The 55648-nt window shown below is 73.7% G+C and carries 54 protein-coding genes, 4 tRNA genes and 2 pseudogenes (1 of these 60 cut by a window edge); 34 read left to right on the top strand and 26 right to left on the bottom strand.

What is annotated here, in order from left to right; all coding sequences use genetic code 11:
- Nucleotides 1-188 carry the 3' portion of a nicotinate-nucleotide--dimethylbenzimidazole phosphoribosyltransferase gene (gene cobT, locus Aru02nite_RS08475; RefSeq protein ID WP_373324858.1) on the top strand. 865 nt of this gene lie to the left of the window's left edge, so 188 of the gene's 1053 nt are visible here — the last part of the coding sequence; the start codon falls outside the window, past its left edge; its stop codon occupies nt 186-188.
- 4 nt (nt 189-192) lie between these two features.
- On the opposite strand, the gene Aru02nite_RS08470 is transcribed toward cobT, so the two are convergent.
- The 4 genes from Aru02nite_RS08470 to Aru02nite_RS08455 form a co-directional block, all read right to left on the bottom strand.
- A complete protein-coding gene (locus tag Aru02nite_RS08470; protein ID WP_239076529.1) occupies nt 193-840 on the bottom strand; it encodes an SDR family NAD(P)-dependent oxidoreductase in 648 nt (215 codons plus the stop codon).
- Between the two features lie 235 nt (nt 841-1075).
- Complete coding sequence (locus tag Aru02nite_RS08465; protein ID WP_203656382.1) at nt 1076-1732, bottom strand: LuxR C-terminal-related transcriptional regulator; 657 nt, start codon at nt 1730-1732, stop codon at nt 1076-1078.
- Nucleotides 1729-2400 carry a sensor histidine kinase gene (locus tag Aru02nite_RS08460; RefSeq protein WP_203656380.1) on the bottom strand — a complete coding sequence of 224 codons (672 nt, stop codon included), beginning with the start codon at nt 2398-2400 and terminating at the stop codon, nt 1729-1731. Before Aru02nite_RS08460 ends, Aru02nite_RS08465 begins: the two co-directional genes overlap by 4 nt.
- A 274-nt stretch (nt 2401-2674) precedes the next feature.
- Nucleotides 2675-3334 (bottom strand): response regulator transcription factor, encoded by a 660-nt coding sequence (locus Aru02nite_RS08455; RefSeq protein WP_203656374.1) that lies wholly within the window; start codon nt 3332-3334, stop codon nt 2675-2677.
- 151 nt (nt 3335-3485) lie between these two features.
- Between Aru02nite_RS08455 and Aru02nite_RS08450 the strand changes: the two are divergent.
- Together Aru02nite_RS08450 and Aru02nite_RS08445 are read left to right on the top strand one after the other, a co-directional pair.
- Nucleotides 3486-3926: pseudogene (locus Aru02nite_RS08450) on the top strand (FHA domain-containing protein); the annotation flags it as partial.
- A 103-nt stretch (nt 3927-4029) separates the two neighbouring features.
- Nucleotides 4030-4368, top strand: a complete 339-nt coding sequence (locus Aru02nite_RS08445) for a hypothetical protein (protein WP_203656370.1) — start codon at nt 4030-4032, stop codon at nt 4366-4368.
- A 7-nt stretch (nt 4369-4375) separates the two neighbouring features.
- Here the strand turns inward: Aru02nite_RS08445 and Aru02nite_RS08440 are convergent, their stop codons facing one another.
- Complete coding sequence (locus Aru02nite_RS08440) at nt 4376-5011, bottom strand: maleylpyruvate isomerase family mycothiol-dependent enzyme (protein ID WP_203656368.1); 636 nt, start codon at nt 5009-5011, stop codon at nt 4376-4378.
- Between the two features lie 79 nt (nt 5012-5090).
- On the opposite strand from Aru02nite_RS08440, the gene Aru02nite_RS08435 reads away from it, so the two are divergent.
- Nucleotides 5091-6761 carry an FAD-binding dehydrogenase gene (locus Aru02nite_RS08435; RefSeq protein WP_203656366.1) on the top strand — a complete coding sequence of 557 codons (1671 nt, stop codon included), beginning with the start codon at nt 5091-5093 and terminating at the stop codon, nt 6759-6761.
- Here the strand turns inward: Aru02nite_RS08435 and Aru02nite_RS08430 are convergent, their stop codons facing one another.
- Nucleotides 6762-7709, bottom strand: coding sequence for a S1C family serine protease (locus Aru02nite_RS08430; protein WP_203656364.1), 948 nt, complete (start codon nt 7707-7709; stop codon nt 6762-6764).
- Between the two features lie 113 nt (nt 7710-7822).
- The gene (locus Aru02nite_RS08425) at nt 7823-8491 is read right to left on the bottom strand and encodes an FMN-dependent NADH-azoreductase (protein ID WP_203656361.1); all 669 of its coding nucleotides are present in this window, start codon (nt 8489-8491) and stop codon (nt 7823-7825) included.
- An 89-nt stretch (nt 8492-8580) separates the two neighbouring features.
- On the opposite strand from Aru02nite_RS08425, the gene Aru02nite_RS08420 reads away from it, so the two are divergent.
- On the top strand, nt 8581-9186 hold the full coding sequence (locus Aru02nite_RS08420) for a TetR/AcrR family transcriptional regulator (protein WP_203656355.1): 606 nt from the start codon (nt 8581-8583) through the stop codon (nt 9184-9186).
- A 10-nt stretch (nt 9187-9196) separates the two neighbouring features.
- Here the strand turns inward: Aru02nite_RS08420 and Aru02nite_RS08415 are convergent, their stop codons facing one another.
- The gene (locus Aru02nite_RS08415) at nt 9197-10213 is read right to left on the bottom strand and encodes an SAM-dependent methyltransferase (RefSeq protein WP_203656354.1); all 1017 of its coding nucleotides are present in this window, start codon (nt 10211-10213) and stop codon (nt 9197-9199) included.
- 290 nt (nt 10214-10503) lie between these two features.
- Between Aru02nite_RS08415 and rpmB the strand changes: the two genes are divergently transcribed.
- Nucleotides 10504-10722 carry a 50S ribosomal protein L28 gene (rpmB, locus tag Aru02nite_RS08410; protein ID WP_203656353.1) on the top strand — a complete coding sequence of 73 codons (219 nt, stop codon included), beginning with the start codon at nt 10504-10506 and terminating at the stop codon, nt 10720-10722.
- A 328-nt stretch (nt 10723-11050) separates the two neighbouring features.
- Nucleotides 11051-12244 carry an MFS transporter gene (locus Aru02nite_RS08405; protein ID WP_203656352.1) on the top strand — a complete coding sequence of 398 codons (1194 nt, stop codon included), beginning with the start codon at nt 11051-11053 and terminating at the stop codon, nt 12242-12244.
- Between the two features lie 43 nt (nt 12245-12287).
- On the opposite strand, the pseudogene Aru02nite_RS36535 reads toward Aru02nite_RS08405, so the two are convergent.
- Both Aru02nite_RS36535 and Aru02nite_RS08390 read right to left on the bottom strand, forming a co-directional pair.
- Nucleotides 12288-13243, bottom strand: a pseudogene (locus Aru02nite_RS36535) (Ldh family oxidoreductase).
- 170 nt (nt 13244-13413) lie between these two features.
- Nucleotides 13414-14580 (bottom strand): glycoside hydrolase family 76 protein, encoded by a 1167-nt coding sequence (locus Aru02nite_RS08390; RefSeq protein ID WP_203656342.1) that lies wholly within the window; start codon nt 14578-14580, stop codon nt 13414-13416.
- A gap of 406 nt (nt 14581-14986) precedes the next feature.
- On the opposite strand from Aru02nite_RS08390, the gene katG reads away from it, so the two are divergent.
- The gene (gene katG / locus Aru02nite_RS08385) at nt 14987-17188 is read left to right on the top strand and encodes a catalase/peroxidase HPI (protein WP_203656963.1); all 2202 of its coding nucleotides are present in this window, start codon (nt 14987-14989) and stop codon (nt 17186-17188) included.
- 70 nt (nt 17189-17258) lie between these two features.
- On the opposite strand, the gene Aru02nite_RS08380 is transcribed toward katG, so the two are convergent.
- Complete coding sequence (locus Aru02nite_RS08380) at nt 17259-18314, bottom strand: sodium:calcium antiporter (RefSeq protein ID WP_203656341.1); 1056 nt, start codon at nt 18312-18314, stop codon at nt 17259-17261.
- Between the two features lie 293 nt (nt 18315-18607).
- Here Aru02nite_RS08380 and Aru02nite_RS08375 point away from each other — a divergent pair, with 293 nt between their 5' ends.
- Nucleotides 18608-19186, top strand: a complete 579-nt coding sequence (locus Aru02nite_RS08375; protein WP_203656340.1) for a sugar O-acetyltransferase — start codon at nt 18608-18610, stop codon at nt 19184-19186.
- An 85-nt stretch (nt 19187-19271) separates the two neighbouring features.
- Here the strand turns inward: Aru02nite_RS08375 and Aru02nite_RS08370 are convergent, their stop codons facing one another.
- Nucleotides 19272-20075, bottom strand: coding sequence for a class I SAM-dependent methyltransferase (locus Aru02nite_RS08370; protein ID WP_203656339.1), 804 nt, complete (start codon nt 20073-20075; stop codon nt 19272-19274).
- Between the two features lie 230 nt (nt 20076-20305).
- On the opposite strand from Aru02nite_RS08370, the gene Aru02nite_RS08365 reads away from it, so the two are divergent.
- The 14 genes from Aru02nite_RS08365 (at nt 20306) to Aru02nite_RS08300 (ending at nt 38341) form a co-directional block, all read left to right on the top strand.
- Nucleotides 20306-20926: an SGNH/GDSL hydrolase family protein gene (locus Aru02nite_RS08365; protein WP_203656338.1), complete on the top strand. Its 621-nt coding sequence runs from the start codon at nt 20306-20308 to the stop codon at nt 20924-20926.
- A 148-nt stretch (nt 20927-21074) separates the two neighbouring features.
- The gene (locus Aru02nite_RS08360; RefSeq protein ID WP_203656336.1) at nt 21075-22256 is read left to right on the top strand and encodes an N-acetylglucosamine-6-phosphate deacetylase; all 1182 of its coding nucleotides are present in this window, start codon (nt 21075-21077) and stop codon (nt 22254-22256) included.
- Nucleotides 22253-23737 (top strand): UxaA family hydrolase, encoded by a 1485-nt coding sequence (locus tag Aru02nite_RS08355; RefSeq protein WP_203656328.1) that lies wholly within the window; start codon nt 22253-22255, stop codon nt 23735-23737. The genes Aru02nite_RS08360 and Aru02nite_RS08355 overlap by 4 nt, the downstream gene beginning before the upstream one ends.
- A 35-nt stretch (nt 23738-23772) precedes the next feature.
- A complete protein-coding gene (locus tag Aru02nite_RS08350; RefSeq protein ID WP_203656326.1) occupies nt 23773-24552 on the top strand; it encodes a 6-phosphogluconolactonase in 780 nt (259 codons plus the stop codon).
- On the top strand, nt 24545-25807 hold the full coding sequence (locus Aru02nite_RS08345; RefSeq protein ID WP_203656324.1) for a Gfo/Idh/MocA family protein: 1263 nt from the start codon (nt 24545-24547) through the stop codon (nt 25805-25807). The genes Aru02nite_RS08350 and Aru02nite_RS08345 overlap by 8 nt, the downstream gene beginning before the upstream one ends.
- A 41-nt stretch (nt 25808-25848) precedes the next feature.
- Nucleotides 25849-26838, top strand: a complete 990-nt coding sequence (locus Aru02nite_RS08340) for a LacI family DNA-binding transcriptional regulator (protein WP_239076527.1) — start codon at nt 25849-25851, stop codon at nt 26836-26838.
- Nucleotides 26835-28730, top strand: coding sequence for a S9 family peptidase (locus Aru02nite_RS08335; RefSeq protein WP_203656322.1), 1896 nt, complete (start codon nt 26835-26837; stop codon nt 28728-28730). The genes Aru02nite_RS08340 and Aru02nite_RS08335 overlap by 4 nt, the downstream gene beginning before the upstream one ends.
- A 256-nt stretch (nt 28731-28986) precedes the next feature.
- Nucleotides 28987-30621: an extracellular solute-binding protein gene (locus tag Aru02nite_RS08330; RefSeq protein WP_203656319.1), complete on the top strand. Its 1635-nt coding sequence runs from the start codon at nt 28987-28989 to the stop codon at nt 30619-30621.
- 35 nt (nt 30622-30656) lie between these two features.
- Nucleotides 30657-31877: an alpha-amylase family protein gene (locus tag Aru02nite_RS08325; protein ID WP_203656318.1), complete on the top strand. Its 1221-nt coding sequence runs from the start codon at nt 30657-30659 to the stop codon at nt 31875-31877.
- Between the two features lie 55 nt (nt 31878-31932).
- Complete coding sequence (locus Aru02nite_RS08320; RefSeq protein WP_203656317.1) at nt 31933-33813, top strand: beta-N-acetylhexosaminidase; 1881 nt, start codon at nt 31933-31935, stop codon at nt 33811-33813.
- 25 nt (nt 33814-33838) lie between these two features.
- Entirely contained in the window at nt 33839-34816 is a 978-nt protein-coding gene (locus Aru02nite_RS08315; protein ID WP_203656316.1) for an ABC transporter permease, read from the top strand.
- A complete protein-coding gene (locus Aru02nite_RS08310) occupies nt 34813-35745 on the top strand; it encodes a carbohydrate ABC transporter permease (protein WP_239076526.1) in 933 nt (310 codons plus the stop codon). Before Aru02nite_RS08315 ends, Aru02nite_RS08310 begins: the two co-directional genes overlap by 4 nt.
- Before the next feature lie 3 nt (nt 35746-35748).
- Entirely contained in the window at nt 35749-37002 is a 1254-nt protein-coding gene (locus Aru02nite_RS08305; RefSeq protein WP_203656315.1) for a Gfo/Idh/MocA family protein, read from the top strand.
- A 1-nt stretch (nt 37003) separates the two neighbouring features.
- The gene (locus Aru02nite_RS08300) at nt 37004-38341 is read left to right on the top strand and encodes a mannitol dehydrogenase family protein (RefSeq protein WP_203656314.1); all 1338 of its coding nucleotides are present in this window, start codon (nt 37004-37006) and stop codon (nt 38339-38341) included.
- Nucleotides 38342-39013: 672 nt separating this feature from the next.
- Here the strand turns inward: Aru02nite_RS08300 and Aru02nite_RS08295 are convergent.
- Nucleotides 39014-39340, bottom strand: a complete 327-nt coding sequence (locus Aru02nite_RS08295; protein ID WP_203656312.1) for a PadR family transcriptional regulator — start codon at nt 39338-39340, stop codon at nt 39014-39016.
- 53 nt (nt 39341-39393) lie between these two features.
- Nucleotides 39394-40362 carry a zinc-binding dehydrogenase gene (locus tag Aru02nite_RS08290; RefSeq protein ID WP_203656310.1) on the bottom strand — a complete coding sequence of 323 codons (969 nt, stop codon included), beginning with the start codon at nt 40360-40362 and terminating at the stop codon, nt 39394-39396.
- A gap of 157 nt (nt 40363-40519) precedes the next feature.
- On the opposite strand from Aru02nite_RS08290, the gene Aru02nite_RS08285 reads away from it, so the two are divergent.
- The gene (locus tag Aru02nite_RS08285; RefSeq protein WP_203656308.1) at nt 40520-41056 is read left to right on the top strand and encodes a TetR/AcrR family transcriptional regulator; all 537 of its coding nucleotides are present in this window, start codon (nt 40520-40522) and stop codon (nt 41054-41056) included.
- Nucleotides 41053-41526 carry a GNAT family N-acetyltransferase gene (locus Aru02nite_RS08280; protein WP_203656306.1) on the top strand — a complete coding sequence of 158 codons (474 nt, stop codon included), beginning with the start codon at nt 41053-41055 and terminating at the stop codon, nt 41524-41526. Before Aru02nite_RS08285 ends, Aru02nite_RS08280 begins: the two co-directional genes overlap by 4 nt.
- A gap of 31 nt (nt 41527-41557) precedes the next feature.
- On the opposite strand, the gene Aru02nite_RS08275 is transcribed toward Aru02nite_RS08280, so the two are convergent.
- Nucleotides 41558-42295 (bottom strand): SAM-dependent methyltransferase, encoded by a 738-nt coding sequence (locus tag Aru02nite_RS08275; protein ID WP_203656305.1) that lies wholly within the window; start codon nt 42293-42295, stop codon nt 41558-41560.
- Between the two features lie 78 nt (nt 42296-42373).
- Complete coding sequence (locus tag Aru02nite_RS08270; protein ID WP_203656303.1) at nt 42374-43258, bottom strand: GNAT family N-acetyltransferase; 885 nt, start codon at nt 43256-43258, stop codon at nt 42374-42376.
- A gap of 181 nt (nt 43259-43439) precedes the next feature.
- Between Aru02nite_RS08270 and Aru02nite_RS08265 the strand changes: the two genes are divergently transcribed.
- Complete coding sequence (locus tag Aru02nite_RS08265; protein WP_308446257.1) at nt 43440-43901, top strand: HAD domain-containing protein; 462 nt, start codon at nt 43440-43442, stop codon at nt 43899-43901.
- A gap of 239 nt (nt 43902-44140) precedes the next feature.
- On the opposite strand, the gene Aru02nite_RS08260 is transcribed toward Aru02nite_RS08265, so the two are convergent.
- Nucleotides 44141-44752: a TetR/AcrR family transcriptional regulator gene (locus Aru02nite_RS08260; protein ID WP_203656289.1), complete on the bottom strand. Its 612-nt coding sequence runs from the start codon at nt 44750-44752 to the stop codon at nt 44141-44143.
- 389 nt (nt 44753-45141) lie between these two features.
- Between Aru02nite_RS08260 and Aru02nite_RS08255 the strand changes: the two genes are divergently transcribed.
- From Aru02nite_RS08255 to Aru02nite_RS08240, 4 genes are all read left to right on the top strand, one after another.
- On the top strand, nt 45142-45759 hold the full coding sequence (locus Aru02nite_RS08255; RefSeq protein WP_203656287.1) for a VC0807 family protein: 618 nt from the start codon (nt 45142-45144) through the stop codon (nt 45757-45759).
- A 35-nt stretch (nt 45760-45794) separates the two neighbouring features.
- The gene (locus tag Aru02nite_RS08250) at nt 45795-46826 is read left to right on the top strand and encodes an agmatine deiminase family protein (RefSeq protein ID WP_203656286.1); all 1032 of its coding nucleotides are present in this window, start codon (nt 45795-45797) and stop codon (nt 46824-46826) included.
- Nucleotides 46827-47131: 305 nt separating this feature from the next.
- Complete coding sequence (locus tag Aru02nite_RS08245; RefSeq protein WP_203656281.1) at nt 47132-47530, top strand: VOC family protein; 399 nt, start codon at nt 47132-47134, stop codon at nt 47528-47530.
- Nucleotides 47531-47750: 220 nt separating this feature from the next.
- Nucleotides 47751-48146, top strand: coding sequence for a hypothetical protein (locus Aru02nite_RS08240; protein ID WP_203656279.1), 396 nt, complete (start codon nt 47751-47753; stop codon nt 48144-48146).
- A gap of 74 nt (nt 48147-48220) precedes the next feature.
- Here the strand turns inward: Aru02nite_RS08240 and Aru02nite_RS08235 are convergent.
- From Aru02nite_RS08235 to Aru02nite_RS08215, 5 genes are all read right to left on the bottom strand, one after another.
- Nucleotides 48221-48295 (bottom strand) — tRNA-Val (locus Aru02nite_RS08235).
- A gap of 1 nt (nt 48296) precedes the next feature.
- Nucleotides 48297-48368: transfer RNA gene (locus Aru02nite_RS08230), tRNA-Cys, on the bottom strand.
- A gap of 59 nt (nt 48369-48427) precedes the next feature.
- A tRNA-Gly gene (locus Aru02nite_RS08225) sits at nt 48428-48500 on the bottom strand.
- A gap of 114 nt (nt 48501-48614) precedes the next feature.
- Nucleotides 48615-49673 carry a CapA family protein gene (locus Aru02nite_RS08220; RefSeq protein ID WP_239076521.1) on the bottom strand — a complete coding sequence of 353 codons (1059 nt, stop codon included), beginning with the start codon at nt 49671-49673 and terminating at the stop codon, nt 48615-48617.
- A 46-nt stretch (nt 49674-49719) separates the two neighbouring features.
- Complete coding sequence (locus Aru02nite_RS08215; protein WP_239076519.1) at nt 49720-50217, bottom strand: DinB family protein; 498 nt, start codon at nt 50215-50217, stop codon at nt 49720-49722.
- Nucleotides 50218-50281: 64 nt separating this feature from the next.
- Between Aru02nite_RS08215 and Aru02nite_RS08210 the strand changes: the two genes are divergently transcribed.
- Entirely contained in the window at nt 50282-51055 is a 774-nt protein-coding gene (locus Aru02nite_RS08210; protein WP_203656277.1) for a helix-turn-helix domain-containing protein, read from the top strand.
- A 73-nt stretch (nt 51056-51128) separates the two neighbouring features.
- Here the strand turns inward: Aru02nite_RS08210 and Aru02nite_RS08205 are convergent, their stop codons facing one another.
- Complete coding sequence (locus Aru02nite_RS08205) at nt 51129-51563, bottom strand: SsgA family sporulation/cell division regulator (protein WP_203656275.1); 435 nt, start codon at nt 51561-51563, stop codon at nt 51129-51131.
- A 250-nt stretch (nt 51564-51813) separates the two neighbouring features.
- Between Aru02nite_RS08205 and Aru02nite_RS08200 the strand changes: the two genes are divergently transcribed.
- Together Aru02nite_RS08200 and Aru02nite_RS08195 are read left to right on the top strand one after the other, a co-directional pair.
- Nucleotides 51814-52209, top strand: a complete 396-nt coding sequence (locus tag Aru02nite_RS08200) for a TIGR02611 family protein (protein WP_239076518.1) — start codon at nt 51814-51816, stop codon at nt 52207-52209.
- A 49-nt stretch (nt 52210-52258) separates the two neighbouring features.
- Nucleotides 52259-52330: transfer RNA gene (locus Aru02nite_RS08195), tRNA-Val, on the top strand.
- Nucleotides 52331-52383: 53 nt separating this feature from the next.
- On the opposite strand, the gene Aru02nite_RS08190 is transcribed toward Aru02nite_RS08195, so the two are convergent.
- Complete coding sequence (locus tag Aru02nite_RS08190; RefSeq protein ID WP_203656273.1) at nt 52384-53031, bottom strand: response regulator; 648 nt, start codon at nt 53029-53031, stop codon at nt 52384-52386.
- Nucleotides 53028-54158, bottom strand: coding sequence for a sensor histidine kinase (locus tag Aru02nite_RS08185; RefSeq protein WP_203656271.1), 1131 nt, complete (start codon nt 54156-54158; stop codon nt 53028-53030). The genes Aru02nite_RS08190 and Aru02nite_RS08185 overlap by 4 nt, the downstream gene beginning before the upstream one ends.
- Nucleotides 54159-54212: 54 nt before the next feature.
- On the opposite strand from Aru02nite_RS08185, the gene Aru02nite_RS08180 reads away from it, so the two are divergent.
- Nucleotides 54213-54995, top strand: coding sequence for a class I SAM-dependent methyltransferase (locus Aru02nite_RS08180; protein ID WP_203656268.1), 783 nt, complete (start codon nt 54213-54215; stop codon nt 54993-54995).
- A 5-nt stretch (nt 54996-55000) separates the two neighbouring features.
- Here the strand turns inward: Aru02nite_RS08180 and Aru02nite_RS08175 are convergent, their stop codons facing one another.
- A complete protein-coding gene (locus Aru02nite_RS08175) occupies nt 55001-55444 on the bottom strand; it encodes a DNA-binding protein (protein WP_203656266.1) in 444 nt (147 codons plus the stop codon).
- Nucleotides 55445-55648: the final 204 nt, after the last annotated feature.

The raw sequence follows: 55648 nt of genomic DNA, 5'->3' as shown, positions 1-55648 counted from the left end.
ACCGGTCCGCCGAACCCGGCCACGCCGCCGCGTTGCGCGCGCTGGACCTGCGCCCGCTGATCGACCTGGACCTGCGGCTCGGCGAGGGCACCGGCGCGCTGCTCGCGGTACCGCTGGTGCAGGCCGCCGCGCGCACCCTCACCGAGGTCGCCACGTTCGACTCGGCCGCCGTGTCCGAACGCGGCTGACGCCTCACCCGCCCGGGTACGCCACCTCGCGGTCCCAGTGGCCGCGGGGCTGGGCGTGCACCCGCCAGTACTCGTCGGCGATGTCGTCCGGGTCGAAGTCCGTACCGGGTGCGACCGGCCCGTCCACCCGTACGGTCGCGACGTGCACGCCGGCCGGGCCGTACTCCCGGTCCAGCAGTTCGACCAGGGCGCGTACGCCGGCCTTGCCGAGCGACAGGCTCACGTACGCCGGGACGGCCGCGGGCATCCCGCCGGTGACCAGCACCGTCCCGTACCCGCGGCGGGCCATCGCCGGCGCCACGGCCGTCGCGGTGACGAGCGCGCCGACCACGTTGACCGCCCACGCCCGCTCGTGCTCACGTACGGACAGCTCGCCGGGCCGGTCCGGCCGGATCAGCGCGGCGTTGTACACCACCGCGTCCGGCGTACCGAACCGGTCCGCGAGCGTCGCCAGCGCCGTACGCAACGCCACCTCGTCGGTCACGTCCGCGGTGGCCGTGCCCACCGGTACGCCCGGCAGGGTCGCGGCGACCGCGTCGAGCGTCTCCGGACGCCGCGCCACCAGGCCGACCGGCATCCCCTCCCGCGCGAACCGCCGGGCCACCGCCGCCCCGATGCCCGGCCCCGCCCCGACGACCACCACTCCCGCCACGTCCCCGCCTCCCGTGTCACCGCCGCCCGCCGTACGGCGCAGGCTAGAACCCTGACACCGGTGACAGGGCAAGGGCCGACAGCCCTGACACCGGTACAGGGCGGGAGACGGCGGCCCGCGCCGGGGCTGAGGCGCGGGCCACCTCGGACACGCCCGGGGTCCGTCCGAGCGGACCGCAGGCCGGGCGTGGCGGCCTCCCGCGGCCGGGTCACCCCGACCGCGTCGTACGACACGGTCAGGCGGCGAGCCACCGGCCGGTCTCGGCACTCACCAACCCGGTACGCACGGCGGTGGTGGCGGCCTCCAGCCGCGTGTGCGCGCCGAGCTTGGTGAGAACGCTCTGGATGTGGCAGCGGGCGGTCGCCGGCGTGATGCCCATGGCCCGCGCCAGCGCCGCGGTGTGCTCGCCGCGGACCAGCCGGCACAGCACCTCCCGCTCCCGCGGCGTGAGGAACGCCGCCAGCCGGTACAACGCGGGTTCGGCGCGTGCCGGCCGCCGGTACACCGGGTCGACGACGGTCTCGCCGGCGTGCACCCGGCGTACCGCGTCGAGGATCCCGCCGACGTGCTGTCCCTTGTGGACCAGGCCGGCGACGCCGGCGGCCAGCGCGAGCGGCGCCAGCCCCGGTTCCAGCCGGCCGGTCAGCAGGACCAGCCGGGCATCCGGTGCGGCGGCGCGGATCTCGGCCAGCCGGTCCACCAGGTCACCGTCCGCCAGGTGTACGTCCAGCACGCAGACGTCGACGTCGGTGGTACCGAGCAGGTCGACCACCTCGTCGACGGTCCCGGTCACCCCCGTCACCGTGTGCCCGGCGTCGACGAACACCAGCGCCAGCGACTCGGCGAAGACCAGATGGTCGTCGCAGACCAACACCCTGATCCCGGTACTCACGGCGCCGCCCCGTCCGGCAGCGTCATCCGTACCCGGCAGCCGCCCAGCTCGCCGCGGTCGATCCGGACCGTACCGCCGCTGGCCGCGACGACCTGGCTGACGACGCCGAGGCCGAGCTGGGCCAGCCCGGTCGGGCCGGCACCGAACCCCGGCCCGTCGTCCTCGGTGTCCACCACCGCGACCCCGTCCGCGGACCCGACCCGGACCCGTACGCTGCCGCCCGGACCGGCGGCCCGGCAGGCGTTGTCCAGGACGTTGCGGACCGCCCGCCAGAGCCCGAGCCGGTCCACCACCGCCCAGGTCGGCGTGGCCGCGAACGACACCCGTACGCCGGTGGCCACGCCCAGCGCGGCGACCGCCTCCCCGACCACGACGTCCGCGCGCAACCGTTCGACCGGCGGTGGTTCGGTGTCCCGGTCGTACGCCTGGAGCAGCTCGTCGAGCCAGCGGGCCTCGCCGAGGAGCTGGTCTATCCGTACCCTGCTGGCCCGGCCGACGTCGTTGGCGTCCGAGACCACCTGGGCCAGCAACATGATGGTGCCGATCTGGTGCTGGATGTCGTGCCTGATCATCCGGTACTGGGTACGCGCCGGCGGCGGGTTCCCGCCCGCCTGCCGCGGAATCGCCCCGACCGGCATGCCGAGGTCGACGCATACCTCAGCGTCCATGCTCTCCCCCTCCAACCGTGGGCCGGTAGGAGCGCGAGGAGCATCGTGTGCCCTGCCGACCCGGTGCTACGCACACCCTCCCCGCTCCGCGCCCGGCTGTCGCCACCGTTCGCCGAGTAATGGCCTCGCGCACAGGACGTGGCGGACCTGCGGACGACGACCGCTGACCGATCGGGGGATACGTGGGGTGCACGCGGCGGATCCGGCTCCGTCGATCAGCGGGTCGACGCGGCGTCGCCACTCCGGTCGACGGGGCGTCGACCAGCCGCAACGGTCAGTCGGTACCTGCCGGGCCGCTCGGGCGCATCCCGTGCCGCAGCGCCAGCGCGACCGCCTCCAGTACGGAGTGCACGGACAGCTTCGCGAGAAGGTTCTGGGTGTGCGTACGCACCGTGTTCGCCGACAGGAACAGCCGGTCGGCGATCTCGGCCCGGGTCAGGCCGTCCACCAGGCACTGCAGGATCTGCCGCTCCCGTACGGTCAGCCGGTCCAGCACCGTACTCCCGGGCTGCTCGGTGAGGGTGCGCAGGAGTCCGCCGAGCAGGTTCGGCGGGATCCACACCTCGTCGCGCAGCACCCCGCGCAGCACCCGCGTCAGGGTCGCGCCGTCGGCGGTCTTGGACAGCCACGACGCGGCACCCCGGCGTACGGCGTCGGCGAGCGCGTCCGGCGAGTTGGACGCGGTGAGGACCACCGCGCGGGTACCGGGGTGGTGGTCGCGGACGTGGTCGAGCAGGTCGATCCCGGACTCGTCGCCCAGGTCCAGGTCGACCAGTACGACGTCGACCGCGGTGGCGGCCAGCGCGTCACGGGCGCCCGCACCGTTCTGCGCGGCGGCGACCACCTCGAAGCCGGGGTCGCGGGCCAGCCAGGCCGACAGCGCCTCGGCGAACAGTGGTTGGTCGTCCACGACCAGCACCCGGATCGGCGTCACGCGACAAGCCTCGTGCGTCGCGCCCCGCCCGACATCCGACAAACGGACGAGTACCGCCTCGGACGGGCCGCGAGGGTGACCGCGCGGGAACCGTTCGTACCGGCGGCGGCCGGCGGGTTTCAGGATGGGCGCACGCTGCTAGGGTGGCCCGATGCGAGACGATGGGGCCCGCCCGCCGGCGCCGGACGCCACTTCCCTGCTGCACCTCGGCGACCTCACCGACGTCCTCGACGACCCGCGTACCGAGGTGGCGGCGGCCGACCTCGCCCGTAACCTGCCGCCGGGCGCGCGGATGCTCGTCGTGAAGAACGGGCCGAACGCGCCGGCCCAGTTCCTGCTCGACGCGGAGTCGACGATCGCCGGCCGGCACGCCAACAGCGACATCCTGCTGGACGACGCGACCGTGTCGCGGCGGCACGTCGAGTTCGCCCGGCACGGCGGCCGGATCGTGGCGCGCGACCTCGGCAGCCTCAACGGGACGTACCTGAACAAGGAGCGGATCGACACGGCCACGCTCGCCAACGGCGACGAGGTGCAGATCGGCAAGTTCCGCCTGGTGTACGTGGCGTCCGAGTTGCCGGGCGACGAGTCCGAGCCGGCCGCCGCCGCGTTCCCGCCGCCGGCGGAGCGTCGCGAGCCCGGCCCGTCCGGTCCGATCGGCCGGCTCTTCGCGCGGCTGTTCCGCCGCCGCTGACGTGCCGCTGTTCCGCCGCGGCGAGGCGCCCGCGCCGGTTCCGTTCCGGTGCACGCTGAGCACCGCGTTCACGGTGCCGTTGCGCGGGATCGCGGTCGTCTGCACCGTCACCGCCGGCTCCGTCGTGGTCGGTCAGCCGGCCCGGCTGCTGCTACCGGCGGGTCCGCTGCCGGTCACGGTCGAGCGCATCGAGGTCCGGCGCCGCCGCAGCGTCCGCGCCGACACCGGCGACGAAGCCGCGCTCTACCTGTCGGGCCTCGCGATGCCGACCCGCCCCGGATCCGGTGGCACGGTGGCCGATCCGGAGTCCCTGGCCGGCGTCGAGCTGGTCGCGCCCTGACCCGACCTCACCCGAGCATCCGGTACTGGTCGGGGGTGGCACCGGTGAGCCGGTAGTCGGCCGGGTCGGCGGGCCGCCCCGACACGACCCGTACCAGGGTGGCGGGGTCGGTGTGCAGGGTGGCGGGCTCGGCGTCGCCGGGCGTACCGAGGTCGAGGGTGCGGTCGGGCAGGGTCACCAGCGTGTGCGGGACGGCCGTCCGCCGGTACCGGCTGAGCGCGACGACGAGCGCGAGCGCGTCCTCCAGCCCGTCGCTGGCGTACGGGTCGGGCAGGCCGAGCGCCAGCCGTACGTCGCCGCCGTGGATCCATTCGCCGAGCGCGAACCCGTCGTACCGGCCGGCGCCGGCGGCGATCACCCGGGCCGCCGGTTCGTACGCGTCGGAGAGTTCGTCGAGGAGCGCGGTGGCGGGCAGGGCGCGGCGGGCCTCCACGTCGCGTTCGTTGTCGGCCGGGCCGAACGAGTGCAGGTCGCCGGTGGCGAGCCGGTGCAGCGCCGCCGCGCAGTGCGCCAGCACGTCGCGGACCGACCAGCCGGTGCACACCGTCGGCCGGTCCAGGTCGGCCACCGGCGTACGTCGCAGGACGGGCACGATCGCGTCCCGTTCGGTCAGCAGGAGGCGGGCGCCGCGCTCATCGCTCATGCCGGGACCGTACCGTGGGTGGCCGCACCGCGTGGACCGGCGCCGTCCGCCCCACGCCCGACACCTGGAGGTACGACGGATGGCCGACGCGGACGCGATCGTGGTGGGTGCCGGGCTGGCCGGGCTGGTGGCCACGGCGGAACTGGCCGCGGCCGGGCGCCGCGTCGTCCTGGTGGACCAGGAGCCGGAGTCGAACCTCGGCGGCCAGGCGTACTGGTCGTTCGGCGGGCTGTTCCTGGTCGACTCGCCGGAACAGCGCCGCCTCGGCATCCGCGACTCGTACGAGCTGGCCATGCAGGACTGGCTGGGCAGCGCCGGCTTCGACCGCGGCATCGACGACCCGGGCGGCGAGGACCACTGGGCGCGGCGCTGGGCCGAGGAGTACGTGCAGTTCGCGGCGGGCGAGAAGCGCGGCTGGCTGCACCGGATGGGGGTGCGCTGGTTCCCGGTGGTGGGCTGGGCGGAGCGCGGCGGCTACCTCGCCGACGGGCACGGCAACTCGGTGCCCCGGTTCCACGTCACGTGGGGCACCGGGCCCGCGCTGGTCGCCCCGTTCGCGCGCAGGGTACGCGAGGCGGTCGGCCGTGGCCTGGTGGAGCTGCGCTTCCGGCACCGGGTGGACGAGCTGACCGTCACCGCCGGCGCCGTCGACGGAGTACGCGGGACGGTGCTGGAGCCGAGCGACGCGGCGCGCGGCGTCGCGACCTCGCGTACCGAGGTGGGCGGGTTCGCGTTGACCGCGCCGGTGGTGGTCGTGACGTCCGGCGGGATCGGCGCCAACCACGACCTCGTCCGGGAGAACTGGCCGGAACGGCTGGGCCCGGCGCCGCGGCGGATGATCACCGGCGTCCCGGCGTACGTGGACGGGCGGATGCTGGGGATCGGTGAGCGGGCCGGCGGGCGGATCGTGAACCGGGACCGGATGTGGCACTACACCGAGGGCATCCGCAACTGGGATCCGATCTGGCCGGGCCACGGCATCCGGATCCTGCCGGGCCCGTCGTCGCTGTGGTTCGACGCGCTCGGCCGCCGCTTCCCGGCGCCGAACTTCCCCGGCTTCGACACGCTCGGCACGCTGAAAGCCATTGGTGACACCGGATTCGACCACTCCTGGTTCGTACTCACGCAGAAGATCGTGGAGAAGGAGTTCGCGCTGTCCGGGTCGGAGCAGAACCCCGACCTGACCGGCAAGGACGTCCGCCTGACCCTCAACCGGGTACGTCCCGGCGCGCCCGGCCCGGTCGACGCGTTCCTGCGCAACGGTGCGGACTTCGTGGTCGCCGACACGTTGCCGGCCCTCGTCGACGGCATGAACCAGCGGACCGACGAACCGCTGCTCGACCTCGCCGACCTGCGCCGGCAGATCGTGGCGCGGGACCGCGAGATGGCCAACCCGTACACGAAGGACCTGCAGGTGGCGGCGATCCACAACGCGCGGCGGTACATCGGGGACCGGGTGTCGCGGACGGCGGCGCCGCACCGGATCCTGGACCGTTCCGCCGGGCCGCTGATCGCCGTGCGGCTCAACATCCTGACCCGCAAGACGCTCGGCGGCCTGCAGACCGACCTCGACGGCCGGGTCCTGCGCGCCGACGGCACACCCCTCCCCGGCCTGTACGCCGCGGGCGAGGTCGCCGGGTTCGGTGGCGGCGGCGTCCACGGGTACCGGTCGCTGGAGGGCACGTTCCTCGGCGGCTGCCTGTTCTCCGGCCGGCGTACGGGTCGGGCGGTGGCGGCGGCGACCGCCTGATCAGTCGGCGGTGAGTTCGGTCGGCGTGGCGAACACGTCGACCATCGCGCCGGAGCGCAGCACGGTGACCGGCAGCGGCCGGTCGATCGCGGCCGCGAACAGGTGCCGCTGCAGGTCCTGCGCCCGGGTCACCGGCGTACGCGCGACCGACAGCACCAGGTCGCCGGCGTGCAGCCCCGCCACCGCGGCCGGACCCCCCGGTACGACGTGCACCAGGCGCAGCCCCGCGTCCTGCCCGGTCCGTTCGGCGACGGGGCCGGGCAGCGGCGCCGGCGATCCCACCAGCCCCAGGTACGCCCGGCGTACCCGGCCGTCGGCGACGAGGGTGCCGACGATGCGCCTGGTGGTGGCGTTGATCGGGATGGCAAGGCCGAGCCCGAACCCGGCGAGCGCGGTGTTGATGCCGACGACCCGGCCGGCGGAGTCGGCGAGCGCGCCGCCCGAGTTGCCCGGGTTCAGTGCGGCGTCGGTCTGGATGACGTCCTCGATGATGCGGGTCGCGCGGCCCGACTCCGCCGGCATCGCCCGGCCCAGCGCGCTCACCACCCCGGCCGTCACCGACCCGGCGAACCCGAGCGGGCTGCCGACCGCGACGACGAGCTGACCGACCTGGAGCCGGTCCGCATCCCCCAGTACGGCGCCGGGCGGGGCCGCACCGAGCGCCCGGAGTACGGCGAGGTCGGAGAGCGGGTCGGAGCCGACCAGTTCGAAGGACCGCTCCGTACCGTCGGAGAACACCACCGCGCCGTCCCGGTGACGGCCGACGACGTGCGCGTTGGTCAGCAGCAGGCCGTCGTCGGTGAACACCACGGCGGATCCGCCGCCGCGGCGCAGCCGTACGCTGGCGACGTGCGGGGTGATCTCCCGCGCGACGCCGATCACGGTCGTGGAGTAGGCGTCGAGGGCCGGCGCATCGGTCCGGTCCGGCGGCCTCTCGGTGTCGGTCATGACAGCACCGCCCCGGATGATTACAGCGTTGCACCTGGCACAAGCCAGCCCGCGCGCGGGCTATTCCCCGGCCCGCCCACCCCGCCGATCCGGCCGGCGGGGCGGACGGCAGGTCAGGCGGCCGCGGGAGTGGGGTCGGCGGCGAGCCGGCGGGCCAGCGTACGGGCCTCGTCGAGCGCCGCGTCCCGCGAGGCGTGGTGCTGCTCGATCAGGCCGGACATGGGCGGCAGTACCGGCGCCAGGGTCAGTTCCGTGTTGAGGAACCGCACGTCGGCCGGCCCGTACGAGGTGAGGTAGGCGCGCAGGTACCGCTCCTGGAACTCGTACGGCTCCTGCGGCGCGCCCGGCCCGTACGAGCCGCCGCGGGCGGTGGCGACGACGGCGATCCCGGGGCCGAGCTTCACCCCGGCGAACGTCACCTGGTCGATCCACGACTTCAGCGCCGACGGGATGCCGAAGTTGTACATCGGTGTCCCGATGAGCAGCACGTCGGCGGCCTGCAACTCGGCGAGCAGCGGCTCGGACCGCGCCCACGCCGCCCGCTGCGCCGCGGTACGCGGCAGGCGCGCCAGGCCGGCGACGTCGGTGACGCCGTCGAGGCCGGCCATCGCGCTCAGTTCGGTGTTGGCCTCGGTGATGTGCGGCAGCGGCTCGGCGGCCAGGTCGCGGTACGTGTAGCCGCCGCCGGCCGCGCGCCACGCGTCGGCGAAGGCGGCGCCGGTGGCGCGGGAGTACGACTGCGTGCGGGCGCTCGCGTCGACGTGCAGCAGGTTCGCGGGCATGGCCAGGCTCCTCGACAGTAAGTGGTCACTGTGTCCGGTTGACCTTAGAGGGTAAGTGGACACAGTGTCCAGTTGCTATCGTGTACGTCATGCCGAAGCGCGACCTGATCACCGGTCTCCCGATCGACCGGGACCAGGCCCGCCCCCGCGAACGCGCCGACGCCGCCCGCAACCGGGCGCTCGTCCTCGACGCCGCCGAGCGCGTGATCCTCGCCGACGACGGCCCCGTGACGATGGACCGGATCGCGAAGGCCGCCGGCATCGGCCGCGGCACCCTCTACCGGCGGTACCCGGACGTCGCCTCGATCGCCGCCGCCCTCGTCGACTCCCGCGAACGCCGGCTCCAGGGCGCGGTCATCAGCGGCCCGCCGCCACTCGGCCCCGGCGCCCCGCCCGCCGACCGGCTCGCCGCCCTCTACCGCGGCGTCGTCGACCTGCTGGAGGCGCACACCCCGATCTACCGCGCCATCAGCCCCGGCCCCATCCGGTACGCGACCGGCGCGTACGGGTTCTGGCGGCTGCACGTGCGTACGTTGCTGGTCGCCGCCGGTACGCCCGACCCGGACGCGCTGCTGGACCTCCTGCTCGCGCCCCTCTCGCCGGACGTCTACCAGCACCAACGGCGCACGCTCGGGCTCTCCCCCGACCGGATCGTCGACGCGCTCACCCTGGTGGCGCACCGGATGCTCGGCTGACGCCGCCGACTCAACGCAGCCGCGCGACCACCGTCAGCTCGCTGCGGTTGTGGTAGAGCTGCCGCGCGAAGACCACGTCGTACCGGCGGCGCAGCACCTCCAGGCACTCCGCCACCTGCTCGACCGGCCCGCGGGTACCCGTCTTCAACGTGACCACCACGTACGCCCGGGGGGCCAGGTGCGGCGCGGCGTCGAGCATCGTCCGGCAGCTGAGCACCGGCGGCATCCGCATGTCGTTCACGATCAGGTCGAAACGGGTCCGGTCGGAGCGCAGGAACTCGCCCACCGTCGTACGGCCGTGGTGCACCTGCCGGTCCGCGGCCAGCGCGGGCGCGAGGTCACCCGGGTCCACCGCCGTCACCGCGAAGCCCCGGGTACGCAGGATCCTGGTCCAGCCGCCGGGACTCGCGCCGAAGTCCGCCGCCCGGCCCCGCACCGGCAGCGGCAACGGGTGCTCGTTGAACAGCTCCTCCAGCTTGAACTCCGACCGCGACACCCGACTCGGCGCGCGGCCCAACCGGACCCGCCCGCCCGGCCAGTCCGACAGGCTCTCCGCCGTACGGTTGAGCCCGATCAGCACCGCGCGCGCCGTCAGGCAGCACGACAACGTCCACTCCCGGCCGGCCCGCGCGACCGCCACACCCCGGGCGGACAGCTCGTCGGTGACCGCGCGCGCCACGACACCCGCCCCGTACCCGACGGTGGAGGAACCGCTCACCCACGCCTGCACGGCGACGTCGTCGAGGCCGGCGGGCAGGGCCCGGACCGCGCGGGCCGCCACCGCCGCGGGATCGGTCGCCTCCGCCGCGTCGATCCGGTCCACCTCGACGGTCAGATGCCGGGGGAACACCAGCGGCCGGTCCCGGCACGCGTCGGCGACCGCGGCAACGCCCGGCCCGTCGAGCACGCCCAGATCGGGCCCCAGCACCTCGACCGGTACGCCCGCGCCGAACTCCGCGCGCAGCTCGCGCACCGCGAAACCCCGGCTCTCCTCGGCGGTGGAGAACATCACCCGATCCGACGCCATGACTTCCGATCCGCCGACCTTCCCGATCCGCCCGTGCTCTGCGCCGGCCGAGCGTACCCCGGGGGCCGGGCGCCTCCGGGCCGACCGCCCGATGCGGTTGGTAGCATGGTGTTCCCGGCACGTTTGCGCCCACCGGTCCGCGCGTGCCGACCCGGCCACGGGCCGGACATCGGGCCCGCGACGGGCGTTTCGGGCCGTAGTCGGTGCCAGCCATGCGTGCGCTAGACTCGGCGGACGTGCCCGCGTCTGGCACCCACGAACTCGTACTACTAGCTACTGGAGAGTGCTCAGTGTCCAAGCGGTGTGACGTGTGCGGCAAGGAGCCGGGCTTCGGCAATTCGGTGTCGCGCTTGGGCCAGAACGCCCTCGTTCGTCGTGTCAAGGGCCGGGCGAAGCGGACCTTCCGCCCCAACATCCAGCCCGTGCGCACGGTCATCAACGGCACCCCCACGCGCATGAAGGTCTGCACCTCGTGCCTCAAGGGCGGCAAGGTCACCCGTCGCGGCTGACCGGCCACCGTTCCACCTCACGGCGTTCGCGACACCGCGGACGCCGTTTCTCTGTGCCCACATCCCCCTGGCAGCAGAGCCGGCGCACCCCTGAGCCGGTACCGACCGCGCGGTGAATATGCGGTTGGTGCCGGGATACGCGGGCCGGACACTGGTACCGGATCCGTCATCGGCAGGAGGAGGGCGCATGCGTACGAACACGGCGACGGTCACCGCTCCGGCGCGAGGGCGTACCGCTTCCTGACAGATCCACCGTGAGGGTGGTTGCGCTCCTCGTACCGGGGCGGTCGCTGGTTTCCGTCGACCGTCTTCGTCCGAGGGGTTTCCTTTGCCTGCCCGTGTTCCTGCGCGTTCCGACTTCGGTCGGGTGTGGGCGGCGTCCGCGCTGTCCACGCTCGGCGACGGCGTCACCCTGGTCGCCGGCCCGCTGCTCGTCGCGTCCCGTACCTCCGATCCGGCGCTCGTGGCGGGTGCCGCGTTCGTCCAGCAGTTGCCGTGGTTGCTCGTGTCGCTCGTCAGCGGCGCGTACGCGGACCGCGTCGACCGCCGCGCCCTCGTCGTCGCCGTCGGCCTGGTACGGGCCGCGGCGCTCGGCGTGCTGGTGTGGTCCGTCGCCACCGGTACCGGGACGGTGCCCGTCCTGTACGCGGTGCTGTTCGTGCTCGGTGTCGGGGAGACGCTGGCCGAGTCGGCGACGGCGGCGATCCTGCCGGCGGTGGTGCCGCCGGACCGGCTGGCCACCGCGAACGCCAGGCTCACGGGCGCGTTCACGGTGGCGCACCAGTTCGTGGCGAAGCCGCTCGGGGCGTGGCTGTTCGGGGTCGCGGCGGCGGTGCCGTTCGGGGTGGACGCGGTGACGTTCGTGGGTGCGGCGGCGCTGTTCGCGACGGTACGGCCGGTGCCGGGTGCGCCGCGCACCGGACGCTCCGGGCTGCGTGCCGACATCGCCGCCGGCGTACGGTGGCTGGCCGGGCACCGCCTGCTCCGTACGCTGGCCGTCGCGATGGGGCTCGGCAACGTGGCCTTCTGCGCCGCGTTCGCCACCTTCGTCCTGTACGCGCGGCAGCGCCTCGGCCTCCCGCCGGTCGGGTACGGCGTGCTGCTGACCGCGCTCGCCGCCGGCGGCCTGCTCGGCAGCCTGGTCGCCGCGCGCCTGCGTGCCCGCCTCGGCCCCGCGGTACTCCTGCGCGCCGGCCTGCTGGTGGAGGCCGGCACCCACCTAACGCTCGCGCTGACGACCGTGCCGTGGCTCGCCGGCGGCGTACTCGTGGTGTTCGGGGTGCAGACGACGAGCTGGGGCATCACCACGGCGACGCTGCGGCAGCAGACCGTACCCGATCCGCTCCGGGCCCGCGTCGCCAGCGTGTACGCGCTGCTGGAGACCGGTGGCGCCGCGCTCGGTTCGCTGGCCGGCGCCGTACTCTCCCGGTACCTGGGGCTGGTGGCGCCGTTCTGGATCGCCGCGCTGACGATGGCGCTGATCGCCGCCGCGACCTGGCGTACGCTGCGCGCCGCGGGCTGAGCCGCTCCGTGCGCGCGCCACGCGGGGAGGCGTCGGGAGCGGGTCAGGGTGGGCGGGGCACGGGAACGCCCAGATCCGTTGCGGCGTCGGCAAGTGCGGCCCACGTGGCGGCCGGCAGCGGGATCCCGGACACCGACCGCCCCCGGTACGTGCGCGCCCCGCGCTCCCCCGGCACGCGCGCGGCCGACCGCCCCGCTGGTACGGGGAGGGCGTGCACGGCGTCGATCGTGTCGTCGACGAGCGCGGTGAACTCGGCGACCGGCAGGAACGCGGCGACGTCGACGGCGACGACCGTGGCGTTCTGCCGGTGGTTCCCGGCGACGGCGAGGATCGGGTTCGCGGTGAGTCCGCTGGCGAGCAACTCGAACACCAGCGACAGGCCGGATCCCCTGGCACGCCCACCGGCAGCGGTACCACGGCCGCGGCGGGATCGGTGGTGGGCGCGCCGTCGGCGTCCAGCGCGGCGCCCGCGGGCAGCGGCCGACCGGCCGCCCGGGACTCGGCGAACCGGCGGAACGCGACGACCGCGGTGGCCATGTCCAGCAGGACGTGCGGGTGCCGCCCGGCGGGTACGCCCACGGCCAGCGGGCTGGTGCCGACGCCGGCGCCGACCGTCCCGGCGTACGCCATCTGCGGCATGCCGGCGACGAACGTGAGCCCGGCCATCCCCGCCTCGTCGGCGAGCAGCGGGTAGCGGCCGATCGCACCGGTGTGCACGGCGTTGCGTACCGCGACCCAGCCGACTCCGGCGTCCCGGGCCGCCTCGACCGCGGTGCGTACCGCGACGGCGAGCGCGACCGGGCCCGGCGCACCGTCGGCGTCCACCACGGCGAGCGCGGCGCGGCGCCGTTCGACGGTGAGGTCCGGCCGCGGGTTCGCCGCACCCCGGTCGAACAGCTCCAGGTACCGCGGCACCTGGGCCACGCCGTGCGAGTCGACGCCCCGCAGGTCCGCCCACACCAACGCGTCGGCCACCTCCCCCGCGTACTCCCGCGGCATGCCGCGCGCGGTGAACACGTCGCGCACCAGCGCGCGCAGCGTCACGTACGGCACCCGCACCGGTCCTCCCGCGTCTCGTACCCTCGGGGCCGACATCGCCGACGGCGGCGCACCCGGCAGGCGAACGGCCGCACCGCCCGGGCACGACCGTCCACTGTGGACTTACCGGGTCAGTAGAGCAGTTCGTACCGGGACGGCGACCAGGCGAGTACGGCGTAGATCTGGACCATCGCGGCCTGCTGGATCGCCTGCGTGCCACCGTCCGCGTCGAACCGGAACAGCCCGGTGGCCGGATCCCGCTGCGCCGTCCACACCGAGTCGGCGTACGCGCGCATCGCGTCCCGGTACGTGTGCCCGCCGGTCACCGACTCCAGCAGCAGCAGGTTCTTGAAGAAGATCGCGTTGAAGTACGGCGGCTGGTCGGCCAACCGCCCGCCGGTCACGTAGTGGTCGTACGCCGCGGAGGCGGTGCGCTGCGCCGCCGCCAGGTACGCGCGGTCGTGGGTGGCCTGGTAGAGCAGCACGTCCACGCCGACCGGCACCCCCTGGTTGTACGACCAGTACGTCTTCTCGACGGTGCCGGCGAGGTCGACGTGGTCCCAGTAGAGTCCGTCGGGGCCGAGCAGGTGCGCGTTGGTCCAGTCGACCATCCTCCGCGACCAGTCGAGGTACGAGCGCTGCCCGGTGATCTGGTAGAGCCGCAGGCCCAGCTCGGCGCCGGGCATGTTCGACACGGTGTTGCGGTCGTGGCTCCACGTGGCCTGGGTCCAGAACACGCCGCCCGGGTCCGCGTGCGACGGGTCGGTGTCCCAGCCGGAGACGACGAGGTCGAAGATCTGCCGCGCCCGGCCCAGCGCGGCGCGGTCGCCGCTGGCCAGGTACCGCTGGACGTCGAACAGGCCGACCCACTCGTTGTCGTCGTAGAAGAAGTCGCCGCCCCCGCCGTACGGCGCCACCGGGTACGACGCGTAGCCCGGCTTGCCGGTGGTGCCGCCGGACTCCAGCCAGTACCGCTCCTGGCCGGTGTCGCGCGCGGCGAGATCGTCGCCGTAGCGGGCACCCAGCGCACCCGGCATCCCGGTCAGGTCCAGCGCCGCCCCGCGCACCTGCGAGTACGGCCACTCGTACGAGTAAACGTTGTCACCCGGCTGCACCGGGTACCGCTCGTGGTAGAGCCCGGAGCCGTCCGGCACCGCCAGGTACGCCTCCAGCGCCCGGTACGACGCGGCCGCGCGTGCCGCGTCCAATGCGCCGTCGGCGGCGCTCGCCGGAGCCGACAGTCCGACGACGGCGGCCAGCCCGCAGGCCGCCACCGCGCTCGCGATCCTCAGTCGCACAACACACTCCCGGAGTGGTCGCAGGAAACCGGTCGATCGCCGGAGCGCCCCAGGACCCGCGGCGGGAGCCGTCGCCGGCCTCGCAAACCGCCCACAAAACGTAGGCAGAACCGTCCGGTACGTCAAGATCGGAACCCGGGCGTACCAGGTCCGACACGCCCGCCCCTGTTCTTGATTGATTCCAGATAATGCGGCAGACTACGGGGTGTGCCACCGACCCCGGAGGACGAGCGCAGTGCGCGCCCGGTCGCTCCGCCCGTGACGCGCCCCAGGGGGCGGCGCCGTCCGCTCGACGCGGCGGCCGGAGGTGCCCGGGGTCGGCACTCGGCAAGCACATCCTCACGCACGTTCCTGACCGATCGGAAGGATTGCCGTGTCTGACCAGCCTGACGCCGTTGTCGGCGAGATGAACGAGGAGAGCGCGGGGGGTTGCCCGGTGCACGTCGGTCGGTTCAACCACCCGACCGAGGGCGGCAGCAACCGCGACTGGTGGCCCAACCAGCTCAACCTGGGCATCCTCCGCAAGCACCCGGCCGTGGCCAACCCCATGGGCGAGGACTTCGACTACGCGGCGGAGTTCAACACCGTCGACCTGGACGCGCTCGCGCGCGACGTCGACGAGGTGCTGACCACGTCGCAGGACTGGTGGCCCGCCGACTTCGGCCACTACGGCGGGCTGATGATCCGGATGGCGTGGCACAGCGCCGGGACGTACCGGATCGAGGACGGGCGCGGGGGCGCGGGCGCCGGCATGCAGCGGTTCGCGCCGCTGAACAGCTGGCCGGACAACGCCAGCCTGGACAAGGCCCGCCGGCTGCTCTGGCCGGTGAAGAAGAAGTACGGGCGGAAGATCTCGTGGGCCGACCTGATGATCTTCGCCGGCAACCGCGCGCTGGAGACCATGGGCTTCACGACCTTCGGGTACGCGGGCGGTCGCGCCGACGTGTGGGAGCCCGACGAGGACGTGTACTGGGGCCCCGAGCGCACCTGGCTCGGCGACGAGCGGTACTCCGGCGACCGTGACCTGGAGAAGCCGCTGGCCGCCGTACAGATGGGTCTGATCTACGTCAACCCGGAGGGCCCGAACGGCACCCCGGACCCGCTGGCCGCGGCGCGCGACATCCGCGAGACGTTCCGCCGGATGGCGATGAACGACGAGGAGACCGTCGCGCTGATCGCCGGCGGCCACACGTTCGGCAAGACGCACGGCGCCGCCGACGCCGACCGGTACGTCGGGCCCGAGCCCGAGGGCGCGCCGCTGGAGGAGCAGGGCCTCGGCTGGAAGAACTCGTACGGCACGGGCAAGGGCGCCGACGCGATCACCAGCGGCCTGGAGGTCACCTGGACCCCCACCCCGACCCGATGGGACAACAGCTTCTTCGACACCCTCTTCGGGTACGAGTGGGAGCTGACGAAGAGCCCGGCGGGCGCGCACCAGTGGGTGGCGAAGGACGGCGCCGGCGCGAACACCGTGCCGGACCCGGCGACCGGCGAGATGAACCGCCCGCCGACGATGCTGACGACGGACCTGTCGCTGCGCGTCGACCCGGTGTACGAGCGGATCTCCCGCCGTTTCCACGAGAATCCGGACGAGTTCGCGGACGCGTTCGCGCGCGCCTGGTTCAAGCTCACGCACCGCGACATGGGCCCGATCCAGCGGTACCTCGGGCCGCTGGTGCCGTCCGAGCGGCTGATCTGGCAGGACCCGGTGCCGGCGGTGGACCACGAGCTGGTGTCCGACGCGGACGTCGCCGCGCTCAAGCGGCAGATCCTCGACTCGGGGCTGACCGTGGCGCAGCTGGTGTCGACGGCGTGGGCGTCGGCGTCGACGTTCCGCGGCAGCGACAAGCGCGGCGGTGCCAACGGCGCCCGGATCCGGCTCGACCCGCAGCGCAGCTGGGAGGTCAACGAGCCGGACGAGCTGGCGCTGGTGCTGCGTACGCTGACCGGGATCCAGGAGTCCTTCAACGCCGCGCAGACCGGCGGCAAGAAGGTCTCGCTCGCCGACCTCATCGTCCTCGGCGGTACGGCCGCGGTCGAGCAGGCGGCGCGCGCCGCCGGCCACGAGGTCGACGTGCCGTTCCACCCGGGGCGTACGGACGCGACGCAGGAGGACACCGACGTCGAGTCGTTCGCGCCGCTGGAGCCGAAGGCGGACGGATTCCGCAACTACCGCGGCAAGGACGGCCGGATGCCGTCCGAGTACCTGCTGATCGACCGGGCGAACCTGCTGAACCTGAGCGCACCCGAGATGACCGTGCTCGTCGGCGGCCTCCGGGTACTCGGGGCGAACCACCAGCGGTCGCCGCTGGGCGTGTTCACCGCGACGCCGGGCACGCTGACGAACGACTTCTTCGTCAACCTGCTCGACATGGCGACGGAGTGGACGCCGACGTCGGAGGACGCGGAGACGTTCGACGGCCGGGACCGGGCGACGGGCGAGCTGAAGTGGACCGCCAGCCGGGTCGACCTGGTGTTCGGCTCGAACTCCGAGCTGCGCGCCCTCGCCGAGGTGTACGCCAGCGACGACGCGCAGGAGAAGTTCGTGCGTGACTTCGCCGCGGCGTTCGCGAAGGTGATGGACCTGGACCGGTACGACCTCCGCTGACCGACCGCACCCCGCGACGGCCCGCTGCCCGCCCGGCAGCGGGCCGTCGCTCTATGTCCACTGTGGACGGTCAGGACAGGATGGGTACGAGCCCGATCGCGAACACGAGGTAGAACAACGCGCTGAGCGCGAGCGTACGGGCGGTGAATCGCCCGGTACGCAACAGGATCAGCAGGAAGACGATCGCCGCGATCGTGACGATGCCGGACAGCAGCAGCGCCGAGTCGAACAGCCACGGCGTGAACAGCAGACCGAGCCCGGACGGTACGGTCGCCTGGATCATCATGGCGCCGGAGATGTTGGCGAGCGCGAGCGGCGTCTTGCCCTGGCGTACCCAGATGATCGCGTTCATGATCTCGGGGAGTTCGGTCGCGATCGGCGACAGAAGCAGGGCGGTGACCGCGGCGGGCAGGCCGAGCATCGGGCCGATCGCGTCGAGCTGGCGTACGAACAGCTGGGACGCCACGAAGATGATCGCCAGCGTGCCGAGCGTCTGCGCGACGACCGCCCACGTCGCCGGTACGGGCCGGCGGCGCTGGAGCAGCAGCGGGTCGAGCTCGTCGCCGTCGTCGCCGCCCCCCGCGCGGATCTCGCGCCAGAAGTAGACCGCGTACGCGGCGAAGAACGCGAGGCCCAGCCACGGCTTGACGGCGAACGCGACCAGGCCCAGCCCGACCTTCACCACGAAGATCACCAGGAACCAGCGCTGGTCCCGCGCCAGCTTGCGGAGATCGCCGAAGTTGTCCCGGGTCGGGCGGGGCGCCGCATCCCCCGGCACGGGTCCGCCGACAGGTGCCGTCACGCGCGCGGACCGCGCCCGGACCCGGCGGTACACGAGGAGGACCATCACGCCGGTCACGCCGTACGCGACGGTGGAGAGGGCGAGCGGGCCGCCCATCGCCGCACCGATGCCGATGTCCTTGGACGCCGTGTCGTGCCCGAACACCACGGCCACGAACGTGACCACGCTCTCCGGCAGCGCCGTGCCGAAGGCGGCGAGAATGGTGCCGACCGCGATCCTGCCGACGTCGAGCCGTTTGCCCAGCCACTCGACGGCGTTGACGAACCATTCACACGAGAAGTAGATCGCCACCGCACACGCGATGAGCGCCACGAAGTGCCACACGGACCGGTCGTCCCTCCCGGTGCGCCGTCGGGGCCAGCCCTCGACCACGCCGAGACCTCGACCCGCGACGACGCACACGTCGCCTGTAGGTCGAAGGTCTCGTCCATCCCGCTCGCGCGGAACCCGGTCACCGGACACCCGTCGTGGGCGTCAGCATGTCGACGAACCGGCGAAGGACTACTCCCCCTCGGCCCGCCAGCGTACACGACGGGCCGGGCGCGCCCGGCCGATCGCCTCCGACGGCCGCTACCATCGCGGGCGCCGGCGGAGACGAACCGCGACCAGGAGGGCACATGGACGCCGAGGAGCGCATCGCCCGCGGCCTGCTCTACACCGAGACCGACGCGGCGCCGCTGCAACACCGGCGGCGGGCGGACCTGCTGCACGAGTACAACATGACGGCGCCGGGCGAGGTGGCGCGGCGCACGGAGCTGCTCGGCCGGATCCTCGGTTCGGTGGGGAAACGACCGGTGATCGCGTCCCCGCTCCAGGCGGCGTACGGCAGCAACGTGCACATCGGCGACGACTTCTACGGCAACACGAACGTGACGTTCGTCGACGACGTGGAGATCCGGATCGGGTCCGGCGTGATGATCGCGCCGAACGTCACGCTCACCACGACGGGCCACCCCGTCCACCCCGACCTGCGGTACGACTTCAACCGGTTCTCCGCGCCGATCGTGGTCGAGGACAAGGTCTGGATCGGCAGCAACGCGGTCGTGCTCCCCGGCGTGACCATCGGGTACGGGTCGGTGATCGGTGCGGGCAGCGTGGTGTCCCGGGACGTACCGCCGATGGTGGTGGCGGTGGGTGTGCCGTGCCGGCCGTTGCGCGCGATCACCGACGCGGACCTCCGCGAGCGGCAAGCCTGACCGTCCACCGTGGACAGACGTACCGCCGGCGCGGCCTGTTCCGGTGGTGTGAGGGGGAATCCGGCGGTCGAGCCGGCGCCGCCGTTCAGCCCTCGCGTACGGCGGTGACGAGCAGTGCGGCGGTCGGTGCGCTGATCCGCCGGCCCGTCACGTACGGCGCGGCCAGCTCCTCGTACGCGGTGCGCAGCCGGGCCGCGGACGCCGCGTCCAGTCCGCGCACCAGCTGACCGAAGGTGCCGATGCCGGACTCCGCGCCGGACCACCAGTCGGCCACGTCGGCCTCGTGCCGCCAGTGCAGCCTGCGCGCGGTGACCCCGCCCCAGCCGGCCGCGGCGACCAGCCCCGCCACCCCCTCCTCGGTACGCGGGAAGTCGCGCTCCGGGTCGAGTCGCGGGCCGGGCGGCGCGTCGATGCCGGCCTGGCGTACGGCGTCGGCCCAGAGGGACTGGAGCGTGGGCGCCGGGTACGGCCAGATCGTGGCGGCGAACCGACCGCCCGGGCGGGTCAGCCGGCGCAGCTCGGCCAGCGCGGCGGCCGGGTCGCCGACGTGGTTGAGCACGAAGTTCGCGGTGACCGCGTCGAACGCGCCGGTTGGCAGCGGCAGCGCGGGAAGGACACCGACGAGCACCGTGGCCTCCGGTACCCGGATCCGCGCGGCGGCGGCCATGCTCGGCTCGGCGTCCACCGCGGTCACCGTCGCGCCGCGCCCGTACGCCGCCGCCGCGACGGTGCCCGTCCCGGTACCGACGTCGAGCAGTACGGTGCCGGCGCGGACGTCGGCCGCGTCCAGCAGCGCCGGCGCGGGATGCGCGCACAGCGGTTCGAAGGAGCGGCGGTACGCGTCCGCCCGGTCGGCCCACTGCCGGCGTTCGCTGGTGTCGAAGTCCATCCGGCCGACCGTACCGGTCGCGTCGCGCCGGCGCCGTGGGCTGCGCCACGTACGGCCCGATCCGGCTCCACGACACCGATCCCGCCGGTACTGCCGCGTGGTGCGGTGTCGGCGTACAGTGCTGCGCGCCGGTCGTGCGGACGGCCACCGGACCACTCCGGTACGGCTCCGCAGTGCCGCGGGCCGACGTACGGCCGCCGACGCGACGGCCGATGGGAGTGGCAGCAGTGTTGACAGCGGGCAGCCGGGTCCTGTTCACCGGCGACAGCATCACCGACGCGGCGCGCGACCGCGCCAACGAACGCCACCTGGGCGGCGGGTACGCGATGATCGCGGCGGCGCTGCACCGGGCGCGGCATCCGGAACGCGGCGTGACGTTCGGCAACCGCGGCATCAGCGGCCGGCGGGTCCGCGACCTGCGCGCCGCGTGGGACGAGGAGACGGTCGCGCCGCGCCCCGACGTCGTGTCTGTCCTGATCGGCGTCAACGACACCATGCGCCGGTACAGGCGGGGCGAGCCGACCACGGTCGAGGAGTTCGAGCGGGACTACCGGGACATCGTCGGGCGGGCCGCCGAGTTCGCCGGGACGGTGGTGCTGGTCGAACCGTTCCTCACGCCGGTCAGCGAGGAGCAGCGCGCCTGGCGCGACGACCTGGACCCGAAGATCGCCGTGGTGCACAAGGTCGCCGCCGACCACGCGACGCTGCTCGTCCGCGCCGACACGCTGTTCACCGCGCGCGCCGCCACCACCGGCCCCGAGTACTGGTGCCCGGACGGCGTGCACCCGACGCCGGCCGGGCACGCGCTGCTCGCCGAGGAGTGGCTGCGGGTCGTCGAGTACGACGGCTGACCGTACCCGCCGGCGTGCCGGATGCGCGCGCCGGCGGGTGACGGATCACAAACGATTGCGCGGGCGTACCTCCCAGTTTTGCCCAGCCATTGACAGTCGTCGTGGTTTCCTGCTGCAATCGGTTGCGGTATTGCACAAGGGAGGTGCCGTGGCGCGGTACGCGATCGTCGGCGGTCGGCTGGTCGGGGCCCGACGCGTGGAGTCCGACCGCGCCGTACTGGTGCGGGACGGGCGCGTCGAGGCGCTGCCGCCGTACGCGGAGGTGCCGCCCGGGGTGCGCCGGATCGACGTCGCCGGGCGGTACGTGAGCCCCGGCCTCGTCGACATCCACGCGCACGGCGCCGCGGGCCACACGTTCGACGACGCCGACGCGACCGGGTACGACGCGGTCCTCGCCGGGCACGCGCGGTACGGCGTGACCGCGATGCTGGCGTCGCTGGCCTCCGCGCGGCCGGCGGACCTGGCCGACCGGCTACGGTTCGCCGCCGCGCACCAGGCGCGTACCCGGGCCGGGGCGCGGCTGCTGGGCGCGCACCTGGAGGGGCCTTTCCTGGCGCCGGAACAGGCCGGCGCGCACCGTCCCGACCTTCTCGTCGAGCCGACCCCGCCCCTGGTACGCCAGCTGCTGCCGGCAGGCGCCGAGCCCGCGATGGTCACGCTCGCCCCGGAACTGCCGGGCGGGATCGCCGCGGTGGCGGCGTTCCGGGCCGCCGGTACGGTCGTCGCGGCCGGCCACAGCGCGGCCGATGCCAGACAGCTCGACGCGGCGAGATCGGCCGGGTTGAGCCATCTCAGCCACCTGTGGAGCGGCCAGTCCGGGCTGCGCCGGGACGGCCCCTGGCGGGTGCCCGGCCTGGTCGAGGAGTCGCTGGCGTCCACGGGACTGACCGCCGAGGTGATCGCCGACGGCCGGCACCTGCCGCCCGCCCTGCTGCGCATCGCGTTGCGCTGCCTGCCGGACCGGCTGTGCGTGGTGTCCGACGCCACCGCCGGCGCCGGCCTCCCCGCGGGCAGCCGGTACCGGTTGGCTGGCAACGACTGCGTGGTCGCCGACGGGGTGGGCGTGGTGGTCGGGCAGGACGCGTTCGCGGGCAGTACGACGGGGCTGGACGCGATGGTCCGGCACCTGCACACCGGTCTCGACGTACCGCTGCCGGCCGCGATCGGCATGGCGACCACCGTGCCGTCCCGCGTACTCGGCCTGCCGGCGCCGCTGAGTACCGGTGCGCCGGCGGACGTGGCGGTGTTCGACGACGACCTGACCGTCCGCGCCACCGTGGTCGGCGGCGACTGGCGGTACGACCCGTACGAGTGGGGAGAATCCCGATGACCGAGCCGGTACTCCTGCTGCACCCGGACGACACCGTCGGGGTGGCGCTGCGCCCGCTGGCCGCCGGCGACGCGGTGCGCGGCGTGCGCGTCCGCGGGCCGGTACCGGCCGGGCACAAGGTCGCGCTGCGGGACGTCGCGCCGGGCGCCGCGGTCACCAAGTACGGGCAGTTCATCGGCAGTGCCACCACGGGGATCGTGGCCGGCGAGCACGTGCACACCCACAACCTCGGGTACGAGGAGGGTCCGCGCAACGCCGTCACGGCACCGGCCGCACCACCGACGACCCCGACGGAAAGCCTTGCGTACCAAGGGTTCCGGCGGGCGGACGGGCGCGTGGGGACGCGGTCGTACATCGGGATCCTGACGTCGGTGAACTGTTCGGCGACGGTGGCGAAGCTGATCGCCGAGGCGTGCCGCGGCATGCCGGACGACGGGGTCGACGGGGTCGTGGCGCTGACCCACGGCACCGGCTGCGGGCTGGCCGACGACGGCGACGGGCTGGCGATCCTGCGCCGTACGCTGGCCGGCTACGCCCGGCACCCCAACATCGGCGGGCTGCTGGTGCTGGGACTGGGCTGCGAGGTCAACCAGCTCGACGGGATCGACCTGCCCGACGACCGGCCCGTGGTGCCGCTGACCATCCAGGAACTCGGCGGCACGGCCGCGACGGTACGCGCGGGTGTGGCGGCGGTGGCGGCGATGCGCGCCGAGGTGGCCGCGACCCGGCGCACGGACGTACCGGTGTCGGAACTGGTGCTGGGGTTGCAGTGCGGCGGTTCCGACGGGTACTCGGGGCTGACCGCGAACCCGGCACTCGGGGTGGCGGCCGACCTGCTGGTGGCGCACGGCGGGACCGCGATCCTCGGCGAGACACCGGAGATCTACGGTGCCGAGCACCTGCTCGCCGCGCGCGCCACCGACGACGGCGTGGTACGCCGGCTCATGACGCGCGTCGACTGGTGGCGCGGGTACGTGGACCGGCACGGCGGCAGCCTCGACCACAACCCGTCGCCCGGCAACCGCGCCGGCGGCATCACCACGATCCTGGAGAAGTCGCTCGGCGCCGTCGCGAAGGGCGGCGCCAGCCCGCTCACCGCCGTGTACGAGTACGCCGAGCCGGTCACCGCGCGCGGCCTCGTGTTCATGGACACCCCCGGGTACGACCCGGTGTCGGCGACCGGGATGGTGGCCGGCGGCGCGACCGTGCTCGCGTTCACGACCGGACGGGGTTCGGTGTTCGGCTGCCGGCCGGCGCCGAGCATCAAGCTGTCCACCAACTCCGAGCTGTACCGGCGGATGCCCGACGACATCGATCTCGACTGCGGTGGGATCGCCGACGGCAGCGCCGGACTGGCCGACCTCGGTCGGCGGGTCTTCGATCTCGTCCTCGACGTCGCCTCCGGCCGGCGTACCCGCAGCGAGGACCTCGGCTTCGGCGCGGAGGAGTTCGTGCCGTGGCAGCTGGGCGCGGTGATGTGATGCCGGGCCCGCCGACACTCCCGGGAGGGACACCAGTGCAGGACCAGTTCACCGTGGACACCATGCCGGTACGGATCGGCGCGGACGGTGCGGCGGTCGCCGCGGCCGCGGCGGCACACACCGCAGCGGTACTCCGGGACCGGGTCGCCGCGAACGGCGCGGCCCGGGTCGTCGTGGCGACCGGCAACTCGCAGCTCCCGTTCGTCCGGGCGCTGCGCGGCGAGGACGTCCCGTGGTCCCGGGTCACCGTCTTCCACATGGACGAGTACGTCGGGGTCGGCGACGACCATCCGGCGAGCTTCCGGCGCTGGATCCGCCGCGAGGTGACCGAGCCGTACGGCCCGGCGGTGGTGCACTACATCGACGGTACGGCAGGCGATCCGGCGGCCGAGTGCGACCGGTACGAGGAGCTGTTGCGGGCCGCGCCGGTCGACCTGGTGTGCCTCGGCATCGGCGAGAACGGGCACCTGGCGTTCAACGAGCCGGACGTGGCCGACCCGGACGACACCCGCTGGGCGCGCATCGTGGAGCTGACCGACGTGTCCCGCCGGCAGCAGGTCGGCGAGGGCCACTTCCCGGACCTGGCCGCGGTCCCGGCGACGGCGATCTCGCTGACCGTACCGGCGCTGCTCGGTGCGGCGGTGGTGCAGGCGGTGGTACCGGAGGCGCGCAAGGCGGCCGCGGTCCGTGCCGCGCTGACCGGGCCGGTCGGGCGGCACTGCCCGGCGAGCCTGCTGCGTACGCATCCGGGCGCGGTGCTGTTCCTGGACCGCGACTCGGCCGGCCAGCTGGACGGGACGACCGCGGATGTCTGACCGCACCCGGTACGCGCTGTGCGGGCTCAGCGCCCGCGGCATCGCGGTGTTCGCCGGCCCGCTCGCGGGTCGGCCCGGCGACGACACGAGCGGCGGGTACACGGCGGACGGCGAGCTGGTCGCCGTGCTCGACGCCGACCCCGACCGGGTCCGCCGGTACGCCGACGCGGTCGGCGCCGACGTCCCCTGGTACGCCGCGGACTCGTTCGGGCGGATGGTGGACGAGACCCGGCCGGACGTGGTGCTGGTGGCGACGCCGGACCACACGCACGTCGAGTACGCGCTGGCGGCGCTGGCCCGCGGGCTGGACGTGGTGGTGGAGAAGCCGATGGTGACCACGGCCGCCGACGCCGCCCGGGTGGTCGAGGCCGCCCGCCGCGGCCCCGGCACCGTCCGCGTCACCCACAACCTCCGGTACGCGCCGCGGCACGTCGCCCTGCGCCGGCTCGTCGCCGACGGCGCGATCGGCCGGGTCACCAGCGTCGAACTGGTCTGGAACGTCGGCGCCGCGCACGGCAACAGCTACTTCCGCCGCTGGAACCGGACCCGTGCCGCGTCCGGCGGGCTGTCCGTGCACAAGGGCTGCCACCACTTCGACCTGGTGTCGTGGCTGGTCGACGACGTGCCCGAGCAGGTCTTCGCGTACGGCGCGCGCAACTTCTACGGTGCCGGCAGCCCGCACGACCCGGGCGCCGGACTCGACGCGGCCGCGCGGGCGGAAGCCGACCCGTACCGGTGCTACGCGCCGGACGGGGCGAGCGACCCGAGCCTCGCGTACCGGGTGCAGTACCCGGAGCCGCTGTCGGCGTACGACCCGGAGATCGACGTGGAGGACACGTACTCGGCGGTGGTGCGCTACCGCGGCGGCGCGAGCCTGGCGTACTCGATCCAGTTCTCGGCGCCGTGGGAGGGTTACCGGCTGGGCGTGAACGGCACGCACGGGCGGATCGAGACGGATCTGTACTATGGGGCGGCTCCGCTGCCACCCGCCGGAAACACCCCGATCACGTACTATCCGCTGTTCGGTCCGGCCCGTACGGTGCCGGTGGACGGTGAGGACGCGGCGCACCTGGGCGCGGACGGGCCGCTGGTGGCGGACCTGTTCCGGCCCGCGGACGACGCGGATCCGTTGCGGCAGCGGGCATCCAGCCTCGACGGGGCGTACGCGGTGGCCGTCGGCGAGGCGGTCTGGCGCTCGGTCGCGGACAACCGCCCGGTCGACCTGGCGGAACTGCTGGGCACCGTCGGGCAATAATGCAAGCGGTTGCGGTTCGGCGAGGGGGTACGGCAGTGAGCGTGACGTTGACGGATGTGGCGCAGCGGTGCGGATTGTCCGCGTCCACCGTGTCGCGGGCGCTGTCCGACCCGGACAAGGTCAGCGCCGCGACCCGCGAGCGGGTGCAGCGGGCCGCCCGGGAGATGGGCTACATCCCGAACCGGGTGGCCCGGTCGCTGTCGATGGGCCGCACCGGCACCATCGGCCTGATCGTGCCGGACATCGCGAACCCGTTCTTCCCGCCGATCATCAAGGCGGTGCAGCAGCGGTGCGCCGGCAAGGACCTGTCCGTACTGCTCGCCGACACCAACGAGCACTCGGCCGACGAGCTGGACCGGGCGCGGACCATGAGCAAGCAGGTGGACGGCCTGATCATGGTCTCGCCCCGCTCCCCCGACCGGCGGGTCGGCGAGATCGCCGCGCTCGGCCCGACGGTGTTCGTCAACAGGCACGTACCGGAGGCGCCGAGCGTCCTGATCGAGAGCCCGGACGGGATGCGGCAGGCGGTCGAGCACCTGACCGCGCTCGGCCACCGGCGCATCGCGTACCTGGCGGGGCCGCGCCGGTCCTGGTCGAACCAGCAGCGGCGGACCGCGGTGGCCGCGGCGTGCGCCGAGCGGGACGCCGAGCTGGTCGAGTTCGGGCCGTTCGAGCCCCAGGTACAGGCCGGTGTACGCGCGGCGGATCTGTTGCACGGCACCGGCATCACCGCGGTCATCGCGTACGACGACCTGATCGCGCTCGGCGTGATGGCCCGGATGTCCGAGCGGGGGCTGCGGATCGGCGTGGACGTGAGCGTCGTCGGCATCGACGACAGCCCGCTGTCCGGCGTCGCGTACCCGACGCTCACGTCGATCCACGTACCGTGCGCCGAGGCCGGGACCGCCGCCGTGGACCTGCTCCTCGACGTACTGGACGAGGTGACCGCGGAGGACGATCCCGCGCCGCTGGTCGAGCTGGAGACCCACCTGGTCATCCGCGGCTCGACCGGCTCGGCGCCGACCGGATGAGTACCGGCCGTCCACCGGCGGCGTTCCGGCCGTTCCTGGACGGGGTGTTCGACGCGCCGCTGGACCTCCAGGCCCACGTGTACCGGCGGTCGGCGGAGGCGTTCGCGGTGAACCGGGCGCGCACCGACGCGATCACCGATCCGGCCGCGATTCCCTTGCGGCAGAAGGATATCCGGGCCGCCACGCTCGCCGCGCTCGGCGGGCTGCCAGCGGACGACGGGCCGATCCGGGCGCGGCACCGCGGGTTCGTCGACGCGCCCGGCGTACGGATCGAGCGGCTGCTGCTGGCCACCGCGCCCGGCACCCTCGTCCCCGCGAACCTGTACCGGCCGGCGGAACCGTCCGGCGGCGCGGTGCTGTTCGTGTGCGGGCACGGCGACGAAGCCAAGGCGTACCCGCCGTACCAGGCGGTGTGCCAACGGTTGGCACGCAACGGGATCATGGCGCTCGCGATCGACCCGTTCGGGCAGGGCGAGCGCATCACGCCGGGCTCGGGCGGGGTCGGCGAGCACACCGACGTGGGCGTGCGCTGCTGGTGGACCGGCCACTCCGTCGCGCGGTACCTGGTGCACGAGGCGCGGCGCGCGATCGACCACCTGGCCGCGCTGCCGGAGGTCGACCCGGCCCGGATCGGCGTCACCGGCAACAGCGGCGGCGGTACGCTCACCGCGCTGCTGATGGCGGTGGAGCCGCGCCTGGCCGCGGCGGCACCGGGCACGTTCGTCACGAGTCGCGCGGCGTACCAGCGGGCGGGGCAGGCACAGGACGCCGAGCAGATCCTGCCCGGGGGTACCGCGGCGGGTGTCGACCACGAGGACTTCCTGATCGCGATGGTGCCGCGGCCGACCCTGGTGCTCGCCGTCGACTACGACTTCTTCCCGTTGGAGGGCACGCTCGACACGGTGCGCCGGGCCGGCCGGATCTTCGCGCTCGCCGGCGCGCCCGGCGCGCTGCGCCTGGTCCGTACGCGCGCGACGCACCAGTACCATCCGGATCTGGCTCGGGCGGCGACCGAGTTCTTCGTGCGGGAGCTGGGCGACGACCGGGCCGTGGACCACACCGATCCGGTGCCGTTGCCGGCGACCGCGCTGCGCTGCACGGCGCGCGGCCGGGTCGCCGACGAGCCCGGCGTACGGCATCCGGCGGAGCTGCACCCCGTCCCTGCCCCGACCGGCGACCTCGACTGGCTGGCGGACCGGGTGCGCGCGCACCGCCGGCCGCCGGACGAGTTCCTGCCGCGCTGGCTGCCGGTGCCGGAGTCCACCCCCGAGCATCCGGTACGGCACGTGATCTGGCGCAGCGAAGCCGATCTGTGGAACGCCGGCGTCCTCGCCGAACCACCCGGCGGGCCGCCACGCGGGCTGACCCTGGCCCTGTTCGCCGACGGTACGGGCGAGCTGCCGGCGCGCGCCGACTGGGTCGCCGATCGCGTCGCGGCCGGCCACCTGGTGCTCGCGCTCGACGTCCGGGGTACCGGTGCGCTCGCCCCGCGCCCGCTCACCGCCCGCCCCGACGACTGCTACTTCGGCACCACGTACAAGCTGTTGACGGATCTGTTCTGGCTGGACGACAGCCTCGCCGCGGGCCGGGCGTACGACGTGCTCCGGGCGGTGGCGTTCGCGTACTCCGACGAGCGGTTGCGGGCCGGGGTGGGCGATCTGCGGCTTCGCTGCACCGGCGACGCCGGCTGGTACGGGCTGCTCGCCGCGGCACTGGAGCCCCGCATCGGCACCCTCGAACTGGACGCCGAGCCGTACGACCCGGCCGCGCTGCTGTCCGCGCCGTACGAGCCGGGGCCGGTGCCGGGGTGGCGCAACACGGTGCCCGGCCTGGCGGCCCGGGTGTCGGTGGCGGACCTGCGCCGCCGGGTGCGCCGCGTCGTCGTCGACTGACCGGCGGCGTCGGCCGGCGGCGCCGCCGGGTGACGATGCGTGCCGGCGTGATGGTGCCGCCGTGGCGTGGTGTGCGCCGGCGTTCGACGCTGCCCAGCAATCGTTTGTGAGCAGTTGTCTCCTTGGTGGACGGTGCTGTTCGAAGAAGCATGCGTCGACTCTTGACAGTTCCCGCAACCGGTTGCACTCTCAATGCACCGACGCGGGCCCTCCGGTCGCCGGGCCGACCGTCGGACACACGAGAGGGAGCTGGCAGATGAGCCGATCCATGTCCCGACGAGCGGTGCTGCGATCCGCGCTGGGTGTCGCGATGGCCGGCACGGTGGGCGGCGGAGCCCTCGCCGGCTGCACCACCGCCACCGGTACCGCCGACGCCTCGGCCGATGCCGCGGTGCAGCTGCCGACCCTGGTGCCGTACACCGGGGTCAAGCCCGACCTGCCGCAGACCGCGCAGGGCACCCGCCCCGGGTTCTTCCGGTACCCGGCGGCGCCGCCGCGGTTCGTCACCGAGGCACCGGCCTCGGGCGGCACCGTACGCGCCATGTGCACCATGAACACCCCGCCGGTTCCGGTCGGGCGCAACAGGTTCTGGCAGGAGCTGAACACGCGGCTCGGCGCCGAACTGACCATCAACGGCGCGCCGACGCTCGACTACGTGAGCAAGTTCCAGACGGTCGTGGCGGGCGACGACCTGCCCGACACGATGGAGGTCCGGGCCACCACCCCGCAGCTGCCCGGGCTGCTGCGCGCCAAGTTCCAGGACCTGAGCGAGTTCGTCGGCGGCGACGCGGTGAAGGATTACCCGGCGCTGGCGAACATCCCGACGGAGAGCTGGCAGACCACCGTCTACAACGGCGGCATCTACGGTGTGCCGCTGCACAACCCGCCGATCAAGGTCATGACGTACGCCCGCGCCGACCTGATCGCCGAGCGCGGCCTGTCCCTCGACGTACGCACCGGCGACGAGTGGGTGCAGCTGTGCCGGGAGATGGCCGATCCCAAGCACAACAGGTGGGCGCACGGCTCGATGCCGTCCGCGGTCACGTTCCTGTGCGAGATGCTCGGCGTACCGAACGGCTGGCGTAACGACGCCGGAACGTTCACCAAGGACTACGAGGTGCCGGAGTACAGGAAGGCGCTGGAGGTCACGGCGAGGATGTGGAAGGAGGGGCTGATCCACCCCGACTCCTTCACCGCCGTCGGATCGCAGAAGATCAGCTGGATCTCCACCGGTACGGTCGCCATGCTGGTCGGCGTCTCCACCTGGTCCAACGTCGCGATGGCCGTACGCAAGGCGGAGCCGAAGGCGCGCATCGAACCGATCATGCCGCCGAAGTACGACGGGGGCGGGCAGGCGAGGACGTACCTGGGGCCGGCGATCTTCTCGATCACCGGACTGAAGAAGGCGTCGAAGTCGCGCATCAAGGAGATGCTGCGGGTGCTCAACTGGCTCCAGGCACCGTTCGGTACCGAGGAGCACCGGCTGCGCGTGTTCGGCGTGCCGGGCCGCGACTTCACGCTCCACGGCAGCGATCCGATCGTCACCGACACCGGCGCGTCCGAGACCACCGTGCCGACCCTGTACATCGGGGCGTGCCCGATCGCGCACTACGCGGCCGGCTACCCGGACATCACGCGTGCCGAGTACGACGGCGAGCAGGAGGCGCTGTCGAACGCCGAGAAGTGGCCGCTCGCGGGCCTGTACTCGGCGACCGACCAGACCCAGGGCGCCGTACTGGACAAGAAGATGCTCGACCTGCAGGCCGACATCATCACCGGGCGCAAGTCGCTGCGCGACTGGGACAGCGGCGTCCGTACGTGGAAGACGACCTTCGGCGACAAGATCCGCACCGAGTACGCGAAGGCGTGGCAGAAGAGCGGCGGCAAGTGACTCCCCGGCACCATCGACGCCCCGGAGGTACCCCCATGAGAAGGCTGCTGTTGTCCGTCGCCGGCGCGGTCGCGCTGGCCGTCACCGCGGTCGCCACCCCGGCGACCGCGGCGCACCACCGGCACCACCCGCGTCCCGCCACACCGGCGATCCAGGTGCCGACCGGCGCCGACCACGGCATCACCCGCGCGCAGATCTTCGACTCCGCGATCCCCGACACCTCCGTGTACGCGGGCAAGAACGTGCGCTACGTCTGGGGTTCCGGCCAACCCGCCCAGCCGGCCGGCACCCAGGGCAGCCGGTACCTGCCGATCGTGCGCGACCTGGACTGGACGAACCGGCCGATCGCCTGGTGGCAGGCCAACCACCCGACCTGGGTGCTGTACAAGGCGGACGGCACGCCGGCGTTCCAGGAGGGCGGCAACGCGGTGCCGCTCGACGTGGACAACGCCGACGTGCGCACCTGGTACTGGGACACGCACGTGCAGCCGGCCATCGACCGCGGGTACACGATGATCGCACTGGACAACGTGGTGCCGTGGAACTGGATCGCGGCCAAGGGCGTGTACGCGGCGGACGGCACGTTCGTCGACAAGTACACCGGGGTCAAGGACGACCCGGCGTACAGCGCGACGGTGCTGAACTGGTTGCGGTACCTGACGGATCGGTTGCACCAGGCCGGAATCGCGGTCGCCGGCAACGTCACCCCGCTCGGCGACACCGCGTACGAACGGACGCAGTCGCGGGCCGCGGTCGGCATCGTCGACCTGTGGTTGCACGAGGGCGGCTTCACCCGCGCCCGGGACGCGAACATCACCGACGACGAGTGGGCGCAGACGTTCCAGCTCTACCGGGACTACGCGGCCACGAAGTCCATTGTGGACGTCGGGATGGCAACGACCGCGCATCTGGCCGACGCGAACCCCGCGCAGCTCGACTGGATCCTCGCGAACTACTTCCTGGTACGCGAGGACGGCACCATGCTCGCCCTGGTCGGCAAGTTCGAGTACGGCATGTTCCTGGACTCGCCGCTGCTCGCCACCGACCTCGGTACGGCCGGTGCCGCGCCGGTGCACGACGCGTCCGGCGCCTGGACCCGCTCGTACAGCGCGGGTTTCACGGTGGTGAACCCGTCGTCGACGGCGTCCGCCACGGTCCCGTTGCCGGCCGGCAACTACGTGGACACGCACGGCACCGCGTACTCGGGCCAGGCGACGCTCGCCCCCGACACCGGTCTGGTGCTCACCCGCAGCTGACCCGCCGCGGCCGGGCGGGTCACCACCCGCCCGGCCACCCGACGAAAGGCCACCGATGCCGTACCTCGACCCCGTGGCGCCCGACGAGATCGCCACCGGGCTGACCGCGATCGCCGCCGTGTACCCGGACCGGTTCGGTACCGGGGGCGCGCCGGTGCGGTTCGCCGGCGGCCTCGCCGACAACGGCTTCGCCCTCGACGCCGACGGCGAAGGCTGGCGCATCCGGTACCGCCGGCCGTGCGACGCGTACCGCGCGGTGGGGGTGCTGCTCGGCGCGCTGATCGCCGGCACCGCGCCGCCCGCCGCCGAGCGGACCGGTTTCGCGACCCTCGGCGTCATGCTCGACGTGTCCCGGAACGCGGTGCCCCGGCCGGCGACCGTCACCGACCTGCTCGCCCGGTACGCCCTCGCCGGCGTCAACCAGCTCTGGCTGTACCTGGAGGACACGTACCGGGTGCCCGGCGAACCGCTGTTCGGCTACGCCCGCGGCCGGTACTCCGGCGACGAGCTGCGGGCGATCGACGACGCGGCGTACCGGCTGGGGATCGAGGTGGTGCCGTGCGTGCAGACGCTCGGACACCTGGAACAGGTGCTCCAGTGGGAGCACTACTTCCCTTACCGGGACACCGATCGCGTCCTGCTGGCAGGTGACGACGCCGGGTACGCGCTGATCGGGCGGATGCTCGACGCGGTGTCGGCGCCCCTGCGCAGCCGCCGGATCCACGTCGGCATGGACGAGGCGCACGGCATCGGGACCGGCGAGTACCGGCGGCGGTTCGGGGCGACGCCACCGTTCGAGATCCTGCGCGCGCACCTGGACCGGGTCGCCGCGCTGTGCGCCGAACGCGGTCTGGCGCCGATGATCTGGAGCGACATGTACTTCCGGCTCGGCTCCGCGACCGACCACTACTACGATCCGGACACCGAGATCCCGGACTGGGTCGCCGGCTCGATCCCCGCCGGCACGCGCCTGGTGTACTGGGACTACGACCACACCGACGCCGGGTTCTACCGCGACTGGATCGCCCGGCACCGCGAGCGGCTCGGCGGCGACCCGATCCTTGCGGCCGGATCCGGTACGCACCACCGGATGTGGGCGCAGCTGCCGCGCGCGCTGGCCACCATCCGGGCCGGCATGACCGCGGCAGTCCACTGTGGACTGACCGAGGCGGTCGTCACGCAGTGGGGCAACGACGGAGCCGAGGCCGACGCGTACTCCGCGCTGCCGGCCGTGCAGGCGTTCACCGACCACGCGTACGGGTCGGCGGAGACGGCGGCGAACCTGCTCGGCAGCGCCGACGCGACGTACGCCGACTGGGTGGCCGCGTCGGGACTCGACGTGCTGCCACCGGTTCCGGCCGACCCGGACGACGCGCGCGCCGCCGACTGGACCGGCAACGCCGGCAAGTGGCTGCTGTGGCACGACCCGGTGCTCGGCTTCCTCACCGCCGACCCGCCGACCGGCCTGGCGCGGCACTACGCGACGCTCGCCGACCGGCTGCACGCCGCCGCACGCCGGCGTACCGGGGACGCGCGGCTCGCGTTTCCCGCGCTGCTGGCCGCGATGCTCGCCGACAAGGTACGGCTGCACCTGGAGCTGGGCCCGGCGTACCGGACGGGGGACGTGGCGGCGGTGCGCGAGCTGGCCACCGTGCTGCTCCCCCGGCTCACCGGCCGGGTCGCCGCGCTGCACGCCGCGCACCGGAACCGTTGGTACGCCGACAACAGCCCGTTCGGCTGGGAGGTCCTGGACCGGCGGTACGGCGGGCTCACCGCGCGGCTCGCCCACCTCGACCGGCTGCTCGCCGGCTGGTTGCGCGACCCCGCAACGGAACTGCCGGAACTGGCCGAACCACCGGTCGCCACGTACGACGTGGGCGCGTTCCGGCGGTGCCTGACCCACGCGCGGGTGGCGACGCCGAGCGTCGTCTCCTGACCACCGAGACCCGAAGGGACGAACCATGGTGCTGCACGCGCCGCCGGCACCGGCCGACACCGGCGAGACCGACCCGGCCGCCGTACCCGAACGGCCGAAGGGACGGTGGGCGCGGTTCCGGCGGGACCGGCTGCTGTTGCTGTTCACCCTGCCCGGCATCGCCGTGGTACTCCTGTTCCACTACGTGCCGCTGCTCGCGAACGTCATCGCGTTCAAGGACTACCAGCCGTACCTGGGGATCCTGGCGTCGCCGTGGGTCGGGCTGGACAACTTCCGGATCATCGTCACCGGCGACCCGGCGTTCCTGACCGCGGTCGTGAACACGCTCGTCATCGCGTTCCTCCAGGTGGCCTTCGTCTTCCCGGTACCGATCGCGCTGGCGCTGCTGCTCAACTCGCTGCTGTCCGAACGGATCAAGCGCGTCGTGCAGTCCGTGCTGTACCTGCCGCACTTCATGTCGTGGGTGATCGTGGTGGCGATCTTCCAGCAGATGCTCGGCTCCACCGGCCTGCTGAACGTGTGGCTGCGCAGCAAGGGCATGGAGCTGCCGATCATCGGCAATCCCGACCTGTTCAAGGAACTCGTCACCTCGCAGGTGATCTGGAAGGACACCGGCTGGGGCACGATCCTGTTCCTCGCCGCCCTCTCCCGCGTCGACATCTCCCTGTACGAGGCGGCCGCGGTCGACGGCGCCGGGCGCGCCCGCCAGCTCTGGCACATCACGCTGCCGGCGCTGCGCGGCGTGATCGTCCTGCTGCTGATCCTCAAGCTCGGCGACGTGCTGACGGTCGGGTTCGAGCAGATCCTCATCCAGCAACCCGCCGTCGGTACCGACGCGTCCGAGGTACTCGACACGTACGTCTACAACAACGGCGTCATCGCCGGGAACTGGGGCGTCTCCGCCGCCGTCGGCCTGGTGAAGGGAGTCATCGGAGTGGGTCTCGTACTCGGCGCCAACAAGCTGGCGCACCTGTTCGGCGAGCGGGGGGTGTACGAGTCGTGAGCGCCGCCATCACCCGCGCCGCCGGCCGCCGGTCCCGGCCCGCGGCGCACACCACCGGCCGCACCCCGGCGAGCGTACCGGTGCGGGGGTTGAAGGGTCTCGTGCTGCTGATCGCCTGCGGCGTGGTCGTTCTGCCGTTCGTCGGGGTGATCTCGACCAGCCTGGCCGACGACCGGCAGGTCACCCGGGCCGGCGGTCTCGTGCTGTGGCCGGACCACCCGTCGCTCGACGCGTACCGGGCGATCTTCGCGGGCGGGATGGTGACGCGGGCGCTGCTCGTCTCGATCGGCGTCACCGCGGTCGGCACCGCGCTCAGCCTGGTCTGCACGACGCTGCTGGCGTACGGGCTGTCGCGGCCGGGCAGCTTCGCGCACCGGCCGCTGCTGCTGACCGTCCTGTTCACGGTGCTGTTCGCGCCCGGCATGATCCCCAGCTACCTGGTGGTCAAGCAGCTCGGCCTGCTCAACTCGTACTGGTCGCTCATCGTGCCGGCGCTCATCAACGGGTTCAACGTGATCGTGATGCGGTCGTTCTTCCTCGACCTGCCGCAGGAACTGCTGGACGCGGCGCGCATCGACGGGGCCGGCGAGTGGCAGCTGCTGCGCCGGGTCGTACTCCCGCTGTCGAAGGCGGTGATCGCCGTCGTCGGCCTGTTCTACGCCGTCGCCTACTGGAACAACTACATCTCCGCGCTGCTGTACATCAACGACTCGGCGCGCTGGCCGCTGCAACTGGTCCTCCGCACGTACGTGGTGGACGGCACGACGATCGGCGTGGACAGCGCGCACATCGCCGGTGTCGTACCGCCGCCGCAGCAGTCGCTCCAGATGGCGACGCTCGTGGTGGCACTGGTACCGATCGCGGCGCTGTACCCGTTCCTGCAACGACATTTCGCCAAGGGCATCCTCGTCGGTGCCGTGAAGGGCTGAGGCATGACCACACCGGTACGCGTCGCGATCCTGGGCTGCGGCGGACGCGGCGGCACGTACGCCGACTGGATCGCGCGGCATCCCGACCAGGCCCGGGTCGTCGCCGTCGCCGACCCGCGCCCGGCGTACCGCGAGGCGATCGCCGACGCGCACGGCGTCCCCACCGACCGCCGGTACACCGACTGGCGGGAGATCGTTGCGGCGCAACGGATCGCGGACCTCGTCGTGGTCGCCACGCAGGACTCGCAGCACCGCGACCCGACGCTCGCGTTCGCCGCGCGGGGATACCACATCCTGCTGGAGAAGCCGATCGCGCCGACCGAGCGGGAGACCCGCGAGATCGTCTCCGCGGTACGCGAGGCCGGCGTGCTGTTCGCCGTCTGCCACGTGCTGCGGTACACGCCGTACACGGAGACGCTGCGGGCGGTGCTGGACAGCGGCGCAATCGGCCGGGTGGTCAGCGTGCAGCACCTCGAACCTGTCGGGTACTGGCACCAGGCGCACTCGTTCGTGCGGGGCAACTGGGGCAACAGCGCGGAGTCCAGCCCGATGCTGCTCGCGAAGTCCTGCCACGACGTCGACTGGCTCCAGTACGTTGTGGGGCAACCGATCGCGCGGGTGTCGAGCTTCGGCGGGCTGACCCACTTCACCCGCGCGAACCAGCCGGCCGGTGCCGCCGACCGCTGCACCGACTGCGCCGTCGAACCGGACTGCGCCTACTCCGCGCCCCGCATCTACGGCCGGTACCTGGACCGCGGATCCACGGGCTGGCCGCTCACCGTACTCACCCCGGAACCGACCCGTGCCAGCGTCGCCGCCGCCCTCCGCGACGGCCCGTACGGCCGCTGCGTGTACGCCTGCGGCAACGACGTCGTGGACCACCAGGTGGTGGCGATGGAGTTCGCCGGCGGGGTGTCGGCCGCGTTCACCATGACCGGGTTCACCGAGTCCACGCACCGCCGTACTCGCATCTTCGGCACCGCCGGCGAACTCAGCTGCGACGGCGACACCGTCCGCGTGTACGACTTCCGTACCGAGGCGTGGCGCGAGATCGACGCGGCGACCACCGGCGACGCCACGGCCGGCGGCGGGCACGGTGGCGGCGACGACGCGCTGATGGCCGCGATGGTGCGCGCGGTGGCCACCGGCGACGCGAGCGGCCTGCGCAGCGGCGCCGAGGAGTCGCTCAACTCGCACCTGGCGGTGTTCGCCGCCGAACGCGCCCGGCTCACCGGTACCGTCGAGGTGGTGGGCTGAGATGGCTCAACCGCACCGGATCGTGCACCTCGGGCTCGGCGCGTTCGCCCGCGCGCACGTGTTCGACCACACGGCCGACGCGGGCGGCTGGGCCGTCACCGGCGTCGCGCCCCGCTCCCGCGACGTGGTCGCCGCGCTCGCCCGCCAGCACCACACCTACACCATCCTCGTACGCGGCGCCGACGGTGACCGCGCCGTCCCGCGCACCCTCGTCGACACCGCGTACTGTGCCGCCGACGACCCCGCACCGGTACTCGCCGCGCTCGCCGACCCGGCCGCCACCGTCGTCACCACCACCATCACCGAGAAGGGCTACCGGATCGACCCGCACACCCGACGCCTGGCCGACCCGCTGCCCGCCGACCTCGCCGCCGACCTCACCGGCACCGGCCCGTTCCGTACCGCGGTGGGGTTGCTCGTCGCCGGGCTGCGCGACCGGTACCGGCGGCACGGCGCGCCCGTCACCCTGGTCAGCTGCGACAACCTCGCCGACAACGGGCACGTGCTGCGCGCCGCCGTCGACGGGCTCGCCGAGCGCACCGGCGACACCGCCTTCGCCGACTGGGTACACGCCGCGGTGCGCTGCCCCCGCACCGTCGTCGACCGCATCACCCCGGCCACCACCGACGGCGACCGCCGCCGCGTCGCTGCCCTCACCGGCCACCGCGACGACGCGGCCGTGGTGACCGAACCGTACCGGCAGTGGGTGATCGAGGACGACTTCGCCGCCGCCCGACCCGACTGGGCCACCGCCGGCGCGCTGCTCGTCCCCGACACCCGCCCGTACGAGCGGGCGAAGCTGCGGCTGCTCAACGCCGCGCACACGCTGCTGGCGTACCTGGGGCGGCGGGTCGGGGCGCGGACCGTCGCCGACGCGGTCGGGCACGACGGTCTCGCCAGCCTGCTCGACCGGTTCCTGCGTACCGAGGCGGTACCGGCCCTTCCACCATCCACTGTGGACGCCGAGGGCTTCGTCGCCGGGATGCTCGTACGGTTCGCCAACCCAGCGATCGACCACCGGCTCGACCAGATCGCCGTCGACGGTACCGCCAAGCTCGCCGAACGCGTCCTGCCCACCCTGCGCGCGCTGACCGGCCGCGCCGCGGTCGCCCCGCTGATCGTCGCCGGCTGGTGCGCCGACGTCGTCGAGACCGTCGAGGCCGGCCGCCGCCCCACCGACCCGCGCGCCGCCGACCTGGTCACCGCCGCCACCGGCGCCGCCCCCGTACGGGCCGTGCTCGACGTACTCGACCCCGCCCTCGGCGACGACCTCCGCGCTCCGGTACTCGCCGCCGCCGAGGCACTGCGCGCCGGCGTACCCCCGACCGCGCTGCCGTGACGCCCGCCGTCAGCCGGTGTCGTAGACGGTGACCGGGATGCCGCGGTCGGTCAGCTCGGCCGCGACCAGCGGCTCGATCCGGTCCCACCGGCCGCCCGCCAGCCCGCACCCGATCCGCGGCAGGTGCACGCCCGCCCCGAACTCCCCCGCGTACCCGGCGAGCCGGCGCAGGCCACGCGCCGACCGCCTCGTACCGGACGGGTGGGCCGGCGCTGCGACTCGACCGGGTGCCGTGCTGGCCCACCATGTTCGCGACCCGCAGGGCGGGAGCGAATCACCGTCCAACGTGGACAGTCCATGATGGATGGTGACAACGTGCGGTACCCGGCCTGCGTCGGCGACCACCCGGTCACGCCCCGCCGGTGGACGGACCGTGGCCGACGACGGCTCCGAACCGCGCGACGCCGGCCGGCACCGCGGGACCGTTCCGCGATCCGATCGGGGTGGATGTGCGTGGCTCTGCGGTGCCTGAACACGATCGGTGGGACTGTGGCCGCATTCGCCGGGACGTACGCGGGATCGCTTGCGGCGCAGTACGACCAGCATCCGGCCCACCCTCGTGTACCGGCGCGGCACGGCATAATATTGCGCGGTGGACGCGTCGCGTCGCGTTCGCATTCCCCGGGGTGTGCTCCCATCACTCCCCGGGGAACTCCACCTTCCCGGCCATGCTCAGCCGGTCGCACCGGCTCCACGAGGCGGGGCGAACGGTGGGCGGACGGCGCGGGTCCGAGCCCGGCGTACGACGTCGCGGGCGGCTTCGGCACCGTCGGGCGTGAGCGTGTAGAGGCGGCGGCGGGGGCCCCGGCGGGTGGTGTCGTCGTCCCAGCTGGACTCGACCCAGCCGGCCCGTTCGAGGCGGTCGAGCAGCGGGTAGATCGTGCCGGAGGGGCGGCCGGTCAGTTTGATCAGCTCCAGGCCCCAGCGCGGTCCCGGGTCGTCGAGCAGCACGGCGAGCACGTCCGCGGTGGCCGCGCCGATCCGGGGCAACGTCTCCATGGAACTTAATCTACATAAGTAGACAGTCCCTGTCACCTCGCCGGCCGCGGCGTTCAGGGCGCGAGCACGACCGCGCCGACGGTACGCCGGGCGTCGAGTTCGGCGTGCGCGCGGGCCGCCTCGACCAGCGGATACGTCGCGTGGATCCGCGGTACGAGGGTGCCGTCGGCCGCGGCGGCGAGCGCCCGTTCGGCGTCGGCGCGCTGCTCGTCCGCCGGCTTGGCGAACGCGACGCCGAGCGGCCCGGACACGCTGATCCCGCGGCGGGCGACGGTGTGCGCGTCCAGCGGCGTCCACGTACCGGAGGTGAAGCCGTACAGGCCGATCCGCCCGCCGGCGTCCGCGGCGGCGTCGACCGCCCGGGAACCGGTCTCCCCGCCGATCGCGTCGAGTACCAGGTCGGCGCCGCGGCCGTCGGTGGCGGCGCGCACCGCGTCCGGCCAGTCGGGACGGGTGTGGTCGACGGCGACGTGCGCGCCGATGTCGCGGGCCGCGTCGAGCTTCGCCGGGCCGCACGAGCCGATCACCCGCGCCCCGGCCGTCCGCGCCAGTTGTACGAGCAGCGAACCGATCCGGCCGGCGGCGGCGGTGACGAGCACCGTCTCGCCGGGGCGTACCGGGAGGGCGGCGAGGATGCCGGCGGCGACCGCGCCGGACTGGAAGACGGCGATCGCGTGGTCCAGCGCCAGCCCGTCCGGTACGGCGAAGGCGCCGGTGGCGGCGGCGCGGGCCCGCTCGGCGTACCCGCCGCGGTTGTCGACGGTGGTGGCGACAACGCGGCGCCCGACCAGTCCGGGGTCGACGTCCGGGCCGACGGACGCGACCCGGCCGCCCACCTCCATCCCCGCCACGTACGGCAGGGGGAACGGGTAGCGGCCGGCGCGCAGCATCGTGTCCGCGTACGTGACGCCGGCGAGTTCGACGTCGACGACGACCTCGCCGGGGCCGGCCTCGGGCGCGTCGGTGTCCACCGGGCGCAGGACGTCGGGGCCGCCGACCTCGCGTACCTGGATGGCCTTCATGGGTGTGCTCCTCGGTCGTGGGAATTGACACGCCGGACCGGGCGGGACAGTCTGTCTCAGCCGGGTCGGGGCGTCCGCCGCCCAGTCTCACGGCCGGGCGGCGACCCGCCAAGCCACAGTCCGGCCGTACCGTCCCGAACGAGACAGGGAGCCGAGAGTGTCCCAGTCGGATCTGCGAGTGCGGCGCACCCGGAGGCTGTTGCGCGAGGCGCTGGTCGACCTGATCGAGGAACGCGGCTTCGACAAGGTCACCGTCGGCGCGATCACCGAACGCGCGATGGTCAGCCGCGCCGCCTTCTACCGCGGGTACCGGGACAAGTACCAGTTGGTGGAGCAGGTGTTCGACGAGGCGATGGCCGAGGTGCGCGGCACGATCGGCGACGACGAGCGCCCCACGATGGCGCGCTGGGTGGCGTTCTTCGAGCACATCGACGCCTACCACCGGCTGTACGGGGCGCTGCTCGGTCGGCGGGGCAGCGCCTGGTTCGCCGCGCGGATGCGGTCGTCGCTCGCCGAGATGGTCGCACCGCACTTCCCCGGCCAGGACGACCTGCTCCCCGCCGTACTCTCCGGCATGTTCGCGGAGACGATCACCTGGTGGCTCGACCACGACCGGCCGGGTACGCCGCAGGAGATCGCCGAACGCTCCGCCGGCCTCGCCTACGCCCTCATCACCGCCGGCGGCGGACGGTGAACGGGGACGTCCGGATCAGGCTGGCGCGACCCGCGGACCTCGCCGGGTTCCTGGCTCTGGCCGCGCAGGTCGAGCACTGGTTCGGCCCGATGGTCGGCGATCCCGGCTTCCACGCCGCCGTGACCCGCCACATTGGACGGTCCGCCGCGCTCGTCGCCGACTCCCCCGGTACTCCGCTGCTCGGTGGCCTGCTGTTCGGCGGCGCCGCCCCGACGTACCGGGTGCACTGGTTGGTGGTGGACGCGTCGGCCCGCGGTGGCGGGGTGGGGCGGGCGCTGCTGGCCGACGCGCTCGACCGGTACGTCGACGGGCCGGGCAGCGTCGAGGTCGTCACGTTCGGCGCCGACCATCCGGGTGCGACGGCCAGCGGTGCCCGCGTGTTCTACGAGCGGCTCGGCTTCGAGCCCGCCGAACCGGCCGAACCGGGCCCGGAGGGCGGATCCCGCCAGGTGTACCGGCTCCGGCGGTGACGCCGTTCCCCGGCCACGGGGAACGACCGCGTCACTCCGGCGTACGGCCGAGGACGAGCGAGACGAAGCCGAACACGTCGCGGTAGCCCCGCAACCATTCGGTACGCCGCTCGGCCGCGGTGGCCAGCGCGTCGGCGCGGTCCGGGTCGTCCGGGTGGTCCAGCGCCCACGCGGCCAGCGAACCCCAGCACGCCCACTCGTACGCGTCGAGTTCGGCGCGGGTGCTGACGTGCCCGTACCGCGGCGTCCAGCCGGCGGCAGCGACCCGCTCCACGGTGGTCGCCAGGTCGGCGAGATCGCCGAGCATGTCGACCGCCTCGCGCGTCGGGGTGCCCGACCAGTAGCCGTCGCCGACGAGGATCCGGCCGCCGGGCGCCAGGTGACCGCGCGCGGCGTCGAGGGTCGGCAGCAGCCCGCCGAGCGCGTGCGTGGACCCCACGCACACCACCACGTCGTACTGCCGGGCAGCGGCGAAAATGGCGGCGTCCTGCCGGTGCAGGACGAGACGGTCGCCGACGCCGCGCTCGTCGGCCGACCGCCGGGCCCGCGCCAGCGCGCCGGCCGACACGTCCACCCCCTCGGCGTACGCCCGGGGCCGGGTGGTCAGCGCGCGCAGCAGCCACTCCGCGCCGCCACAACCGAGGTCGAGTACTCGCTCGTCACCGCGCGGCAGGGCGTGGTCCAGCAGCGCCGCGACGCTGCGGTCGTCGAGCGGTGACCTGATCGGGTGGTCGGCGTGCGCGATGTCGGAGATCCGGGCACGATCCATGGTTCGGCCTACCTTTCCGGAAGCAGCGGACACCCGCGCACCGGTCGACGGACCGGTGCGCGGGTCGGGAAGCGGCCGTCAGCCGAGATCGAGCTGGTACCGGACGGTCCGGTGCGTGGGCGCGTAGCCCAGCCGGTCGTTGACCGCGCGCATCGGCGCGTTGTCGTCGGCGGTGTCGGTGCACAGACCGGCCAGATCCGGGTACCTGTCCCGGACCCGGACGATCGTCGCCGCCTTCATCCAGTACGCGAGGCCGTGCCCGCGGTGCTCCGGGAGTACGCCGGTGCCGTAGTGCTGGCCGTCGCCCGTGCCGTCGCCCGGCACGACGAGTTCGCTGTACCCGACCATCGAACCGTCGGCGGTGTCCACCACCGCCACCGTGTACAGCAGCTCGCCGCGGCGCGCCACCGCCTCCGCGGCGCTGCGTACCCGGTCGACGTCCCAGTCGACGTGGCCATGGTCCATGTCGCCCATCGGCATGTCGTCCATCGCGCGGTGCGACCGGGCGAACTCCTCCGCCCAGCCGTCCGGGACCGTACCGTCCCAGGAGACCAGCTCGTAGCCGGGATGTGGGGTGGTGCCGGCCGCGGCGAGCGCCGGCACGTCCACATCGGACAACGCCAACCGGGTGTACGTCGTGGTCAGCACCGCGGCGAAACCGCGCGCCGACAGGAACTCCGCGCCCGGCGAACCCTCGTCGACCTCCGTGACGAGGGAACGCCGACCGTCGGCGCGCGCGGCGTCCGCGGCGGCGTGCAACAGGAGCGTGCCCGTACCGCGCCGGCGGGCGGACGGGTGGACCTGGAGGTCCAGCTCGGACAGGTGACGCTGGTTCGGCCCGAGGAACAGCCGCACGAACGCGGATCCGACGGGTACGCCGTCGGCGTCGGACGCGAGCCACGCGAGACGGTGGCTCAGCGCGCTCTGCTCAGGATCGACCAGCGGGGTAAGACGAACGGACAAGGTGACTCCATCGTGAGGTGGCGAACGTCGAAATCGGGTTCGACAGCTCAGCAGTCGTGCGCATCTGCTGCACACCTCCTCCGTACCGATGGGTCCGCCCGGTCGCGGCCGGGCGAACACTACCGCCCGCACACGTCCACCGCAACAGGTCCACCGGTACCGTCCCGGTGTGACCCGGCCCCTGCTGTTCCTCGACGTGGACGGGCCGCTGATCCCGTTCGGCGGTACCACAAGGCATCCGACGTACGGCCCGGCCGGCGCCAACCCGCTGCTCGCCCGGATCGACCCGGCGCACGGGCCACGGCTCGCGGCACTCGGCTGCACCCTGGTGTGGGCGACCAGCTGGCTGGACGACGCGAACGACGAGGTGGCGCCCAGGCTCGGCCTCCCGCCGCTGCCGGTCGTCCACTGGCCGTCCGACGACCCGGGTACCGGCGGGCGGCACTGGAAAACGGACATGCTGGTCGACTGGGCGGCGGGCCGCGCGTTCGCCTGGATCGACGACGAGATCGGCGCCGCCGACCGCCGCCGGGTCGCCGCGCACCACCCGGGACCGGCGCTGCTGCACCGGATCGACCCCACCCGCGGCCTCACCCCCGACGACTACGCCACCATCCACGCCTGGCTCCGCACCTTACCCTGACCCGCGGATCCATTCCGCAGCAACGGTTCTCGACCGATGGCGCCCCAGCGGGGCGGCACGCCGGGGCGCTCAGGGCTTCGCAGCCGACCGCGAACTCCCGCGGATACGTTGCGCAGTAACGACCCTCGATCGGTGAAGCCCCAGCGGAGGCGCGGCACGGCAAGGCGTTCCCGGCTTCGTACCCGACCGCGAAGTGCCGTGAGTCCGTTGCGTGGTAGCGGTTCCGACCGGTCACGGCTTCACCGGGCGAGGGCGCGCAGGTGGGCGTCGACCACGCGTACCGCATCGTCCGCGGTGACCAGGTCGGGGTGCAGGACGGCGTTGATGCCGAGGCCGTCCAGCAGGGACAGCAGGCGTTCGGTCTCCACGTCGAGGGCGCGGGCGCGCGGCGACAGACCCGTCACGTACGCGAGGATGCGGCGGACCGCGGTGCGGCTGCCCCGGGCCGCCTCGTCGGCGAGATCGTGCAGATCGGGCCGGGTCCGGGCCAGCGCCGCGAAGTCGAGGAAGACGGTGACCTCGGCCCGCCGTACGTCGTCCAGCGGCAGCAGCTCCCCCAACAACTTCCCCGCGGTACGGATCCGTTGCGCCGCAGGCGCGCCCCGTTGCCCGGCGAGATCGGCCAGGCCGTGCCGCATCCGTTCGCCGACCTGCTCCAGCATGGCGCGCATCGCGAACCGCATGAGGTCCGACTGGCTGGCGAAGTAGTGCCGGAGCGAGCCGATGTTCAGCCCCGCCTCGTCCGCGACCGTACGCAGGGACGCGCGCGCCAACCCGTCCCGTACAGCCACGCGGAACAGGGCCTCGACGACGTGGCGGCGGCGCTCGTCCGCATCGACCTTCCTCGGCATGCCACCTTTCTATCACAGCTGTGATAGCTTTCGTTGTATCACAGTCGAGATAGAAAGGAGTTGCCATGGACGCCGCCGTCAGCCGACACCGGGCCACCTCGAACCCGAAGGACCCGTTCGGCGATCACCGCCCCATCCCGTACGACCGGGGCACGGCCGGCCCGCGCGAACGGCACACCCGGGAACCCACTCCCGGGCCGCCGGTGGCGTACCACCGAGGCGCCGCAACGGAAGCCGGCCGCACTCCCGCGGCCGAACCTCGCCAGGACGGCGGCCGTCACGGGACACCCGGACACGGCACCACATCCGCACCGCCCGGCACAGCGGGCGCAGCATCTGCTTCGTCGGGGGCAGCGAGCGCAGCACGCCCGACACAGGATGCGGAACCCTTGCCGGACAAGGAATCCGGCCCGGACGGTCGGCGAAGGACCGGGCGAGGAGTACGGCGGCTGGCGCGGTTGGCGCTCGATCTCGGGATCTCGCCGCTGGCGTACTACGGGCTGTTCCTGGCGGGGGTGCCGACATGGCGGGCGCTGCTCGCGGCGACGGTGGTGGCGGGTGGTTGGCTGCTGGTGACGGTGGCGCTGGACCGCCGGGTCGACGGGCTGGCGGCGTTCATGCTCGGCATGTACGCGGTGATGTTCGGGCTGGCGGTGGCGACGGCGGACGAGCGGCTGCTGCTGGTACGGGATCCGTTGACGAGTGGGCTGGCCGGCGCGGTGTTCCTGGCGACGTGCGCGACGGCGACGCCGGCGACGGCATACCTGGCGCGCCGGGTGCACCGGGCGACGGTCGACGCGGACGGGATGCGGCGGCACCGAGTGCAGACCGCGGTGCTCGGCACCGGCCTGGTGGCGGAGGCCGCTGCCCGCATGGTGCTGGTGTTCACGCTGCCGGTACGGGTGGCGGCGGGCGTCTCGCCGGTGGTGGAGTTCGCGGTACTGCCCGTCCTGGTCGGCTGGATGCTCGCGTACCGCCGGCGTACGGCTCTGGGCGGTGCGCGGTGACGGCACCGGGATCGCCTGCGGCGCAAGGGTTCTCGATGCCGGCGGAGTGGGCGCCGCACGACGGTTGCCTGCTGGTCTGGCCGGAGAACGGGTACGCCTGGCGCGACGGCGCGCGGCACGCGCAACGGGCCCTGGCCGTACTGGCGAACGCGATCGCGGAGACCGGGGAGCGCGTCACCGTGACCGTGTCGGGCGGGCAGTACCCGCATGCGCGGTCCCGGCTCGCGGCGCGGATCCGGGTCGTGGAGGCGACGACGTGGCTCGGCTGGGCGCGCGACATCGCCCCCACGTACGTGCTGGACGGGCGGGGCGGGCGGCGCGGCGTCGACTTCCGCTTCAACGGGTACGGCGCGCAGTATCCCTGCTGGGCGGACGACGACCTGTTCGGCCGCAAGATGCTCGACCTCACCGGCACTCCGCGGTACCGCGCGCCGCTGGTCGCCGAGGGCGGCGCGCTGCACGTCGACGGGGCCGGTACGTGCCTGGTGACGGAGGCGGCGTTGCTGGATCCGCGCCGCAACCCGGGCGTCGGCCGAACCCGGGTGGAGGCCGTGCTGCGCGACCATCTCGGCGTGGATACGGTGCTGTGGTTGGAATCCGGCCTCGTCGACGACCCGACCGGGCACGTGGACAACGTCGCGTTCTTCGCCGCGCCGGGCGTGGTCTGCCTGGCCTGGACCGACGATCCCGCCGACCCGCAGTCGGAACGGTGCGCCGCCGCGTACGAACGGTTGAGTGGCGCGGTGGACGCCGGGGGGCGCCGGATCCGGGTGGAGAAGCTGCGCCTGCCCGCACCCGCGTACGCGACGGACGACGAGATCCGCGGCGTGGACACGGTCGCCGGCGTACCGACGGGGCCGGTGCGGCTGGCCGCCTCGTACTGCAACGCGTACCTGGCGAACGGGCACGTGTTCATGCCGCTCCTCGACCCCGAGTACGACGACGAGGCGCGCGGCTTCCTCGCCCGACTGTTCCCGGACCGTACCGTGGTGGGCCTGGAGACCCGTGAGCTGCTGCTCGGCGGCGGCAACGTCCACTGCGCCACCCAGCAGATCCCGACCGCGTGATCCCGTTGTCCCGCAAGGGAACCGTGCATGAGCGACTGAGCCAGCGGCCCCGGGCAGCGCCGTCCAACAGCGCTATCCAGGCGCGGGGCGGAGAGGAACTGCGCGCGATCGTCGTACTCGCGCAGTCGCTCCCCCGCCCCGTGCCGGATGGGTACCCCGTCGCCGAAATCGGTTGCGGCCGAGAACCGTTGCGGCTAAACCGGAACCGCTGCCCGGCGTACGAGAGGAGGTGTGGCGCATGACCGGACGAACGCGTCTCCCGGCCGCGCACGCCGTCGGGAGGCACCCCACGAACAGGAGTGCCCATGTTTCCCACGATCCGTCACATCACCATCGACTGCTCCGGTGACCCGTACGACCTGGGGTTGTTCTGGAGCGCCCTGCTCGGCCGACCGCTGAGCGACGACGACAAGCCCGGCGACCCCGAAGCCGTCCTCGACCTCCCCGGCGGCCCCGGCATGCTGTTCGTCCGCGTACCGGAAGGCCGGGCCGCCAAGAACCGCGTCCACCTCGACCTCCAGCCCACCGACGAACGCGGCATGAACGCCGAGGTCGAGCGCGTACAGCGGCTCGGCGGCCGGATCCTCCACGACCGGCGTACCCCGGAAGGCCGCGGCTGGGTCGTCTTCGCCGACCCCGAAGGCAACGAGTTCTGCGTCGAACGCAGCGCCCACGAGTACGCCACGCTCGGCTTCGACACCTGACCCACCGGGATCCGGCCCGGCCCAAGTGTCGGGCCGGCCCCCCTTCCGTTGCACCACAAGCAAACCCGGGCGTTGGGCCGGGCGCTTGACGCGGCCTGGGCGCGCCAGTTCACCGCGCGCCCTCCGCCAGATCGTGGAAGTGCCCGACGACCACGACGTTCCGCCGCTTCACCCGTGCCATTGGTACGTTCGCGCACAGGTACGGGGAAGGCGAGGCGGCATGGACGGCGACGGCAGCCCGGCACGGTGGCCCGTCGACAAGCGGTGGCCCGTCGACAAGCTGACCGCGCTACGGCTCGGCCGGCGCCTGGTGGCCGAGGTCCCGGCGTCCGGCCCGGCCAGACGCGCGTTCGTCGAGATCCGGCCCGCGACGACCACGGCCGACTCCGACGCACGGCGGGATGGCTGGACCCGAGCCGACCGGGACCGCCGCTTCACCCTCGATCACTGGGACCACGACGCCGACCAGATCGCCGGCTTCGACTACGACCTCGGCGCGGTACTCGCCCGGACCACGACCGTCGCGGCCGAGGCTCGGCTCACCGCCGCGCTCGAAGCCTGGGGCATCCGACCCGAACGGTTCCGCTACCCCTGGCAGACCGGAGACCCGCGGTAACAACCCGCAACGCGACACCAGATACCAAACGACACCGGCCCGCTACCAGTTCTGGTAACGGGCCGGTGTCCTGCTGGTGCGCGGTACAGGGATTGAACCTGTGACCTCTTCCGTGTCAGGGAAGCGCTCTCCCGCTGAGCTAACCGCGCGAGGTGGGAGCGGGAATCGAACCCGCGTACAGGGCTTTGCAGGCCCTTGCCTAAGCCACTCGGCCACCCCACCGGGTGTTCCCCGGCGAGCCGGAGATGAGGGACGAGAACGCCACGCGGGCGCCGCATCCGAGCGGACGACGGGATTCGAACCCGCGACCCTCACCTTGGCAAGGTGATGCGCTACCAGCTGCGCTACGTCCGCATGTCGCCGGTGAACCTTCCCCGGCGGCGAGTGAAACTGTATCCGATCGAGCGAGGAGGGCCAAACGCGGGGTCGTGGTGTCCGGTCACCGATTCGCCGGGGTCGATGCGCCGTTCACCGGGGCGAGTCGGACAGATCGGCGCAGGTACGCAGGCCGGTCACCGTACCGCTGATGCGGCGGGCGGTGGCGCCGGTGGCGGGTACGGGTTGCCCGGTCGTACGGGAGATCTCGGCGGGCCGGAAGCGGGTGCCGGTGAGCCGGTGGCCGGTGAACGTGAGGCGCAGGACGCCGGTGTCGTTGCTGAAGGCGTCGTCGCGCCACCAGAGGAAGTTGCCGAGCCCGTAGTCGACGTACGTGTGGCCGAGGTAACCGGCGCCGAGCAGCAGGTGGGCGTGGGTGCCGATGACCGCGTCGGCGCCGGCGTCGGCCATCGCCTTCGCGAACTGCCGTTGCGCGTCGATCGGGCAGTGGTTCCCTTCCTGGCCCCAGTGCGGGTAGACGAGCACGATGTCGGCTTCGCGGCGGGCCTGGCGTACGGCGGCGACGGCACGGGAGGTGTCGAACGTCTCGGCGATCCCGGGCCGGTCGGCGGTCGCGCGCCACGAGTCGGCGAGCTCGGTGATCTGGCTGAACGCCAGGAACGCCACCCGTACGCCGTGCACGGTCGTGATCCACGGCCGGTACGCCTCGGCCTCGTTGCGGCCCGCCCCGATCACCGGTACGCCGGCGGCGCGGGCGTACCGGAGGGTGTCGGTGAGGCCGGTGCGGCCGTAGTCGAGGGCGTGGTTGTTGGCGGCGGTGACCACGTCGACGCCGGCGGCGTGCACGGCCCGGAACGCCGACGGCGGCGCGCGGAAGTGGAACTGCTTGGGCTCGGGCGTGCCGCGGGTGGTGACGGCGGTCTCCAGGTTGACGATGCTGAGGTCGGCGGCGGACAGTTCGCGCGCCACCGGGCCGAACGCGGTGTCCGGATCCTTCAACAGCCCTGCCGTACGGCCGGCGAAGTGCACGTCGCCGGCGAAGTCCACGGTGACGGTGGGCGGGCCGGTCGGGGACGGGCTGGCGGTGCGGCCCGGCCCCGGATCCGCGGCGGGGTGGCGGTCCGGTGCCGAGCACGCGGCGAGCCCGACGGCCAGCAGCCCGACCAGCAGGTACCGGGCGATACGCGTCATCGGCACAGCGTACGGGCGCGGACCGGTCGGTACCGATGGATCGGGGTCAGGGCGTGAGCGGGCCGAGCATCCGGGCGTAGTAGGTGACGTTCGCGACGTGGTGGACGACCTGGCGCAGGGTCCACGCGTCCGACGGAGCGTCGAGTACGTCGGCGGGGAGGGTGGCGAGGCGCGCCCGGTAGCAGAGGGCGAGCCGTCGCAGCCGGCTGGTGGCCTCGTCGAGGTCGGCCTCGGTGAAGCGGGCGGCGTCGCTGTCCAGGGTCAGCTTCCGGCCGTGCCACCGGTCCGGCAGCGTCGCTACGCCGGCGAGCCGGCACTCGATCTCGGCGAGATGGTCGACCAGGTGGTCGGTCACCCGGCGCAGCGCCTTGTGCGGCGTCCAGGCGTTGCCGTCGCAGTACCGGGGGCGGCCGTCCCACGCGAGCCACGTCTCGGCGGTCGCGAGTACCTCGTCGACGGCGGTGGGGATCAGGGTCGTGACGTCCCGGTCGTCGGTCTCGGGGACCTCGTCGTCGGGTACGTCGTCGGTCAGGTATCGGGTCACGCGGCGAGGCTAGGCCGCCGGTACTTCGGCGCCGGCCGAACCGTGGCCGGGCTAGCGTCGGGGCATGACCGCATCACCAGGCCCGGCGTACGACACGCGTCCGGTGGCCGCCGACGGGGCCGAGCGGCCGGTCGAGGTCGACACCGCGGCGGTCGCGCGGCTGATCGGCGAGCCGGCGCGGGCGGCGATGCTCGACGCGCTGCTCGCCGGGCGGGCGCTCGCCGCCGGCGAACTCGCCCGCATCGCCGGCGTCTCCCCCGCCACCGCCAGCGAGCACCTGTCCCGGCTACGCGAGGGCGGCCTGATCGAGGTCGTCGCGCAGGGCCGCCACCGGTACCACCGGCTAGCGTCGCCCGACGTGGGGCACGCGTTGGAGGCGCTGGCGCTGATCAGCCCGCCCCGCCCGGTCCGTACGCTGCGGCAGTCGCGGGCCAACCGGGCGCTCGCGTCCGGCCGTACCTGCTACGACCACCTGGCGGGGCGGATCGGGGTCGCCGTGCACGACACTCTCGTCGAGCGGGACGCGATCCGCGCCGGCGGCGACGGGTACCTGCTGACGGATCCGGGGGCGGACCTGCTGGCCGGGCTGGGCGTCGACGTGGCCGGGGCCCGCGGGGCGCGCCGGTCGTTCGCGCGGCCGTGCCTGGACTTCACGGAGCGGCGTACGCATCTGGCCGGGGCGCTCGGCGCGGCGATCTGCGACCGCTTCCTGTCCCAGGGCTGGCTCGTACGCCGGGGCACCGGGCAGCGCGGACTGCGCGTCACCGACGGCGGCCGGCGCGTCCTCGCCGACTCCCTCGGCATCCCCGCCGAGCGGTACGCCGCGCCGGCGGAGTGACCGCACCCCGGACGGCGACGCGCCCGGCACCCGGGCGTACCGGATGTCGGGCGTGGTCGGGGTCGTGCGGGTGTCACTCCGGCCGCGGGGTCGGGCCGAGCAGGCGCCCGACGGCGGCGTCGACGTCGAGGTAGCGGCTCTCCTCGCCGGTCGGTACGGCGGCGAAGGTGCGGCGCAGGAACCGCACCAGGATCGCCCGCGGCACCTCGAACAGGGCGTTCCCGTCCGGGGAGGACAGGGCGAGCGCGACGACCTCGCCGTGCGGTGTCGACCATGGCCAGACCCGGACGTCGCCGATCCCGGTGGCCTCGTTCAGGCCGGACACGAGCAGATCGCGGGCGAACGACCAGCCCACCGGGTCGCCGCTCCCGCCGTCCGGATGGAACAGCACGTGCACCGCGTACGGGTCGGTCGGGTCGTAACGGAGGCTGGAGCGTACCGGGAGCGTCACCGAGTCGGGCGCGACAAGCTGGAGTGAGGCTTCGACTTCGACGGTCGTCGGGTGCATCGGCGTCTCCTGGCCTGCTCGGCGGAACGAGCCGCGTTCCGCGCTGGTCACCGACGGGGCCGCCCGGAGGCGGTCCCGATCATCGTTCTGTTCAGGTGATACCCCGTCCGGAGCCACCGCATACGTGGGTTCGCCACAACCTCCCCAAGCTCGGGGGACGGCTCACCACAGGAGGGGCAAAACACCCCAGCGCCGGTACGGCCGCCGGGTACCGTGGAGTGGACCGGTAGGACCGATCGACGGGGGCGGCGTGCAGCGACCGAGGGACGGGAGACCGCGCCTGCTCGACCGGATCCGCGCCCGTCCCGGCGGTCGGCTGACCCTCCGGATCGCCACCGGCGCGCTCGGCGCCGCGCTGGTCGTCCTCGGCCTGATTCTGGTACCGCTGCCCGGCCCCGGCTGGCTCATCGTGCTCAGCGGCCTCGCCGTCCTCGCCGTGGAGTACGCGTGGGCCCGGCATCTGTTGCGTTTCACCCGCCGGCAGCTGCACCGCTGGACCCGGTGGCTGGTACGTCAGGGCTGGGCCGTACGGGCGCTGGTGGGTGCGGCGGGCGTCGCGCTGACCGGCGCGGTGGTGTGGACGTCGGTCCGGCTGAGCTTCGGCGTAGACCTGGCCGCGACCGCCTGGCGGCACCTCGACACCTGACCCACCCGGCGCCCCGGCGTGCGGCGTCGGGTACAGTTCTCACAGTCCCGGGCGATTAGCTCAGCGGGAGAGCACTCGCCTCACACGCGAGGGGTCACTGGTTCGATCCCAGTATCGCCCACCCGAGACACCGAAGCCCCGACCGACCAGGTCGGGGCTTTCGCGTGTCCCGGCTCAGGGCAGGTCCGCGTCGCGTGCGGTCAGCGCCGCCTGTACCCGGTTGGTGGCGTGCAGCGCGGCGAGGATGCGGGTGACGTGTGCCTTGACCGTGGCCTCGCGCATGGCGAGGTCGGCGGCGATCCGGGCGTTGGAGTCGCCGTGGGCGAGGCCGGCGAGTACCTGGCGCTCGCGCGGGGTGAGCGTGGCGATCCGTTCCCGGGCGAGGCGCCGGCGTCCGGTGTCGGGCCGGTGGAACGTGGCGATCACCGTACGGGTGACGGACGGGGACAGCATCGCCGCGCCACCGGCGGTCAACCGTACGGCGCGGAGGATCTCGGCGGGTTCGGTGTCCTTGAGCAGGAAGCCGGCGGCGCCCGCGGCGAGCGCGCCGTAGACGTACTCGTCAAGGTCGAAGGTGGTGAGCACGACGACGGCGGGTGGCGACGGCAGGGCGGTGATGGCGCGGGTGGCGGCGACGCCGTCGGTGCCGGGCATCCGGATGTCCATGAGGACCACGTCGACCGGGTGCCGCCGGACGGACTCGACCGCGGCGGCGCCGTCGGCGGCCACGTCCACCACCCGGAACTCGTCGTCCGTACCGAGCATCTCGACCAGTACGGCGCGGACGAGCGGGTCGTCGTCGACGACGAGTACCCGGATCACGGGGTGGGCTCCGGGCGCAGCGGGAGCGTGGCGCGGACCCGGAACTCGCCGCCGTGCGGGCCGGCGTCGAGGGTGCCGTCGAGCGCGTCGACCCGTTCGGCCAGGCCGACCAGCCCGTACCCGGTGCGGTCGGTGTCCACTGTGGACTCCACCGGGTTGGTGACCGCGATCGTGAGATCCCGGTCGGTGCGCGACATCCCGACCGACACCGGCGCGCCGGGCGCGTGCCGCCGCGCGTTCGTCAGGCACTCCTGCACGATCCGGTACGCGGCGAGGCGGACCGCGGTGGGCAACCCGTCGCTCGGCGCGACCCGTACGGTCAGGTCGGTGCCGGCGGCGCGGGCCTCGGCGAACAATGCGTCGAGGTCGGTCGGGGTGGGTTGCCACGGCGACTCGGGGCCGCGCAGCGCGCCGAGCAGTTCGCGCAGCTCGTCGAGCGCCTGCGCGGACGTACGGCGGATCACGGTGAGGCGCTCGGCCACCGGCGGCGGTACGTCGTCGGCGCGCAGCGCGAGTACGCCGGTGTGGAGGGCCAGCAGGCTGAGCCGGTGCGCGACGACGTCGTGCATCTCCCGGGCGATGCGGGCGCGTTCGGCGAGCCGGGCCTGTTCGGCGCGCAGCTCCCGTTCCGTACGCAGCGCGGTGACCTCGCGGGCCAGCGAGGCGACCAGCATCTGCCGGTTGCGCAGCGCCAGCCCGAAACCCAGCGGCGCCAGCAGCAGCGGCGCCACCGAGAACTGCACGAGCGGCGGCCCGCTGGCGTCCGGCCAGCCCGGCAGCAGCGTGACGGCCAGCGTCGCCGCGACCCCGAACGCCAGCGACACCACCGGATGGCACCGCACCGCGACCGCGAGCAGCGCCACCAGCAGCGGCCACCACAGCCCGTCCGTGCCGTACGCGGCGAGGGCCAGGACGGCGACCGGCAGCGGCCACCGCCGGCGTACGGCGAGGGCGGCGACGGCGACGACCGTCACGACGAGCCCGGCGTACCGGCCGGGGATGCGGCTGTCGACGCCGGCGTGCCAGTTCAGGCTGATGGCGAGGACGGCGCCGAGCACCAGCAGTTCCGACCACCACGGCCAGCGGGCGCCGCCGACGAGCCCGCGTACCGCCGTCCGGATGTCCACCGGCCGACCCTAGCCGGGGACGCGACCCGGGCACCCCCGACCAAAGTCGATGCCGTGCCCCGACCTCCGCCGGTACGCCCCGGCGACCAGCGGCCGATGGCGGCACCGCCCGCGCCGGCGAGCGTGGACGCCATGCCCGACACGCTGTTCGTCACCGAATGCTTCCGTACCCACCGCAGCACCGGCGCGCTCGTACCGAGCGGGCGGCGGCTGGCCCGCGCGCTGGCCCGCCCGCTGCGTACCGGTGGGTCCGGGGAACCCCGGCGGTACCTGGAGGTGGGCGCCGGGACGGGTGCGGTGAGCCGGCACCTGGCGTCGCTGCTCGGCCCCGACGACACGCTGGATCTCGTCGAGTCGAACCCGCGGTTCGCGGCACGGCTGCGCGCCGACCCGGTCCTGCGGCCGTACGGCGGGCGGGTGCGGCTGACGGAGGCGCGCGTCGAGGACCTCGGCCCCGGCACGTACGACGGGATCGTGTGCGGGCTGCCGTTCGCGAACTTCCACGCCACCGAGGTCACCGCGATCCTCACCGGACTGCTCGACCGCCTCACCCCCGGCGCCACTCTCTCGTACTTCTCCTACGTCGGGCTGCGCCGGCTCGGGCTGCTGCTCGCCGGCGCGCCGGAGTACACCCGGCTGGTGGAGGTGGAGGCGACGCTGGCCGGCATCCGCCGCCGGTACGAGGTGGGGCGCGGGCTGGTCGTCGGCAACGTACCGCCGGCGTGGGTGCACCACCTGGCGCCGGACCGCGCCGCAGCGTCTCCGCAACGTGCCGTGTCGACCGTGCCACCGCCGACCGGGCCGACCGCGGCAGAGCCTGAAAGCGTTGGTACGTAAGGCACTCAGCTCCCGGCCGCCGACTCCCCCGCGGTACGGGCGGTGAGGCGGTCGTGCCGCTGCCGGGCCGCCTGCGGAGTACCGAGGCCGAGCCCGAACGCGATGTCCTGCCAGGTCATGCCGCGACCGCGGGCCATCTCGATCAGCCCGGCCTCCACCTCCTCCAGCTCCTCGCGCGCCCGCGGTACGAGCGTGAGCGCGGCGAGGACGTCCGACCGGTCCACCGCCGGCTCGTCCTCGTACGCCTCGGCGGCGCCGCTGAGCAGGTACGTGACGAGCCGGACCGCCTCGTGCGGCGCGAGTACGTGCGGGTGGACCTGCCGGTGCCGGTGGGTGTCGGTGGCGGCGTGCCGCTCGGCGATGCGGAACAGCGCGGTCGCCACCCGCTCGGCGCGCGCCGCGCCGGCCTGCGGCGGGGCGAACGGGTCGGGCTCGCTCGGTGTCGTCATGCCCTCGACCATGCCGTACCGAACCCAGAGTTGTCAACGTAGCGTGTTGAACGTTTCGTTCAAACGATGCCGGTCAGGCTTCGACCGGTGGCCGGTCAGGCGGAGCGCCGCGCGTCCCGCGGGACGATGGTCGGGTTCACGTTCTCCAGCACGACCTCACGCGTCACCACGACCCGCGCCACGTCCAACCGCGACGGGATCTCA

It is taken from the genome of Actinocatenispora rupis (assembly GCF_016861975.1).
GTDB lineage: Bacteria > Actinomycetota > Actinomycetes > Mycobacteriales > Micromonosporaceae > Actinocatenispora > Actinocatenispora rupis.
Note: the sequence above shows the minus strand (reverse complement) of the source record. Positions and strands in the feature narration are given on the sequence as shown.

Excerpts from the sequence above, each read along its gene's own strand:
- Aru02nite_RS08460 (WP_203656380.1), bottom strand. The coding sequence starts at position 2,400 with ATGGACGCTGAGGTATGCGTCGACCTCGGCATGCCGGTCGGGGCGATT.
- Aru02nite_RS08440 (WP_203656368.1), bottom strand. The coding sequence starts at position 5,011 with ATGAGCGATGAGCGCGGCGCCCGCCTCCTGCTGACCGAACGGGACGCG.
- Aru02nite_RS08435 (WP_203656366.1), top strand. The coding sequence starts at position 5,091 with ATGGCCGACGCGGACGCGATCGTGGTGGGTGCCGGGCTGGCCGGGCTG.
- Aru02nite_RS08430 (WP_203656364.1), bottom strand. The coding sequence starts at position 7,709 with ATGACCGACACCGAGAGGCCGCCGGACCGGACCGATGCGCCGGCCCTC.
- Aru02nite_RS08425 (WP_203656361.1), bottom strand. The coding sequence starts at position 8,491 with ATGCCCGCGAACCTGCTGCACGTCGACGCGAGCGCCCGCACGCAGTCG.
- Aru02nite_RS08420 (WP_203656355.1), top strand. The coding sequence starts at position 8,581 with ATGCCGAAGCGCGACCTGATCACCGGTCTCCCGATCGACCGGGACCAG.
- Aru02nite_RS08415 (WP_203656354.1), bottom strand. The coding sequence starts at position 10,213 with ATGGCGTCGGATCGGGTGATGTTCTCCACCGCCGAGGAGAGCCGGGGT.
- katG (WP_203656963.1), top strand. The coding sequence starts at position 14,987 with ATGAACGAGGAGAGCGCGGGGGGTTGCCCGGTGCACGTCGGTCGGTTC.
- Aru02nite_RS08375 (WP_203656340.1), top strand. The coding sequence starts at position 18,608 with ATGGACGCCGAGGAGCGCATCGCCCGCGGCCTGCTCTACACCGAGACC.
- Aru02nite_RS08370 (WP_203656339.1), bottom strand. The coding sequence starts at position 20,075 with ATGGACTTCGACACCAGCGAACGCCGGCAGTGGGCCGACCGGGCGGAC.
- Aru02nite_RS08355 (WP_203656328.1), top strand. The coding sequence starts at position 22,253 with ATGACCGAGCCGGTACTCCTGCTGCACCCGGACGACACCGTCGGGGTG.
- Aru02nite_RS08345 (WP_203656324.1), top strand. The coding sequence starts at position 24,545 with ATGTCTGACCGCACCCGGTACGCGCTGTGCGGGCTCAGCGCCCGCGGC.
- Aru02nite_RS08335 (WP_203656322.1), top strand. The coding sequence starts at position 26,835 with ATGAGTACCGGCCGTCCACCGGCGGCGTTCCGGCCGTTCCTGGACGGG.
- Aru02nite_RS08330 (WP_203656319.1), top strand. The coding sequence starts at position 28,987 with ATGAGCCGATCCATGTCCCGACGAGCGGTGCTGCGATCCGCGCTGGGT.
- Aru02nite_RS08325 (WP_203656318.1), top strand. The coding sequence starts at position 30,657 with ATGAGAAGGCTGCTGTTGTCCGTCGCCGGCGCGGTCGCGCTGGCCGTC.
- Aru02nite_RS08320 (WP_203656317.1), top strand. The coding sequence starts at position 31,933 with ATGCCGTACCTCGACCCCGTGGCGCCCGACGAGATCGCCACCGGGCTG.
- Aru02nite_RS08315 (WP_203656316.1), top strand. The coding sequence starts at position 33,839 with ATGGTGCTGCACGCGCCGCCGGCACCGGCCGACACCGGCGAGACCGAC.
- Aru02nite_RS08305 (WP_203656315.1), top strand. The coding sequence starts at position 35,749 with ATGACCACACCGGTACGCGTCGCGATCCTGGGCTGCGGCGGACGCGGC.
- Aru02nite_RS08300 (WP_203656314.1), top strand. The coding sequence starts at position 37,004 with ATGGCTCAACCGCACCGGATCGTGCACCTCGGGCTCGGCGCGTTCGCC.
- Aru02nite_RS08295 (WP_203656312.1), bottom strand. The coding sequence starts at position 39,340 with ATGGAGACGTTGCCCCGGATCGGCGCGGCCACCGCGGACGTGCTCGCC.
- Aru02nite_RS08290 (WP_203656310.1), bottom strand. The coding sequence starts at position 40,362 with ATGAAGGCCATCCAGGTACGCGAGGTCGGCGGCCCCGACGTCCTGCGC.
- Aru02nite_RS08275 (WP_203656305.1), bottom strand. The coding sequence starts at position 42,295 with ATGGATCGTGCCCGGATCTCCGACATCGCGCACGCCGACCACCCGATC.
- Aru02nite_RS08260 (WP_203656289.1), bottom strand. The coding sequence starts at position 44,752 with ATGCCGAGGAAGGTCGATGCGGACGAGCGCCGCCGCCACGTCGTCGAG.
- Aru02nite_RS08250 (WP_203656286.1), top strand. The coding sequence starts at position 45,795 with ATGCCGGCGGAGTGGGCGCCGCACGACGGTTGCCTGCTGGTCTGGCCG.
- Aru02nite_RS08245 (WP_203656281.1), top strand. The coding sequence starts at position 47,132 with ATGTTTCCCACGATCCGTCACATCACCATCGACTGCTCCGGTGACCCG.
- Aru02nite_RS08240 (WP_203656279.1), top strand. The coding sequence starts at position 47,751 with ATGGACGGCGACGGCAGCCCGGCACGGTGGCCCGTCGACAAGCGGTGG.
- Aru02nite_RS08220 (WP_239076521.1), bottom strand. The coding sequence starts at position 49,673 with ATGACGCGTATCGCCCGGTACCTGCTGGTCGGGCTGCTGGCCGTCGGG.
- Aru02nite_RS08210 (WP_203656277.1), top strand. The coding sequence starts at position 50,282 with ATGACCGCATCACCAGGCCCGGCGTACGACACGCGTCCGGTGGCCGCC.
- Aru02nite_RS08205 (WP_203656275.1), bottom strand. The coding sequence starts at position 51,563 with ATGCACCCGACGACCGTCGAAGTCGAAGCCTCACTCCAGCTTGTCGCG.
- Aru02nite_RS08175 (WP_203656266.1), bottom strand. The coding sequence starts at position 55,444 with ATGACGACACCGAGCGAGCCCGACCCGTTCGCCCCGCCGCAGGCCGGC.